At 59.5% G+C, this 57671-nt stretch carries 51 protein-coding genes and 1 tRNA gene (2 of these 52 only partly in view); 21 read left to right on the top strand and 31 right to left on the bottom strand.

Annotation, left to right across the window (positions count from 1 at the left end):
- The 6 genes from GM655_RS09720 to GM655_RS09695 all read right to left on the bottom strand — a co-directional run.
- A protein-coding gene (locus tag GM655_RS09720) for a transglycosylase domain-containing protein (protein ID WP_229632493.1) crosses the window boundary here: on the bottom strand, positions 1–3353 show its 5' portion. 172 nt of this gene lie to the left of the window's left edge; 3353 of the gene's 3525 nt are visible here — the first part of the coding sequence; the start codon lies at positions 3351–3353; its stop codon lies off the left edge, out of view.
- A 211-nt stretch (positions 3354–3564) separates the two neighbouring features.
- Positions 3565–4350: a competence/damage-inducible protein A gene (locus GM655_RS09715; protein WP_155434471.1), complete on the bottom strand. Its 786-nt coding sequence runs from the start codon at positions 4348–4350 to the stop codon at positions 3565–3567.
- Positions 4351–4378: 28 nt separating this feature from the next.
- A complete protein-coding gene (locus GM655_RS09710) occupies positions 4379–5194 on the bottom strand; it encodes an EI24 domain-containing protein (RefSeq protein WP_155434470.1) in 816 nt (271 codons plus the stop codon).
- Positions 5194–6189: a sterol desaturase family protein gene (locus tag GM655_RS09705; protein WP_155434469.1), complete on the bottom strand. Its 996-nt coding sequence runs from the start codon at positions 6187–6189 to the stop codon at positions 5194–5196. The genes GM655_RS09710 and GM655_RS09705 overlap by 1 nt, the downstream gene beginning before the upstream one ends.
- Positions 6186–7214, bottom strand: coding sequence for a polysaccharide deacetylase family protein (locus tag GM655_RS09700; protein WP_155434468.1), 1029 nt, complete (start codon positions 7212–7214; stop codon positions 6186–6188). The genes GM655_RS09705 and GM655_RS09700 overlap by 4 nt, the downstream gene beginning before the upstream one ends.
- A complete protein-coding gene (locus GM655_RS09695) occupies positions 7214–8185 on the bottom strand; it encodes a YVTN family beta-propeller repeat protein (RefSeq protein ID WP_155434467.1) in 972 nt (323 codons plus the stop codon). The genes GM655_RS09700 and GM655_RS09695 overlap by 1 nt, the downstream gene beginning before the upstream one ends.
- 139 nt (positions 8186–8324) lie before the next feature.
- On the opposite strand from GM655_RS09695, the gene GM655_RS09690 reads away from it, so the two are divergent.
- Complete coding sequence (locus GM655_RS09690; protein ID WP_155434466.1) at positions 8325–8681, top strand: FKBP-type peptidyl-prolyl cis-trans isomerase; 357 nt, start codon at positions 8325–8327, stop codon at positions 8679–8681.
- A 36-nt stretch (positions 8682–8717) separates the two neighbouring features.
- Here the strand turns inward: GM655_RS09690 and GM655_RS09685 are convergent, their stop codons facing one another.
- Positions 8718–9524, bottom strand: a complete 807-nt coding sequence (locus GM655_RS09685; RefSeq protein ID WP_155434465.1) for an anti-sigma factor — start codon at positions 9522–9524, stop codon at positions 8718–8720.
- A 171-nt stretch (positions 9525–9695) separates the two neighbouring features.
- On the opposite strand from GM655_RS09685, the gene GM655_RS09680 reads away from it, so the two are divergent.
- Entirely contained in the window at positions 9696–9983 is a 288-nt protein-coding gene (locus tag GM655_RS09680) for an HU family DNA-binding protein (RefSeq protein WP_155434464.1), read from the top strand.
- Between the two features lie 153 nt (positions 9984–10136).
- Positions 10137–10388 (top strand): acyl-CoA-binding protein, encoded by a 252-nt coding sequence (locus GM655_RS09675; RefSeq protein WP_155434463.1) that lies wholly within the window; start codon positions 10137–10139, stop codon positions 10386–10388.
- A gap of 94 nt (positions 10389–10482) precedes the next feature.
- On the opposite strand, the gene GM655_RS09670 is transcribed toward GM655_RS09675, so the two are convergent.
- On the bottom strand, positions 10483–10761 hold the full coding sequence (locus GM655_RS09670) for a polyhydroxyalkanoic acid system family protein (RefSeq protein ID WP_155434462.1): 279 nt from the start codon (positions 10759–10761) through the stop codon (positions 10483–10485).
- Positions 10762–11025: 264 nt separating this feature from the next.
- On the opposite strand from GM655_RS09670, the gene fdxA reads away from it, so the two are divergent.
- From fdxA to GM655_RS09640, 6 genes are all read left to right on the top strand, one after another.
- Complete coding sequence (gene fdxA, locus GM655_RS09665) at positions 11026–11349, top strand: ferredoxin FdxA (protein WP_155434461.1); 324 nt, start codon at positions 11026–11028, stop codon at positions 11347–11349.
- A 110-nt stretch (positions 11350–11459) separates the two neighbouring features.
- A complete protein-coding gene (locus GM655_RS09660) occupies positions 11460–12524 on the top strand; it encodes an NAD(P)/FAD-dependent oxidoreductase (protein ID WP_155434460.1) in 1065 nt (354 codons plus the stop codon).
- A 216-nt stretch (positions 12525–12740) separates the two neighbouring features.
- Positions 12741–13976 carry a polyhydroxyalkanoate depolymerase gene (locus GM655_RS09655; RefSeq protein ID WP_155434459.1) on the top strand — a complete coding sequence of 412 codons (1236 nt, stop codon included), beginning with the start codon at positions 12741–12743 and terminating at the stop codon, positions 13974–13976.
- Between the two features lie 150 nt (positions 13977–14126).
- Positions 14127–14804: an electron transport complex subunit RsxB gene (gene rsxB / locus GM655_RS09650; RefSeq protein ID WP_371866765.1), complete on the top strand. Its 678-nt coding sequence runs from the start codon at positions 14127–14129 to the stop codon at positions 14802–14804.
- Positions 14805–14876: 72 nt separating this feature from the next.
- On the top strand, positions 14877–15524 hold the full coding sequence (gene nth, locus GM655_RS09645; protein ID WP_155434458.1) for an endonuclease III: 648 nt from the start codon (positions 14877–14879) through the stop codon (positions 15522–15524).
- 158 nt (positions 15525–15682) lie between these two features.
- Positions 15683–16813, top strand: a complete 1131-nt coding sequence (locus GM655_RS09640; protein WP_155434457.1) for an HAF repeat-containing protein — start codon at positions 15683–15685, stop codon at positions 16811–16813.
- A gap of 27 nt (positions 16814–16840) precedes the next feature.
- Here GM655_RS09640 and GM655_RS09635 read toward each other — a convergent pair whose 3' ends face one another.
- Entirely contained in the window at positions 16841–17362 is a 522-nt protein-coding gene (locus tag GM655_RS09635; protein ID WP_155434456.1) for an RrF2 family transcriptional regulator, read from the bottom strand.
- Positions 17363–17472: 110 nt separating this feature from the next.
- On the opposite strand from GM655_RS09635, the gene GM655_RS09630 reads away from it, so the two are divergent.
- On the top strand, positions 17473–18684 hold the full coding sequence (locus tag GM655_RS09630; RefSeq protein ID WP_155434455.1) for an NAD(P)/FAD-dependent oxidoreductase: 1212 nt from the start codon (positions 17473–17475) through the stop codon (positions 18682–18684).
- Between the two features lie 37 nt (positions 18685–18721).
- Here the strand turns inward: GM655_RS09630 and proB are convergent, their stop codons facing one another.
- From proB to rplU, 4 genes are all read right to left on the bottom strand, one after another.
- Positions 18722–19840: a glutamate 5-kinase gene (proB, locus tag GM655_RS09625; RefSeq protein ID WP_155434454.1), complete on the bottom strand. Its 1119-nt coding sequence runs from the start codon at positions 19838–19840 to the stop codon at positions 18722–18724.
- A 228-nt stretch (positions 19841–20068) separates the two neighbouring features.
- Positions 20069–21178, bottom strand: coding sequence for a GTPase ObgE (gene obgE, locus GM655_RS09620; protein ID WP_155434453.1), 1110 nt, complete (start codon positions 21176–21178; stop codon positions 20069–20071).
- Positions 21179–21288: 110 nt separating this feature from the next.
- A complete protein-coding gene (gene rpmA, locus GM655_RS09615; protein ID WP_155434452.1) occupies positions 21289–21546 on the bottom strand; it encodes a 50S ribosomal protein L27 in 258 nt (85 codons plus the stop codon).
- Positions 21547–21585: 39 nt separating this feature from the next.
- Complete coding sequence (gene rplU / locus GM655_RS09610; protein ID WP_008445658.1) at positions 21586–21897, bottom strand: 50S ribosomal protein L21; 312 nt, start codon at positions 21895–21897, stop codon at positions 21586–21588.
- A 284-nt stretch (positions 21898–22181) separates the two neighbouring features.
- Between rplU and ispB the strand changes: the two genes are divergently transcribed.
- On the top strand, positions 22182–23171 hold the full coding sequence (gene ispB / locus GM655_RS09605; protein WP_155434451.1) for an octaprenyl diphosphate synthase: 990 nt from the start codon (positions 22182–22184) through the stop codon (positions 23169–23171).
- Between the two features lie 104 nt (positions 23172–23275).
- Here ispB and arsC read toward each other — a convergent pair whose 3' ends face one another.
- Positions 23276–23623 carry an arsenate reductase (glutaredoxin) gene (gene arsC / locus GM655_RS09600; RefSeq protein WP_155434450.1) on the bottom strand — a complete coding sequence of 116 codons (348 nt, stop codon included), beginning with the start codon at positions 23621–23623 and terminating at the stop codon, positions 23276–23278.
- 183 nt (positions 23624–23806) lie between these two features.
- Between arsC and GM655_RS09595 the strand changes: the two genes are divergently transcribed.
- Positions 23807–23883: transfer RNA gene (locus GM655_RS09595), tRNA-Pro, on the top strand.
- Between the two features lie 695 nt (positions 23884–24578).
- Here the strand turns inward: GM655_RS09595 and GM655_RS09590 are convergent.
- Complete coding sequence (locus tag GM655_RS09590) at positions 24579–26357, bottom strand: DUF4214 domain-containing protein (protein ID WP_155434449.1); 1779 nt, start codon at positions 26355–26357, stop codon at positions 24579–24581.
- Positions 26358–26875: 518 nt separating this feature from the next.
- On the opposite strand from GM655_RS09590, the gene GM655_RS09585 reads away from it, so the two are divergent.
- Positions 26876–27907 (top strand): hypothetical protein, encoded by a 1032-nt coding sequence (locus GM655_RS09585; protein ID WP_155434448.1) that lies wholly within the window; start codon positions 26876–26878, stop codon positions 27905–27907.
- Positions 27908–28425: 518 nt separating this feature from the next.
- On the opposite strand, the gene GM655_RS09580 is transcribed toward GM655_RS09585, so the two are convergent.
- From GM655_RS09580 to GM655_RS22740, 3 genes are all read right to left on the bottom strand, one after another.
- Positions 28426–28776, bottom strand: coding sequence for a winged helix-turn-helix domain-containing protein (locus GM655_RS09580; RefSeq protein ID WP_155434447.1), 351 nt, complete (start codon positions 28774–28776; stop codon positions 28426–28428).
- 85 nt (positions 28777–28861) lie between these two features.
- Entirely contained in the window at positions 28862–29422 is a 561-nt protein-coding gene (locus GM655_RS09575) for a hypothetical protein (protein ID WP_155434446.1), read from the bottom strand.
- Between the two features lie 239 nt (positions 29423–29661).
- Complete coding sequence (locus GM655_RS22740) at positions 29662–30222, bottom strand: FxDxF family PEP-CTERM protein (RefSeq protein WP_196308739.1); 561 nt, start codon at positions 30220–30222, stop codon at positions 29662–29664.
- Between the two features lie 143 nt (positions 30223–30365).
- On the opposite strand from GM655_RS22740, the gene GM655_RS09565 reads away from it, so the two are divergent.
- The 3 genes from GM655_RS09565 (at position 30366) to GM655_RS09555 (ending at position 34542) form a co-directional block, all read left to right on the top strand.
- A complete protein-coding gene (locus tag GM655_RS09565; protein ID WP_155434445.1) occupies positions 30366–30977 on the top strand; it encodes a response regulator transcription factor in 612 nt (203 codons plus the stop codon).
- 1 nt (position 30978) lies between these two features.
- The gene (locus GM655_RS09560) at positions 30979–32736 is read left to right on the top strand and encodes an ATP-binding response regulator (RefSeq protein WP_155434444.1); all 1758 of its coding nucleotides are present in this window, start codon (positions 30979–30981) and stop codon (positions 32734–32736) included.
- Between the two features lie 210 nt (positions 32737–32946).
- Positions 32947–34542, top strand: coding sequence for a methyl-accepting chemotaxis protein (locus GM655_RS09555; RefSeq protein ID WP_155434443.1), 1596 nt, complete (start codon positions 32947–32949; stop codon positions 34540–34542).
- 25 nt (positions 34543–34567) lie between these two features.
- On the opposite strand, the gene GM655_RS09550 is transcribed toward GM655_RS09555, so the two are convergent.
- Complete coding sequence (locus tag GM655_RS09550) at positions 34568–36949, bottom strand: DNA polymerase II (protein ID WP_229632491.1); 2382 nt, start codon at positions 36947–36949, stop codon at positions 34568–34570.
- Between the two features lie 167 nt (positions 36950–37116).
- The gene (locus tag GM655_RS09545) at positions 37117–37821 is read right to left on the bottom strand and encodes a histidine phosphatase family protein (RefSeq protein ID WP_155434441.1); all 705 of its coding nucleotides are present in this window, start codon (positions 37819–37821) and stop codon (positions 37117–37119) included.
- A gap of 120 nt (positions 37822–37941) precedes the next feature.
- On the opposite strand from GM655_RS09545, the gene GM655_RS09540 reads away from it, so the two are divergent.
- Complete coding sequence (locus GM655_RS09540; protein WP_155434440.1) at positions 37942–38661, top strand: transporter substrate-binding domain-containing protein; 720 nt, start codon at positions 37942–37944, stop codon at positions 38659–38661.
- Here GM655_RS09540 and GM655_RS09535 read toward each other — a convergent pair.
- A complete protein-coding gene (locus GM655_RS09535; protein ID WP_155434439.1) occupies positions 38653–39891 on the bottom strand; it encodes a M20/M25/M40 family metallo-hydrolase in 1239 nt (412 codons plus the stop codon). The genes GM655_RS09540 and GM655_RS09535 overlap by 9 nt on opposite strands.
- A gap of 22 nt (positions 39892–39913) precedes the next feature.
- On the bottom strand, positions 39914–41128 hold the full coding sequence (locus GM655_RS09530) for a urate hydroxylase PuuD (RefSeq protein ID WP_155434438.1): 1215 nt from the start codon (positions 41126–41128) through the stop codon (positions 39914–39916).
- A gap of 133 nt (positions 41129–41261) precedes the next feature.
- On the opposite strand from GM655_RS09530, the gene GM655_RS09525 reads away from it, so the two are divergent.
- Both GM655_RS09525 and GM655_RS09520 read left to right on the top strand, forming a co-directional pair.
- Entirely contained in the window at positions 41262–42197 is a 936-nt protein-coding gene (locus GM655_RS09525) for a LysR substrate-binding domain-containing protein (protein WP_155434437.1), read from the top strand.
- An 82-nt stretch (positions 42198–42279) separates the two neighbouring features.
- A complete protein-coding gene (locus GM655_RS09520) occupies positions 42280–44043 on the top strand; it encodes an allantoate amidohydrolase (RefSeq protein WP_155434436.1) in 1764 nt (587 codons plus the stop codon).
- 48 nt (positions 44044–44091) lie between these two features.
- Here the strand turns inward: GM655_RS09520 and GM655_RS09515 are convergent, their stop codons facing one another.
- The 8 genes from GM655_RS09515 to aptA form a co-directional block, all read right to left on the bottom strand.
- On the bottom strand, positions 44092–45327 hold the full coding sequence (locus GM655_RS09515) for a Zn-dependent hydrolase (protein WP_155434435.1): 1236 nt from the start codon (positions 45325–45327) through the stop codon (positions 44092–44094).
- Between the two features lie 18 nt (positions 45328–45345).
- Positions 45346–46740 (bottom strand): dihydropyrimidinase, encoded by a 1395-nt coding sequence (gene hydA / locus GM655_RS09510; protein ID WP_155434434.1) that lies wholly within the window; start codon positions 46738–46740, stop codon positions 45346–45348.
- 16 nt (positions 46741–46756) lie between these two features.
- A complete protein-coding gene (locus tag GM655_RS09505; RefSeq protein ID WP_371866763.1) occupies positions 46757–48238 on the bottom strand; it encodes an NCS1 family nucleobase:cation symporter-1 in 1482 nt (493 codons plus the stop codon).
- Between the two features lie 81 nt (positions 48239–48319).
- On the bottom strand, positions 48320–49612 hold the full coding sequence (preA, locus tag GM655_RS09500) for an NAD-dependent dihydropyrimidine dehydrogenase subunit PreA (protein ID WP_155434433.1): 1293 nt from the start codon (positions 49610–49612) through the stop codon (positions 48320–48322).
- Complete coding sequence (locus tag GM655_RS09495; protein ID WP_155434432.1) at positions 49612–50985, bottom strand: NAD(P)-dependent oxidoreductase; 1374 nt, start codon at positions 50983–50985, stop codon at positions 49612–49614. The genes preA and GM655_RS09495 overlap by 1 nt, the downstream gene beginning before the upstream one ends.
- A gap of 14 nt (positions 50986–50999) precedes the next feature.
- Complete coding sequence (locus GM655_RS09490; protein WP_155434431.1) at positions 51000–52502, bottom strand: CoA-acylating methylmalonate-semialdehyde dehydrogenase; 1503 nt, start codon at positions 52500–52502, stop codon at positions 51000–51002.
- A 31-nt stretch (positions 52503–52533) separates the two neighbouring features.
- A complete protein-coding gene (gene ald, locus GM655_RS09485; protein ID WP_155434430.1) occupies positions 52534–53649 on the bottom strand; it encodes an alanine dehydrogenase in 1116 nt (371 codons plus the stop codon).
- Between the two features lie 30 nt (positions 53650–53679).
- Positions 53680–54996 (bottom strand): omega-aminotransferase AptA, encoded by a 1317-nt coding sequence (gene aptA, locus GM655_RS09480; RefSeq protein WP_155434429.1) that lies wholly within the window; start codon positions 54994–54996, stop codon positions 53680–53682.
- A 209-nt stretch (positions 54997–55205) separates the two neighbouring features.
- Here aptA and GM655_RS09475 point away from each other — a divergent pair, with 209 nt between their 5' ends.
- Positions 55206–56675, top strand: coding sequence for an aminotransferase-like domain-containing protein (locus tag GM655_RS09475; protein ID WP_155434428.1), 1470 nt, complete (start codon positions 55206–55208; stop codon positions 56673–56675).
- Positions 56663–57343 carry a TetR/AcrR family transcriptional regulator gene (locus tag GM655_RS09470; protein WP_155434427.1) on the top strand — a complete coding sequence of 227 codons (681 nt, stop codon included), beginning with the start codon at positions 56663–56665 and terminating at the stop codon, positions 57341–57343. Before GM655_RS09475 ends, GM655_RS09470 begins: the two co-directional genes overlap by 13 nt.
- On the opposite strand, the gene GM655_RS09465 is transcribed toward GM655_RS09470, so the two are convergent.
- Positions 57306–57671 carry the 3' portion of a choice-of-anchor A family protein gene (locus tag GM655_RS09465; protein ID WP_155434426.1) on the bottom strand. Its footprint extends 573 nt past the window's final position, so 366 of the gene's 939 nt are visible here — the last part of the coding sequence; its start codon lies off the right edge, out of view; it ends in the stop codon at positions 57306–57308. The genes GM655_RS09470 and GM655_RS09465 overlap by 38 nt on opposite strands.

The following is a 57671-nucleotide window of genomic DNA, read 5'->3' as shown; positions in this document are numbered from 1 at the left end:
GCAGCAGGATCGATCAGCGGCATCAGCGTCGGTGCCAGCACCACCAGCAACTGCACCGGCAAAGCACTGGTGAAATCGTAGTTCTTCGATTCCGGCCCGTGCACATAGGCCGTCATACTACCGAAGAAACGCTCGCCGATGTTGAACACAAAGGTGGCGGAACGGTTCACATAGCGCGATTCGATCAGCCGGCCACCGGCGCCATAGACGTCGAAGCGCTGGTCGCCCGTGCCAGTCTTGCCGCCTACCGGCATATCCGTACCATCGGCCAGCACAAAGGCCTTGCGTGCCCGCTTGGCCGTACCATCCGACACCACGCCACGGATGGCCTGCGCCACCACGGCCGCCACTTCCGGAGACAGCACGCGCTCGTCTTCAGTCGGCTTGCCCTTGGTGACCACGGTTTCGTAAGGCGTGCCTTTGGCGAAGTGCAGCGAACTGATACGCTGTGTCGCCTTGCGCACACCACCATTCACGATGATGCCCATCATCTCGGCCAGCGCCGCAGGGCGGTCGGCCGATGCGCCCAGCGTGGTGGCATACGACGGCACCAGCGATTCGAACGGATAGCCCATTTTCTTCCACTGCTTGTGGATTTCCATGAAGCCTTCCATTTCGATCAGGCCAGCAATGCGCTTGTCCTGCGCATGCTTGTGATGCGTCTTGAACAGCCACTGGTAGACTTCCTGCCGCTGCTGTTCGCTGGCCGCCGTCATTTGCGCCAGCGTGGCGCCCGGATGCTGGCGCATATACGCCGCCATCCACAGTTCCAGCGGATGCACACTGGCCAGATAGCCCCGATCGGCCAGCGACCATTTATCGATGCCATACTGTTCGTACAGCTTCTCCACGCGGTCGTCCGGCACCTCGTTCTGCGACGGCAGATTGGCGCGCAGGAAGCTGGCAAACTGTTCCACCGTCGCCTGCGGATAGATGGTACGGAAGATCACCGCCAGCCGCACCGGCGTGCTGCGGATATTCGCCAGCAGGATCTTGTCCAGTTCTTCGGGCGGCTTGCCCTTGTACTTCATGTAGAAGCGACCGAGGAACTCCTTGCCTTCCTTGTCAGCGAAGCGGGCCAGATAGCCGGCACGGCGCGGATCATCCGCGTCGGCCAGCAGCGAGGCCGAGGAGCCCGGCGTCTGGAACATATAGTACTTGGCCACATCGCGCATCAGCCGCACGAAAACCAGATTGGTGGAACGGCGCAACGCTTCCGTCACCGTCATGATCTTGTTGTTGTCTTCCTTGGAGAAGTTGCCGAAGTGGTGCAGCCCGCCGCCAGTGAAGAAGCCCTCACCCGGATTACCCGAATACTGGCGCTCCATGGCGGCATTCAGCATCGGTGTCAGCGCGCGCGCGGCCGGGTCCTGCGGCAGCGCCTTGAAGTAGTCCAGCGCCCACAGCGACAAACGGTCCTGCGGATCGATCTTCACCTGAGCCAGGGCGGCGCCATCCATGCCCGCATACTTGCGGTGCAGCTGATCGACGATGTCGAGATAGCTCACCAGCGTGCGCAGCTTGGCAGTTGAACCCAGATCGAGCTTGGCGCCTTCGTTGATGTCCAGCGGCTGGTCGAAGTTATCCGTCTGCAGACGCAGCAGATTGTATTGCGGCCCCTTCTCCAGCAGCGTAAAGCTGTACACCACATTGGCCGGATCGCCATTACCGAGCATGCCCTTGCCGGTCAGCCCGGCTGCCTTGGCTTTTTCCGGATCGCGCAGATCACGCAGCACCTGCGTCACGGCCGTCTGAGCCTGCGCATCGAGCGTGCTGACCACGCTCAGATCGAGCCGGTCCAGGTTGTACATGCGATTGTCGCCCAGCAGATTGGCCAGATGGTTGCGGATCGCGTTCGAGGCCTTGCGCGAGACGAAAGTCATGGCCGGTGCCGACTGCAGGCCGTTACCGGTAGCCGGATGCAGCCGCTGGGCCAGTGCGCGGTCGCGCAGGGCCGGCGTAATCGCGCCTTCCTGTGCCAGCAGGCGCAGGTGGGAATTGGTCAGCGTTTCCAGATCCGCTGCACCGTCGGCCAGATAGTAGCTGGGGCGGCGCTGTGCAATCATCAGGCTCAGGGCTTCCTTGTAGACCAGTGCCGTTTCCGCATCAGGCTGGGACAGATTGCCGCTCAGGCGACGATTCAGGTCGGCGAAATCGCGGCCGTACCAGACCCACATGCCGTCGCCTATGCCATTCACTTCGCCATAGCCCGGCTTGGCCGACAGCGGCACCGTGTTCAGGTACTCGGTAACGATGCGGCGCCGTGCCTGCGTGGTATCGGGGCCGTCCTGATAGGCGCGCAGACTGGCCGAGACCATCTGCTGCAGCTTGTCCTTCATGGAACTGGTGCGGCCTTCCGGCGAGTGGCGGTATTTTTCGATCTGGGTGGCCAGCGTACTGCCGCCAGCCGCGCGGTGGCCGCCGGCCACAGTGCTCACACCTTTCTCGATCACTGCCTTGCCCAGCCGGTCCCATTCCACGGCCGGATTGCGGGTCGGGTAGCGGTTATCGAGCAGCTCGCGGTTTTCAATGAACAGCAGGCTGCTCACCAGCGCGGCCGGCGCCTGTTCGAACTTGCCGTAGACGCGCTCGGGATAGCTGGCCGCAAACAGCGTCTGCTCGCGGCAGTCGGCAATGGTCAGGCCGGTGCGGGTCTTCTCGTGATAGGTGGCGAACACGCCCATGTCGGCCAACTGGGCCATCTTGGGCGAGATGCGGGCCTGCGCACTGACGTGATAATCGCGGGTACTGAGCTTGCCCAGATAGTCGGGCAGGCCGGCATAGCCGAGCCGCTCGTCATACGGGCTATCGTGCGGGAAGCGGATCGACTGGCTAGGCCCCGCTTCGACCTTGTAATTGAGCTGGCCCACCACATCGCCAAACAGGCGTGACTGCAGCATCGAGCTACGCGTTTCATAAGCACCCAGCGCGCACACGGCGGCAACGGCCACGCCCAGCGCCAGCAACCATTTGCCGCGTGCGCTACGCCGCGGCGGTGGCGGCACATCGCCAGTCTGGGTTTCCCCTTCCGTGCCGTGCTCCGCAGCGTCTTCCTCGGCGGGTTCCAGCACTGGCTCCGGCAGTTCGGCGTCAGTCGCAGACGCTACCAGGGTGACGGGAGATTCATGGGGCGCGCCTGCCGCATTAGCAGTAGCAGCAGTAGCAGCAGTAGCAGCAGCGGCCGCACTGGCGCCGCCGAGCGCAGCCGCCTGTGCGGCATCTGCATCGCTCAGCGAAGGCACCACGCGCAGATAGCGGGCGCGCCGCTTGGCGAAAACAGCAGCGCTGGCGCGGGATTTGCGCGCTGCCCGGACAACTAAACGAGGCCGGCGGATACGACGATTGCTTAACATATGATTCAGACCGGTCAGCTAACTCAGTAAAACACTCATAGACGCGCAGCACCTAGGCGCTGTTGCGCACTTCCATTGCACCACATCGGGGTGGCGCGCACCGGCGCTACTTGGCAATATTTTGATATAAGCACGAAATTTTCGCAAAAAAACAACGGCGCTCTCTCCACCGAAAGAACGCCGTTTCTGACCACTACTTATCACCGCAACACTAGATGTTGCTGAACTCTACATGGAGTTTCGTCAGTTCCGCGCACAGTTGACGGAAGGCGGCCGCGGTCTGCACCGGTTCGCCTTTGACGCCAAGCTCGATATGGCGCCGCGTCTGCGCGTCGCCCACGCTGGGCAGGCTGAATATCTTCACGCCCGGATAATCGGCTTCCAGCATCTGCATCAGCGGCGTCAGTGCCGATTCCGCCGCTTCGTACACCAGCACCGACTGTTCGATGCGCGGTGCGCGGTTGTACAGATGGGAGTAGTGCTGGTCCAGCACCCATTCGATCATGGGCCAGGCCATGACGGGGAAGCCCGGCACGAAATAGTGCTGGCGCAGCGAGAATCCGGCGATATTGTTGTACGGGTTGGGAATCAGCTCGGCCCCTTCGGCGAATTCCGCCATCTTCAGCCGGTGCAGATTCTCTGCCGATTCGAGATCGGCCGGCTGCCCTGCCTCGTACCCCATCTGCAGGATGCGCTGCTGGATGTTGCGCTTGCCTTCTTCATGCAGCACCAGCGGCAGGCCCAGTGCATCGGCCGCGGCCTGGCGCGTATGGTCGTCCGGCGTCGCGCCTATGCCACCGCAGCAGAACACGATATCGCTGCTGGCAAAGCTGCGCTTGAGCGCAGCCGTAATACGTAGCGGATCGTCCGGCAGGATTTCGGCCCAGCCCAGTTGCAGGCCGCGCGCGGCCAGTATCTGCAGCACTTTGGGGAAGTGCTGGTCGTGCCGCCGGCCCGACAGAATTTCGTCGCCGATGATGATCAAACCTATCGCCATAACTATGCTTCTCCCTGTAAGCGCTGGCCTAGCCGGCGTGCTCGATGGTGGCAGTGGCACGCAGTTGCGCCAGCGCTTCCAGACAATAATACGCAAACCACAGGCCGGTGAAGATAAAAATCAGGACATACAGCCAGATCGAAGCGGCCGCCAGAAACGGGAACAGCACCACCGCCATCACCCCGCCCAGCCACAGCGCACCGGGCAAGGCACCGGCGGCGCCGGAAATCACGCCGATCAGCAGCAAGCGGCCACGGTGCTGCTGCAGTATCTGGTGGCGCTCTTCGGCACTGGCGTAATCGGCCAGCGCGTCATACACCATCACGCGCATGGTCAGCCAGCCCCACAGCAGTGCCTGAGTAATCACGGCCAGCGGCGGGAAGGCATACAGCGGCAGCGTCAGCAACCACAAGCCCATGAACACCAGCATGGCGCCCAGCGCCGTGCCTATGCTGCCCAGCAGGCTGCCGCCTTTGCGCTGTTCCAGTTCGGGATAACGGCGCCGTCCCACGTGGCGGCCGATCAGCGGCATGGCGACCACGCCAATGAACACCAGCGCCGTCAGTATCATCAGCGGCAGCAGCGCCAGCATGGCGATCAACGGCACCACCACGGTTTTCAGCGTGGCCAGCCCGAGCGCCGTGAGTAGGCTGCCGCTACGGGCAAACCCATCATACTCGGTGAACAGCGCATGCAGATAATCGATCAGCGGCTGCAGGCCGACATACAGCAGCACTGCCCAGACGGCCAGCGCCAGCAGGAAAGGCAGCACACTCATGGCCAGCAGACGCGGATGCCACTGCGTACTGAAGGCCAGTCCCCAGCTACGCAGTACGGCGCCCATCAGACTACATCCTTGCCGGCATATTCCACCATGCGCTTCAGGCCCAGCCACTGCTGGGCCCAGAAGCCGCGCCCGTAATCACGGCCGGGCAGGACTGCGCCGTGCGCATCGGTCTGCGGCAGTTGGTCGCGGATGCCGGTGGCGGCAAACTCCGTGGTGAAACGGGCCGTGCCGAATACCATGTCCCACACCGGCAGCAGCACGGCAAAATTGCAGCCGCCCAGCGTGCCCACGCCATGGCTTTCGTGGCCGTGGCCGATGGCATGGTGGTGGCGGTGGTAGCGCGGCGACACCAGCAGGCGCTCGCCCAGCCAGCCGAAATGGATGCGCACATTGGCATGCTGCAGGCTTTGCAGAATGCGCGACACGGACACCAGCACTACATACTGGGCCGGCTCGACACCGATAAACAGCGCGATCAGCGCCATGTAGACGTCGCGCAGCAGATCGTCCAGCAGATGGTTGCGGTTGTCGCTCCACAGGTTCATGTTCTGCTGGCTGTGGTGCAGGCCGTGCAGGCCCCACCACCAATTGAAATGGTGCTCGGCGCGGTGGTACCAGTAATCAAAGAAGTCCAGCACCACCAGATACACGAGGAAGCTGGCCAGCGGGCTGATACCGGGCAGCAGACTCTCGAGATTGAGCGGATGCAGGCTTTCGAAGCGCAACTGGGCGGCCAGCGTATCCATCAGCGGATCAAGCGTAAAGAAGATCAGCAGCGAAAACAGGCCGATACGGTGCAGCACCGTATAGAGGAAGTCGTTCCAGCGTGCGCGCGGATCGCTGATCCGGTGCACCGGCAGCAGCGCTTCGAGCGGGCGCAGCACGAGGAACAGCAGCAGCAGTTCGAGCGCGCCTATCAGCAGCCATTCCGTGCCTTCGAACGATTCCTCGACAAATTCGCCCAGGCCTAGCTGGAACACCAGCGGCTGTATAACTGTTTCAAACAACCAGCCCTGGGCTACGCCCAGCCAGTCGGAAAATACCTGCATCATGGATGTTTAAAGGAAGAAGAGTAGTCTGGATGGTCGCGCAGGGTGGCAAAGCAATAGCCCTTCTGCGCCAGTCCCTTGATCAGTGGTTCGAGGTTGGCCGGTGCCCACGCATCCTTGCGCGACCAGATGCCCATGTGGATCAGTACCACATCGCCGGCGCGCAGTTCGCGCAGCGATTTGGCCAGCAGCGAGGCATTGGAATACTTCTCGCTGGGCAGTTCGTCGCCGGAGAAGCCGGCCGGCGACCAGCCCACATGGGTATAGCCGCAGCTACGCGCTGCGGCCAGTGCGCGCGGCGAGGTGCGGCCGGCCGGTGCGCGCCAGACCGGATCGAGGTGACTGCCCGTCAGCTCGACGAAGCGCTGGTCGACACGGCGTATCTGCTCGCAGTACTGGTCGGAGCTCAGCGTACGCAGCTTGCCGGCGCTGCTGCCGAAACCGGGCTTGGTCTCGAGCTTGCCGTCGGCCCCGTCGCGCACCAGCACATCGTGATCGAAAGTATGCGAACCGATCACATGGCCTTCGGCCAACCGCGCCTTCCAGTACGGTGCCCAGGCCGGGTCGAGCGAATAATCGCCGTTGACGGTTTTCTCGTTGGCGAGGAAGAAGCTGGCCTTGATATGGTGCTTCTGCAGCGTCTCGGCGATCAGCGCCGCCTGCGCCTGACTGCCCGTATCGAAAGTCAGATAGATATTGCCCTTGCACTCGGGCGCAGCCTGGGCCGCTTTGGCAGCAGCACTGGCGGCCGGCACCGAGGCCGCTGCGGCTGCCGGTACCACGGCCAGCATGGCAGTGGCAGCGCTGGGCGCGGCCGGCTTGCTGGTGATGGCAGTTACGGCAGGGGCAATAGCGGCCTTGCTACCGGCCGCGCCGGCACTGCTGCCGACGGCAGGACGGTAGCCATAGGCGGCAGCGATGCCGGCGGCACGTGCTACGGCGGCGCGCTTCGCCACGCCCGATTCAGCCTGGGACAGTGCCGGCATCAGCGCCAGCATGCACAGTGTCAGGGCGGCGGCGCGTGCCATCAGATGCGGGGAGCGGAATTAAAGAAGAACACCCCGTGCGGCGAGCGCCCCACAGGGATCATTTTGATGACTTTGCGGCTGGGGATATCGATTACGGCCACTTTTTTAATCCAGCGCAGCGTTGCCCACATGGTTTTACCATCTGCCGTCACCTCCATACAGTCCGGACCACCGGGCACATTAATCTGGCCCACATTTTCCAGCGTCTTCTGGTCAATGATATTAATCGAATTCGACACGCGGTTGGAAACGAAAATGTGACGGCCATCGCCGGCCGCGCGGAAATTGTGGGTGCCCTGCCCCGTTTTGATGCGTTTCACGATCTTCTGGCTGCGCCAGTCGATCACTTCCACATAATCGCTGCTCATGATGCCGACCAGCAGATACTTGTCGTCCGGCGTCATCGAGATCCCGGCCGGCAGCTTACCGACCGGCATAGTCCATTTGATGGCCTGGGTCTTCAGGTCGATGGCACTGACTTCGTCGCTACCCTGCTGGGTAATGAACACCATGTCGCTAGCCGCATTGAAGGCCATGTGGCTAGGCAGCTTGGGCAGCGGCAAACGCTTGCTCAGGGTCAGGCTGCTGCCGTCGTAGCGGTACAGATCGACGCGGTCCAGCCGCAGCGAATTCGAGACCAGCCATTTCTGGTCCGGCGAAAAACCGATCTGGTAAGGATCGAGGATGTCCTTGATGGTACGCTGGATCTGGCCGCTTTTCGGATCGAGGAAGATCAGCTCGTTACCAACGGAGCTGGCCACGATGAGCGATTTATTATCGGGCGTGGACATCAGGTGGTGCGGCTCTTTGCCGACCGGGAAAGTAGCGAGGTCTTTATACGTGTCCTGATCGAGCAACTGCACAGTAGCGTCGCGCGAATTGAGCACAACAACGACATTGGCCTGCACACTGCCGGCGGCAGTCAGGGCGCAGACACAGGAAAGGGCGATACGGCGAAAACTGCGGAGCATGGATAAGTCGCTTGTAGGAGCAAAACGCTTATTTTACGTGCAAACGGGCAGGCAGCAAGGAGGAAGCCGCAATTAATCGCCCGGCCGCACGCCCTGCTACAATGCGGGCCTGTCTTTAACGTACTTCTGAAGGAATAACATGAGCACCATTACCACCGGCTCCGGCCTGCAATACATCGAACTGACCGTGGGCGAAGGCGCCGAAGCCAAAGCCGGCCAGAACGTCACCGTGCACTACACCGGCTGGCTGCAGAATGACGACGGCAGCAAGGGTCCGAAGTTCGACTCCAGCAAAGACCGCAACGACCCGTTCGAATTCGCCTTGGGCGCCGGCATGGTGATCCGTGGCTGGGACGAAGGCGTACAGGGCATGAAAGTGGGCGGCACGCGCCAGTTGATCATCCCGTCCGATCTGGGCTACGGCTCGCGCGGCGCGGGCGGCGTGATTCCTCCCAACGCCACCCTGATCTTCGACGTCGAACTGCTGGCTGTTTGATGGCTGCGGGCGCGGCAGACTAGCCGCCGCCCGTTCCTACTGGTGCTGCCAGCGACGCTGCAGCGCCAGCTCCTCGGCCTGCGCATCGAGTGCAGTGCCTGCCTTGCGCTGCCGTATGGCTTCCTGCAGCAGCGCCGGCATATCGCCTGTGGCATTACGATGGCTGCCCAGCGCGGGCACATTGCGCCGGTTCTGCACCAGCAGCGGCACCTGCCAAACACCTTCCTCGCGACAGGCCAGCCCTGTCAGATCCTGCTGCATACCCAGCAAGCTGAAACTGCGGCAGTAATTGCCTTCCTGTGTCATAAAACTCTGGCCCATACGGATTTCACCGTCCGGCGTCGTGCGTCCGCCCGGCTGCTGGTTCAGCGCCACCAGCAGGCTACCTTGCGCCAGCAGGCTGCCGTCATGGGCGGCGACGGCGGCAATGCCGGAACTGGCGGACGCCAGCGGCGCCGGTGCAGTACCCGAAGTGGCAGCAGAACTGGGCCACCAGCCTAGCCGGCTGCCGTATAAACCCAGCAGGATCAAGCCCAGCACCAGCGCGATCACCAGCGCCAGCACGCTCCATTCCAGCCCACCCCAGCGGCGCTGCCCAGCCTTGCGCGCTGCGGCAGCGCGCTCCGCCCGCACGCCGGCCAGTTGCACCACTTTGGCTCCCGCCTTGACTCCCGCCTCGGCGCTGGCCGCACCGATTGCCTTGCGCCGCAACTGCGCGACCCGCAGCGCCAGCGCGCTATCGTGCTGCATGGCCGACTCCAGCGCGCGACTGGTCGCTGCATCAAGTACGCCATCGGCATAGGCTTGCAGTATTTGATCGGAAAAGCGCGTGGTTCGGTCCATGGTGCTGTCATCATAAACCTTTTTGAACACCTGCTGCGGCCTGTAACGGCGGGCGTTTTTTTGCGTCGCAGCGTGGCGCGCTAACTACTGTATGGCTTACTTCGAAGAGAAACCATTACATTTGACAATATTTATGCTAATCTGCGCGCTCCAATAACCAAGGAGGTAGTAATGAAAAAAGGCGAATTGATTGCAGAATTTGCGAAACGCACTGACGTGTCCGCTGCTGCCGCCAACAACGCGGTCAACACCCTGATCGCCATCATCACCGAGCGTCTGAAAAAAGGCGACACGGTAGGCATCACCGGCTTCGGCACCTTCTCCGTCGCAAAACGCGCTGCCCGCAAAGGCCGCAACCCAGCCACCGGCGAAGCGATCAAGATCGCTGCGTCGAAAACGCCTAAGTTCTCGGCTGGCGCGACCCTGAAGTCGGCTGTTAATCCGACCAAGAAAAAATAAGACGTCCGTAACATAGTGCCCGCCAGGGCACCGGCAGCGGCGGTCCCTGTTCCAGACAGCGACCGCCGCTCTGTTTTTGAGGAGTCCCTCTAGCAGAAATCGGCGTGGCTGGGGTTATGATGGCGCCATCATTCAGCCCCTTGAGGAGACACCATGAGTTTAGATGCACAATTTGCCCAGGCCCAGCTCGATTCGAAAAACCTGCCTGAGCGTCCGGACAATATGACGCTGCTGAAAATCTACGCGCTGTTCAAACAGGCGTCGAGCGGCGATGCCAGCGGCGACCGTCCCGGCTTCACCGACATGGTCGGCCGTGCCAAGTTCGATGCCTGGGCTGCCCTGACCGGCACCTCGCAGGACGAAGCCAAGCAGCAGTACATCGACCTGATCGAAGATCTGAAGTAAATCAAAAAATCATTCGGGGTCAGGTCGGGCAAATGTGCAGCCTCAACAGTTTGAGTTGTTGAGGCTGCACATTTGCCCGACCTGACCCCGCTGTTTAGGCGGCGAACACGCGCGCCATTTTGTCTTTCAGCTTGGCTTCCACCACGCTGGCAAACGCGCCATAAAACAGTCCCAGCGTCATCTGCACGCGCGCTTCGTTCGGTGCCAGCGTCAGTTTGCCGTTCACACCCGAGCGATCGAAATGCAGTTCATCGCCCTCCCAGCGGCAGCTCAGCTCGAACTGTTCAGCCAGTTTATCGACTACCTGCTGTGCCGCGGCACGCGCCTGCTCGGGTGCCAGCTGATGCGCCTGCACGATGTTAATGTCGGCCATCGCCCTCTCCTTCTGCTTGAAAAAGCCGCCATCATGCCAGTTGCGCCGCTGCGCCGCCAGTGCCTGAACGCATGCCAGAATGGCCCTGCCAGAGGCCGGATCCGGCCCCTGTCGCGCGCCAGAAACGAATTTGCTTATTTGTATTGTATATAAGCGCAATTTGTGAGAAATAGCGAATTACCTTAAAATACAGTGCTTTGCCGAGGTTAGCCGGGCCATGCCACGCCGCCGACGCCGCTGCACCACTACATTGATAGGACTGTTATGACTCACGTTGTTACCGAATCTTGCATCGCTTGCCGCTACACCGATTGCGTCGATGTTTGCCCGGTAGATTGCTTCCGCCAGGGCCCGAATTTCCTCGCCATCGATCCGGATGAGTGCATCGATTGCGCCGTCTGCGTGGCCGAATGCCCGGTCAATGCGATCTTCGCAGAAGAAGATGTGCCGTCCGACCAGCAGAAATTCATCAAGCTGAACGTTGAACTGGCACGCGGCTGGCCTTCGATCACCAAAACCATTCCGGCACTGGACGAGGCCGAGCAGTTCAAAGACGTTAAAGAAAAACTGCACCTGCTGGTCCGCTAAGACTTTCGTCTGGATAGGTAGCACCAGGCAGCGCCCCACGCGACAGCTATAGCCAGCCGCCGCGCAGCTCGGTGTTGCCCAACCATTATTGAAATAACAGGAAACCAAGTATGAATAGCACTGTCACTACCCCTGACGCCATCGAAGCCGATGCCGTCATCATCGGCGCCGGCCCCGTCGGCCTGTTCCAGGTCTTCGAACTGGGCCTGCTGGAAATCAAAGCCCACGTGATCGATTCGCTGGGTGCGGTGGGCGGTCAGTGCGTGGAACTGTATCCGGACAAGCCGATCTACGACATCCCTGCCGTGCCATCGTGCACCGGCCAGGAGCTGACCGACAATCTGCTGAAGCAGATCGAACCGTTCGATCCGACCTTCCACCTGGGTCAGGAAGTGACCAAGGTCGAGCGCCGCGCCGATGGCCGTTTCGATGTCGAGACCAGCATCGGCACCCGCTTCATCACCAAAACCATCTTCATCGCGGCCGGCGTGGGTTCCTTCCAGGCCCGTACCATCAAGGTCGACGGCATCGAAGAATTCGAAGGCAGCCAGCTGCACTACAAGGTCAAAGATCCTGCCATCTTCGAAGGCAAGAATCTGGTGATCTGCGGCGGTGGCGATTCGGCGCTGGACTGGGCCCTGAACTTCGTCGGCAAAGCCGAATCCGTCGTGCTGCTGCACCGTCGCGAAGAATTCCGCGCTGCGCCAGCTTCCGTGGCCAAGATGAAAGCCCTGTGCGACGAATACGAAATGCAGCTGATCATCGGTCAGGCTACCGGCTTCGAAGCCAAAGACGGCAAACTGAGCGAACTGAAAGTCACGGGCGCTGACGGCGTCACCCGCCGCGTACCGCTGGACATGTTGCTGGTATTCTTCGGCCTGTCGCCGAAACTCGGTCCTATCGCCGAATGGGGTCTGGACATCGAGCGCCGCCAGCTCAAAGTGATGAACACCGAGAAGTTCGAGACCAATGTGCCGGGCATCTTCGCAGTGGGCGACATCAACACCTATCCGGGCAAGAAGAAGCTGATCCTGTCGGGCTTCCACGAAGCGGCTCTGGCTGCCTTCGGCGCCGCACCATATATCTTCCCGGACAAGAAGATCCACATGCAGTACACCACCACCTCGCCAAAACTGCACAAGGTGCTGGGCGTGGAAACCCCGGTCTTCGACTAAGCGCAGCGCGCTGGTCCTACAAAAAAGCAGCGTTCGCGCTGCTTTTTTTTCATCCTTATCAGACCGATACTGGAGCCACAAAAACCATTGTGGAAAACACGTAGACTTGCTCAGCAGCATCTGGGAATGCAATCGATTACGGCAAACTGTCCTATAATTGGTTTATGATGTACGGAATTGGTGCACCGCACCAAACGCTAGCCCCGGGGATAACCTATGCTCTACCATCTTCACGAAATGCAACGCTCGTTCCTGACCCCGCTGATGCAGTGGGCCGACGCGTCCTCCAAAATGTTCACCAATCCGGTGTCGCCACTGGCGCACACGCCGTTTTCGCAGCGTATCGCGGCTGGTTACGAACTCATGTACCGGCTCGGCAAAGACTACGAAAAGCCGGCTTTCGACATCAACTACGTCGAACTGCAGGATGGTACGGTAGGCATCGTTGAAGAAGTTACCGTTAACAAGCCGTTCTGCCGCCTGCTGCACTTCAAGAAAGCGCTCAGCGACAAGCAGATCAAGGCGCTCAAGCAGCCCACCGTGCTGCTGGTCGCGCCGTTGTCGGGACACCACTCCACGCTGCTGCGCGATACCGTGCGCGGCCTGCTGGTCGATCACGACGTCTACATCACCGACTGGACCGATGCACGCATGGTGCCTATGTCGGCCGGCACCTTCCATCTGGACGATTACATCTACTACGTGCAGGACTTCATCCGCCTACTGGGCCCGGATCTGCACGTGATCTCCGTCTGCCAGCCTACCGTGCCGGTGCTGGCCGCCATTTCGCTGATGGCTAGCGACAAGGATCCGAAACTGCCGAAGACCATGACCATGATGGGCGGCCCTATCGATCCGCGCCGTTCGCCGACGGCCGTGAACAATCTGGCCGTCGAGAAGAAATTCTCGTGGTTCGAAAACACCGTGATCTACTCGGTGCCGCCTAATTATCCGGGCTTTGGTCGCAAGGTCTATCCGGGCTTCCTGCAGCATGCTGGCTTCATCGCCATGAATCCGGGCCGCCACGCCCAGAGCCACCGCGAGTTCTACATGCATCTGGTCGAAGGCGATCAGGAAACGGCAGAAAGCCACCGCAAGTTCTACGACGAGTACAACGCCGTACTGGACATGCCGGCCGAATACTACCTCGACACCATCCGCACCGTGTTCCAGGAACACGCACTGCCCAAGGGCACGTGGAAAGTGGGCGGCAAGCTGGTACGTCCGCAGGACATCACCACCGTGGCCTTGTTCACCGTAGAAGGCGAGCTCGATGACATTTCCGGCGCTGGCCAGACCCAGGCTGCGCACGACCTGTGCTGCAACATCCCGGCTGACATGCAGCAGGACTTCGTGGCGCCGCAGGCCGGCCACTACGGCATCTTCTCGGGCCGCCGCTGGCGCGAGCAGGTGTGCCCGAAAATCACCGAGTTCATCAAGAAGCACGGTTAAGCCTGCGCCTGCAACGCAGGCCTGAGCGGCGGCTAGGCCGCCACACGGGGCCGGATCACGCTGCGCAGGCAGCGGATCCGGCCCCGTTTTTCTCTCGCTGGCCGATTTGGCGGATAATGACGCTTTTACGATTTAAGACGTCACTCTGCCGTGTCTACCAAGCCCACTCTCGCTGACCGTATCGAAGACCTGCTGCCGCAGACCCAGTGCACCAAATGCGGCTACCAGGGCTGCCGCCCGTATGCGCAAGCCATCGCCGACGGCAGCGCCGCGATCAACCAGTGCCCGCCCGGTGGTGCGGAGGGCATACAGCGGCTGTCGGCCCTGACCGGCTATCCGGTCATTCCGCTCAATCCCGTCAACGGTCTGGAACGTCCGCGCGCCGTGGCTTATATCGATCCGGCCCTGTGCATAGGCTGCACGCTGTGCATACAGGCTTGCCCGGTGGATGCCATCGTCGGCGCGGCCAAACTGATGCACACCGTAGTACCCGATCTGTGCACCGGTTGCGATCTGTGCGTGAACCCCTGCCCGGTCGACTGCATCGTCATGTACCCCGTCACCGAACAGACCGGATGGCAGGCATGGAACGCCGAACAGGCAGCAGCAGCAAGGGCGCGCCACGATTTCCGCGCCCTGCGCCTGCAGCGCGATAAAGATGAAAACGATGCGCGTCTGGCCGCCAAGGCCGTGGCCAAAATGAAGGCGGTGGAAGCGCTCGATCCGGCCACCGATGCCGACGCCGCCGAGAAGGAACGCAAGCGCGCCATTATTGCCGCCGCCATGGAAAGAGCGCGCCTGCGCAAGGAAGCCGAAGGCAAAGCCTAACTCCGCCAATATTCGCCACTATCTGCCACGATCCGCCACCATCCGTCAGCCACGCAGAATTCCCCATCACGCATGAACAAGCAAACCCGCCAGACCATGTTCGAGCGCTTCCGCGCCGCCAACCCGAAACCCGTGACGGAACTGGAATACACCACGCCGTTCGAACTGCTGATCGCCGTGCTGCTGTCAGCCCAGGCCACCGACGTCGGCGTCAACAAAGCCACGCGCAAGCTGTATCCGGTGGCGAATACGCCGGCCGCCATTCTGGCGCTGGGCGAAGAAGAATTAAAGAGCTATATCCAGACCATAGGCCTGTACAAAACCAAGGCCAAGAATGTGATCGCCACCTGCCGCATGCTGCTGGAACTGCATGGCGGTGAGGTTCCGCGCCAGCGCGAAGCACTGGAAGCCCTGCCCGGCGTGGGCCGCAAGACGGCCAACGTGGTGCTCAACACGGCGTTCGGCGAACCCACCATGGCGGTGGATACCCACATCTTCCGCGTGGCCAACCGCACCGGGCTAGCTCCCGGCAAGAATGTCGACATCGTCGAACAGAAGCTGCTCAAATTCGTCCCGCGTGAATTCCTGCACGATGCCCACCACTGGCTGATCCTGCACGGCCGCTATACCTGCAAGGCACGCAAGCCCGAATGCTGGAACTGCATGCAGCTCGACCTGTGCGATTACCGCAGCAAAACGCCAGCCCCGTCGCATGCCTGAAGCGCCGCAGGCAGCGCGATTGCGCACGCAGCAGCAATAGATTCCGGCTATTTAAAACACTGGATCAAGTAGCTAAAAATTCGCTGTATTTCCATTTTAGATGTTATATATTCAACGCACTTCTGTTGCATATCTAACACCTATCAAGGAGATGCGTGATGTTGCGAACCACCAGTTCAGTGCTATTGGCTGCTGTCTTGTTTGGCTATACCGGCATCGCGGCGGCAGAGAAACTCAACCCGGTCGGCATTGCCGTCAAAAACGAAGAAGCCAGCATCGCGGTCGACATCAACGCGCGCGGACAGGTGGCGGGCATCATCCAGAATGTCGAAGAAGGCACCCAGCGCGCCATACTCTACGACCGACAGCAGGTGATCGAACTGGGCACGCTGGGCGGCGGCGAGAGCTACACCAAGGGCATCAATGCCAACGGCGAAGTAGTGGGCACGGCACAGAACAGCCGCCGCCAGTGGCGCGCCTTCATCTACAGCAAAGAACGCGGCATGCGCGACCTCGGCACGCTGGGCGGCAACAGCAGCTATGGCGCCGCCATCAACACGGCCGGTCAGGTGGTCGGCTTTGCCGACACCAGCGACAACTACTTCCACGCATACGTCGCCGACAGCGATGGCGTGCTGACCGATCTGGGCACGCTGGGCGGCAATATCAGCTACGCCAGCGGCATCAATAACCACGGCGAAATCGTCGGCACGGCGGCACTCAGCGACGGCAACCGCCGCGCCTTCCTGTACCGCCCCGGCAGCGGCATGATCAATCTGGGCACGCTGCCGGGCGGCCGCGCCAGCTCGGCCAGCGCCATCAACGATGATGGCGTGGTGGTCGGTGCGGCCAGTACGGCCAGTGGCCGCTGGCATGCCTTCATGTACGACGGCGAAAACATGGTCGATCTGGGCGACATGATAGGCTATGGCGACAGCTTCGCCACGGCCGTCAACGGCGCCGGCCATGTGGTGGGCACCATACTGATCGGCGACGAGCGCCGCTCGTTTGTCTACCGCGATGGAAAAATGACCGTGCATCCGGGCGGCCACGGGCTGTATCTGGTCAACAGCATCAACAATCAGGAACTGGTAGTTGGCGCCCAGTTCCAGGGCAAGAAATTCGAAGCATCAACCATGCGCTCAAACGCCACCGCCACCGTGGTACGCTCGCCGCAGGAATTCATGACACTGATCGCCATTGTGCTGCTGGCTGCAGCCGCCATGATCATCTACCACCGGCGCTACCGCGGCATCCAGCTACGCGGACCCGCCATGCTGTCATTCTAGGCCGGGCGGCGCGCTTCAACGCTGCCGCTAAGCTTTGACGGTGCGCTTGCTGGCACGCTCGCCCAACCAGCCTATGACTTTACTGTCATAACTGGCGGGGCTCTTGCGGCCCACGCGCTCGACCAGATCCTGTAAGCTCTGCTGCGCCAGCGCTTCCTCCATGCGCTGCTGCGCATCCAGCATCACCGCATGCACGGCGCAAGTGCCGGCCGTAGCCCATGCTGGCGGCGCACCATCAAACACTGCACAGCGTGCACGGATTTCACGGCATTCAAACAGCTCGCGCGCACCGTCGATGGCGTGCACCACATCGAGCACACTGATCTTGCTGGCCGGGCGCGCCAGCATAAAGCCACCCTTCACGCCTTCGGTCGCTGCCACCAGCCCTGCCTTCGCCAGCTTGGTAAAAATCTTGGCCAGAAAATCGACCGGTACGCCTTGCAGCTCGGCCAGATCGCGCACGCTCGCATCGCGCGCTGTGCCAGCTTCACTGACCAGAAATAGCAGGCAATGCAGGCCGTACTCCACTCCCGAGCTGATGTGCGCCATATTATAACTCCGACAAAATTAGTCGCATATTTTAGCATGCACCCACTAAAACGCTTGCGTTTACGAACTACGACTAATATAGTCGCAGTTTTAAACGAAAGGATAGCACCATGAGCAAACAGATACTGATCATAGGCACAGGCTTTGCCGGCATGTGGAGCGCACTGGCGGCAGCGCGACTGCGCCATCTGGAAGGCCAGCAGGCCGCAGTGGAAATCACCGTCATCTCGCCCCAGCCCGAGCTGCATGTGCGTCCGCGCCTGTATGAAGCCAACCTGTCCGGCATGAATCCTTCGCTGGTGGCGCTGTTCGATGCAGCCGGTGTGCACTACATCGCCGGCACGGTGCAGCAGATACACGCGCAGGACCATGCAGTGCACTACCGCACAGCCGACGGCAAGGAACAATTGTTCAGCTACGACAAACTGATACTGGCCAGCGGCAGCACGCTGTTCCGCCCTGCACTACCGGGCCTGAAAGAGTATGCCTACAGCGTGGACCAGCTCAGCGACGCTCAGCGCCTGGAAGCACACCTGCAGGCACTGGCGCAGCGTCCGGTCAGCCAGGCACGCAATACGGTGGTGGTATGTGGCGGCGGCTTTACCGGCATCGAAACAGCGGCCGAAATGCCGGCCCGCCTGCGCGCCATACTGGGTCAGGATGCAGCGGTAGAAGTGGTCATCGTGGAACGGGCCACGGAAATCGGCCCCGATCTGGGTGCCGGCCCGCGTGAGGTGATCGAACAGTCGCTGCGCAACAAGGGCGTGAGCCTGCGGCTCGGGCAGGCCGTTGCCACGGTCGATGCGCAAGGCATCACCACTGCCGACGGCAGCCGCATCGAGGCCCACACCGTCATCTGGACTGCCGGCGCGCGCGCCAGCACGCTGGCCACGCAGATCAGCGGCGAGCGCGACAGCTTCGGCCGATTGCATGTGACGCCCGCGCTACGCGTGGGCACCAGCGATATTTACGCCACGGGTGATGTCGCCCATGCGGCTACCGATGATCAGGGTAATTACGCGCTCATGTCCTGCCAGCACGCGATGAATCTGGGTCGCTCGGCCGGCCACAACGCCATGGCCGATGTATTGGGACTGCCAGCCATACCGTATGACCAGCCGGTATATGTTACCTGCCTGTCGCTGGGAACGGACGATGCGGTCTACACGGAAGGCTGGCAGCGCACGGTGAAAATGTCCGGCCCCGCAGCGGCTGAGCTGAAGGCGAACATCAACACCGTCTGGATCTATCCGCCGCAAGCGGATATGGCGGAGATCATCACCCGCGCCGATCCTGCCAGCCGTCCGGTGCAGTACTTCTGACGCTAGCCCGGCACCGCGTGCACCTGGGCAGCATCGATCAGATCAGTACCAGGTTGTCGCGGTGGATCAGCTCCTGCCCTTCCACAAAGCCCAGCAGCGCTTCGATTTCGCTGGAAGGCTTGCGCATGATGCGGCGCGTTTCGGTGCTGCTGTAATTGCAGATGCCGCGCGCCAGTGCCACGCCCTGCTCGCTGACGCAGGTAATCACGGCACCGCGGCCGAATTCGCCCTTCACTTCGATCACGCCGATAGGTAGCAGCGACTTGCCTTCCTTGCTCAGCTTCTGCACGGCGCCCGCATCGAGCACCACCTGCCCTGCCGTATGCAGATGGTCAGCCATCCACTGCTTACGGGCCGTCAGGTGGCCCGTCTGCGCCACCAGCTGGGTGCCGATTGCTTCGCCCTGCGCGAGCCGCGCCAGCACATCGCTGTCACGCCCCCACGCAATAATCGTATGGGCGCCCGACTTGGCGGCGCGCTTGGCCGCCAGTATCTTGGTCAGCATGCCGCCGCGGCCTATGCTGCTGCCGGCGCCGCCCGCCATGGCTTCCAGCGCCGGATCACCAGCCTCACCCTGCTGGATCAGCACCGCATTCGGGTCCTTGCGCGGATCGGCGCTGTACAGGCCATGCTGGTCGGTCAGGATGATCAGCGCATCGGCTTCGATCAGGTTGGCCACCAGTGCGCCCAGCGTATCGTTATCGCCGAACTTGATCTCGTCCGTCACCACCGTATCGTTCTCGTTGATGATGGGGACCACGCCGAGCCGCAGCAAGGTAGTCAGGGTGGAACGGGCATTCAGATAGCGTTCGCGGTCGGCCAGGTCGGCATGGGTCAGCAGCACTTGCGCCGTACCTAGCTGGTGCGCGCGGAAACTGGTTTCGTAAATCTGCGCCAGCCCCATCTGGCCAACGGCAGCACAGGCCTGCAGTTCATGGATATCCGTCGGGCGCTGCTCGAAACCGAGCCGCAGCATGCCTTCGGCGATCGCGCCCGAGCTGACCAGCACCACCTGCTTGCCCAGTGCGCGCAGGCCGGCAATCTGGGCGGCCCAGCGGGCGATGGCGCCATGGTCCAGACCACGGCCATCGTTGGTGACCAGCGAAGAACCGACTTTGATGATGATGCGTTGGGCGTTCTGTATTACGGATTTCATGATGCGGCAACTCTCAAAACAAGCGAACGAAAAACTTCGGCACGGGGCCAGAAAGGCACGGGGCCAGAAACATACAGCGCTGTGATGGTGTGGGGCGGATTGCCCGGCTTTGCCGCTAGCAGTCACCCGTGCTGCGATGGCAGCGCGGGCGCAGAGTGGAAAGGCATAATCAGCTGATAACTGATTATGCCGGTGATGCAGAGGGTACGTCGAGACTTAGTGCAAAACTTAGTCGATAATTTTGAAGCGCGGATCGTCCGGATCGATCGACGAGATGCCACGCGCCTCTTCCGTCATGTGCACTTCTTCGGCACGCTGCTCGCCATGCTTCTTCTCTTCCAGATGCAGATAGATGGCATTGACCAGCTCCTGGGTACCTTCGTGGCCCAGTGCGGAAATCTCGAACACGGGGCCTTTCCAGCCGAACTTCTTGATGAAGTCCTTGACCTTCTTGGCACGCTCTTCCTCTGGCACGATGTCCAGTTTGTTCAGTACCAGCCAGCGTGGCTTGTCCACCAGCGTGGCATCGTATTTTTTCAGTTCGTTGACCAGTGCCTTGGCTTCCTTGACCGGATCGACGTTGGCTTCGAACGGTGCCAGATCGACGATGTGCAGCAGCAGGCCGGTACGCTGCAGGTGACGCAGGAACTGGTGACCCAGACCGGCACCTTCGGCCGCGCCTTCGATCAGACCAGGAATGTCGGCAATCACGAAGCTCTTCTCGTGCGACACACGTACCACACCGAGGTTAGGGTGCAGCGTGGTGAACGGATAGTCGGCAATCTTCGGACGGGCGTTGGACACCGAGGTGATGAAGGTCGATTTGCCGGCATTCGGCATACCGAGCAGGCCCACGTCGGCCAGGATCTTCAGTTCGAGGCGCAGTTCGCGGCGCTCGCCTTCCTTGCCTTCGGTCTTCTGACGCGGCGCGCGGTTGGTCGAGGTCTTGAAGTGGATATTGCCCCAGCCGCCATCGCCGCCTTTGGCCAGCAGTTCCTGCTGTCCGTGCGTGGTCAGGTCGGCCATGATTTCGCCACTGGCTTCGTCGATGATCAGGGTGCCCACCGGCATGCGCAGGAACACGTCGTCCGCGCCTTTGCCATAGCAGTCGGCACCACGGCCCGATTCGCCATCTTTGGCGCGGTGCACTTTGGAGAAGCGGAAATCGACCAGCGTATTGATGTTACGGTCTGCTACTGCCCAGATCGAGCCGCCTTTGCCGCCATCGCCGCCGTCAGGACCGCCGAACGGGCGGAATTTCTCACGGCAAAACGAGGCGCAACCATTGCCGCCGTCACCACCGATCACTTCAATTTTTGCTTCGTCGATAAACTTCATAATGTGCCGCCATAAAACTAAAAAGGCTCTACCTGGGGCAGAGCCTTTCGATTGAAGGCTTGCGCCTTACAAATCAGCCCGCGCGTTATCGCAGCGGGCCGCTAGCGTGATTACGCTGCTACTACGGTAACGTACTGCTTCGAGCCTACGCCCTTGGTCACGAACTTGACCTTGCCGTCCACCAGAGCGAACAGGGTGTGGTCTTTGCCGGTACCTACGCCTTCGCCAGCGCGCACTGGGGTGCCGCGTTGACGAATGATGATGCCGCCGGCGTTGATCGATTGACCGCCGTACACTTTAACGCCCAGACGTTTTGATTCTGAGTCACGACCATTTCGCGTAGTGCCGCCGCCTTTTTTGTGTGCCATTTAAGACTCCTTGGATACTAATTCTCGGGCAAGCGGCGATTAGCCGTTGATCGATACGATTTGGATTTCGGTGTAATTTTGGCGATGGCCTTGATGCTTCTGGTAGTGCTTACGACGACGCATCTTGAAAATCTTCACTTTATCGTGACGACCGTGTGCCACAACAGTAACCAGTACCTTCGCACCTTCAACCAGAGGAGCACCGAACTTGATGCTCTCGCCTTCGCCAACGGCGAGGACTTGGTCGATAGTGAGTTCGGAACCAATGTCTGCAGGTATCTGTTCTACTTTGAGTTTTTCGCCAGCGACAACTTTATACTGTTTGCCACCGGTTTTTATGACCGCGTACATGATTTGAAACCTCATCAAATGTTAAGAAAATTCCGTCCGGCCTCTGCAAAAACAACAGCATGAAAACCGGGGAACCGCTGATTATACATGGGATGGGTTTTCGCGTCAAAAACTATTCACAAAAGTTCTGGCGCGTGGTATGTCTGACATGCTTGTTGGCTTGCAGGGTCTGTTTATGCTGTTTTTTTAACAAACTATCCTGACTGTCATGTTGGGCTATACCCCTGTGCGCAGGGGCATGTCGTATAATCACGACCACCCATAGTCTACTGCACAGGTTCGTCTTGTCTGCCGCTACCCAAACCGCCCCACAAAATACCATCGCCCAAACGATTGCTGCCGATATGGACGCCGTCAATACGGTGATCCGCCAGAAACTGCATTCCGAGGTCAGCCTCGTCAACCAGATTGCAGAATACATCATCAGCGCCGGGGGCAAGCGTATCCGTCCCGTGCTGGTACTGCTGGTGGCCAACGCTTACGGCTACAAGGGCACGGCCCACCACGAACTGGCCGCCGTGGTCGAATTCATCCACACCGCCACCCTGCTGCACGACGACGTGGTGGACGAATCCTCGCTGCGCCGCGGCCGCGCCACGGCCAATGCGCTGTTCGGCAATGCCGCTTCCGTGCTGGTGGGCGACTTCCTGTACTCGCGCTCGTTCCAGATGATGGTTGGCCTGAACAATATGCGCGTGATGCAGATCCTGTCCGACGCCACCAACGTGATCGCCGAAGGCGAAGTGCTGCAACTGCTGAACATGCACGATCCCGATGTGAACCAGGAACGCTATCTGCAGGTGATACGCTCGAAAACGGCCAAGCTGTTCGAAGCCGCGGCAGAACTAGGCGCCCTGATTTCGGGCTGCAACGATGACCAGATCGCCGCTGCCGGCGAATATGGCCGCTCGCTCGGTACGGCCTTCCAGCTGATCGACGACGTGCTCGACTATGCTGGCGATGCGAGCGAAATCGGCAAGAACGTGGGCGACGACCTGCGCGAAGGCAAACCTACCCTGCCGCTGATCTACCTGATGGAAAACGGCACGCCGGAACAGCGTGCACTGGTACGTAGCTGCATCGAACAGGGTGACGAGCAGCATTTCGACACCATCCTCGCGGCCATCACCAGCAGCGGCGCGCTCGATTACACGCGCCAGCAGGCCGTGGCTGCCGCCGAACGGGCTGCCGCCGCTATCGCCGACCTGCCGGACAGCATCTACAAAGAGTCGCTGCAGCAGCTTGCGCATTTCTCGGTGCACCGCAACCACTGATAGCATAGCGCCTGGCGTCGCACCTCGCGGCAGCCAGACCACAGGGCCAGTCCCGGCAACGCCGGCACTGGCCCTGTTGCATTCTGCCGAACCGGCGTATCCGCTTACAGAATCTCCTGCACCAGTTCGCTAGGACGGCACAGCCGCACGCCTTTTGCGCTGACCACGAATGGCCGCTCGATCAGGATGGGATGGGCCATCATGGCATCCAGCAGGGCCGAGTCACTTAGGCTAGCATCGGCCAGACCCAGTTGCTCGTATAGTTCGCCCTTGTTGCGCATAGCCTGACGTACCGTGACGCCGGCCTTGGCAATCATCTGCTCCAGTTCGGCGCGCGTAGGCGGCTGTTTCACATAGTCGATAATCTGCGGTTCCACGCCACTGGCACGGATAGCCTCCAGCGTCTTGCGCGAAGTGCCGCAGGCACTATTGTGATAGATCATGATACTCATAGGTCGGCCCTGATACGATTTGCAAAAACCGCATTATCGCTGATTTGCGTCGTTCGCAGGCACCGCTGTATCACAGCGGAATTGTCATCCCCTTAGCTGCTGCCGCAGCGCAGAACGCAGCACTCTCCACTAATATGGGTATTGAGATCTGGCGAAAAATCCGGTGTAATAATCTCACACCGTCGGGGTGTAGCTTAGCCCGGTAGAGCGCTACGTTCGGGACGTAGAGGCCGGAGGTTCGAATCCTCTCACCCCGACCATTTAAGCCCATACATACGCCTGAAAAGAAATATTGCGGGCGGTTGAGTACTACACTATCCCTTGTAGTACAACGGTTAGTTTCGCGGCTCGGGAATTCTTACATTCTGGCGCACCAATATCTAGCACAAGACAATAAGAACAAGAATGTCGTCTGCACAGCAATCTCCTACCCCACATCCTTCACACACCATACCAATCCCCGATACCCTCGAATCAATAAAAGGATACTCGAACAAGCCGAAGATTTACACGATGGCTGCCAGTTCGTTCTGGCAGATCAGGCTTTTCGATGGCGAGTCCACCGTCAAATGCAGCACCAACAAAGAATAACGATCAAGTCACTCCTTGAACTAATCCCATTAGACTGTTGGCACAAAACGTCCAGGACCTTGATCTATAAGTCAGACCACCTTGCCATCCGATACCCCAACTATTATTGGAGAAACAGATGGACTTGTATGAAGGCACAATCGTCATCCGGATTAATGGAACAGAAAAACCAGTCGCTATTCAAGTGCACGCACGAAATTGCTGGGTGGGCAAAGAAATCATCGAAGCACAATATGGCAGTTGCTTTGTAAGTTGGTGGCGTAACCCGACAAAGACGCGTTAACGTAAGACCATAGGCAAGGTCGTCATAGACAACGAATCATCAATTTTTCCAGAATTAGCGCCGGCAGAAATTACACAAAAATTACTTTGAAACCGACACACCATATGCTGCAGACTGACTTACGATTTGTCCTTGATAGGGAATAATCCAGTTTAACCATCCATGTCCGTTGGGAAAATTCTCCGTATTTGCGTAAATTTGAGTCGAAACCAGCGATTGTAGATCAATCTTGACGATGTTGCTAAATCCGTAAGTTTCAGTTTTGGGATCATTGTTCTCATGTACGCTTGTAAGATATATGAACCCACCATCTATTACGATATCAAGGGTACTTTCATAATATTTACTATATGGAAGTTGAATTGAATTTGCTTGCGTGTAAACCCCACTACCGTCATTCTTAAAGATGGCCGGAGCCCAATCACCCCAAACATTATCGGGCGCTGTACCACCTAAGAAAGCGTCATAACGCCCGGATCCGTAAAAGTCGATTAATTCAGCTGTATAAATTGCCGGAGTGCCGTAACTCACCCCTGGAATACCGTTTGAACCATCATTGGGTTGAGAGTAAATCACTCCAAAACGGGAAGTGTCACGAGAGAGCACTCCATTTTTATTTGTAAAGAAAAATGGCTTCTTTCCAACCATGTTGTCTGTCACTAGAATATCTGCGAAACCATTACGATTCACATCAGCGGCTGACGCGCTATGGCAATAACACGTGTCAGGGAGAGTGACATTTCGATAGGTACCATCAGTCTGGCTGATAAGCATATGTGGCTGTTCGCCGGGATAATTACCCGCATCAAACCCATGACAAGCGAAAAACACATCTGGCTTACCATCTCCATTAAAGTCAGCAACAATAGCTTTACGCGGATGTAGGCATCCGAGATTGTCCTTCAGCAGCTTCGCTGTATTATCCACCCATAAGCCATCGACTTTTTTATAGAACTTGATATGTCCAAATTTAGTAGCGGTAGCGGCTGTGTAGTTATATTCCAGCGAATGTGTGACCATCGAATAGCTGCCGTCCTGAAAGAAATCAGCAAAAGCTACGGTGTTTGACTCTGCTACCTCTGGCGGCATATTCTGAGAACCTAACGCAGCCGCAGCAGCAATCTTATTTTCGTATGAACTAGCTTTAGGCAATATTGGGCCGCTTGGATTCAACGGCACATAGTCGAAGCCGTTCTGCATCTCCGCTTGCAGGTTATTTTTGTTCTCCGCAGAGTCGGAAAATCCATAAAGCGCAGCATTCTTGGGTACGCCAGAATTCAACTGACCAACCCACCATGTCACACCACCCGACTCCCCGGCGCGGTTCAAGATGTTCTGGTAGAGGGTACTGATGAAGCTGTTGTTCGACACGTTGGTGCCGTAAAGATTGCCGAACTCAGGCGATCCTATAAAGTGCGTCGCTATACCCAGCAAATCGATGCCCTTTTGATTGGCTGCAATCCAGAAGCCTAATCCGGGTAAGTCAGGCTTACGATTAAAGGCAGCTTGATACAAGCGGTAAACTTGCCCCGCAGCCCCGTTCACATCGAACGAGGTATATGTATCCACAAACTTAATCAGTTGCGGGTTGTTGTAGGTCTGGACGGCCTTGGTGATGTTATTGGTGACAGTTACTGCGCTGGATACTTGGTCTTTCACGATCGTGAAATTTGAACGGTAGCCAGCAATCGTTACTGTTCCCGTCGGTGCCGGATTAGTTTGCGTCGCATCGCCCAGAACAACTCGCCCACCAGACTTCCCCTGCTGGATAGATACCGAAGAATTCTGCACATCTGAGCTTGGAGCCCCACCACATCCAGCCAGCACACTACACACCGCCACAAAGTACCGTAGTTTCATCGTTACGCCTTGAATTGATCCCAAAAAACATATCGTTATTTTTTTTAGAACAGTCTAGGCATAACGCAGCCAGCGCGCAACTCTTAATAAGAACGATGTTGCTTAGCCATTGTATGACTCATGGACTTCCAGCGCGCCAGTAGGCATTTCTGAACAAGGAATGGAATTTCGATAGATCAATCTATGATGCCTCCCCCTCGCGAAAACAGATTGATCCCTGGCCACCACAACATATTTCGCATCGCCCCTTTTCTTGTCCAAATTTCTACAAATCACAACGCGTCTTAAAGAGCTTAGAACGGGTGCATAGATAAGTGCTGGCGGTGGCTCAATCGCGATGACCAATACTGCAATATGGCCAAATGCAATTTATTGCCATTTGGAAATCATGTGTGATATAAAGTAATTATGTCGACTGAAAATATGGCCGCATTAGATAACTTCCTGTTTTTTGATATGGCCAAATAGTTAAATGATTTTCTGGTGGATTGTTTTTTACTTAATTAGTTAGGTACCAAATGAAAAAAGCGAAATCCTTATTATTTATTGCTGTCACCACTGCACTGCTTCCCCTTGCGCAAGCCAAGGATATCCGCGATGAGCTAAATATCCAGACGGGCAAAGCTGTTCTGGTTATCCGCGACGCGTCTCCTCAGCAGACTGCAGAGATGGTAAAAAATGCCCTGAGCCAGTTTAGTATTCCTACCAGTCTCAATTTTCATCCTCTCCCTTCGCCAGTACCGGCAAGGCCAGATTCGCCGGTCGAGAAGTCTGTAATCATTCAAGGCAGCCCTGCTACAGACTATGTCTGTGACAATTCCTATGCCGAGATTACCAAGACGCCGCCCCCCGTGCAAAATGCGTTTTACTTCAATCGCGAAGCACTTCATGCCTGTCTATTTGCATTCCAAGGCGGGGTGAAGGTCGATATCATTTTCCATGTGATACGCAAGACCGAGTCCTTGACCGGAGGTCTATTCAACGGCATCACCAAATCCATCCGAGGCAGTGATGGCGAGCGTATCACCAGTCAACTCAAGGAAAATATTGCAGACATTCGCAAATTATTGCCGACCACACTGGTGGCACGCATCGAGGCGCCGGGTATGCCCGTCGAGGAACCTGATAAAGCCGCAGTAGCGCAATTAATTCCACCACTGACTCAGGCCGAAATTGCTGCCCGAGAACAGCAAAATGCCATCCCTGCACCGGCGAAGTCACCCGCTCCGGTTCAGACTGCACAACGTCACATTGATGGCGGCATCGACTTGTCGCTAATAGGGGCACGCAAAGAACTCACTTCTATGGGCTTCAAGTTCTTTGACCAAGATCAATTTGTTGACGCTGCGCGCAGGAATGATTTTTTGACGGTGAGGCTATTCCTTGCGGCATGCGCGATTCGTCCCGGTGGTGCAGATAGTAAAGGGGATACGGCGCTGGCGTTCGCGAAGGATAATACGGAAATGAAATGGATCTTGACCGTATATTCCGAAGCAGAAAAACAGGGGGAATATCCCGGCAAGATCGGCGAGGCAATATTTGCGCGCTAAGGCTGCTGCATTTTAAGCGCTTGATTCTTCTTGTGGAATTGCTAGTTTGAACTGGCCTGTGGGCGGGTTCAGCTAGCAAAACCGGGCAGAGAGTATGTACGGCCAGATTTCTAGCTCGCCCATATTTTTTCTGCCTAATCTATTAATACCCGCAGACTTATAGTGTGGCTCATCAGTTGACCGGAACTGCCGCGGTGCCTGACATTTGCAGAGGCAGGTCTGTGTAGTACAGCAATGTATTGCCCGAACACTAGCTATTGGGCTGGCTTATCCGGCATGGGTCCAGTTGGCAGCGCCGAAACCAGCAGGCAGTCGCGCCCGTCGCCGGAAAACGGCGCCAGCGGTCGGCGCGTGTGAGTCGCCAGTGCTGCCATGTATTTGGCATACGCGAGCTCAATAACCACATCCTGTGCTGACGGGCCGTCCTGCACACCAGTGTCCACGTCCAACTCCCCTCGATAATATTGCTACATATTTTAGAGCAATTTGAGTATATAGCAAGACGAATTAAGTACCGACTAGCCCTGTTTCGCAGCCTGCAACATGCATTTCGACAGCTTGTCAAAATACAGCAGGGCCGCTTGCGTCAGCTCAACCTGCTTGCGTCGCGTGTCCTCGGTATCTGCCAATATCAACCAGCCCTTCTCCCGCATCGAGGTCAGCCGGTTATGTACCGTTGCCGGGGCACCTAGTTCTTTCTTCCCCATCATGTCACGCACTGACAAGCGTTGCTCCTCCTGACTGGCCTTGGCAACAATCGCCAATATGCGCTCTTCCAGTGGGTCGAGCGGTGGCAGCGACGGCAGACCGCGCAAGGCGTCAGCCAGTTGCAGAAAGCGCATATAGATATCGGCGGGACGTTTAGGCATAGTTATGAGGCAATTGAGAACCACGCTGTAATAATCGACCGCACAGCGGCCGAACTGTTGTAAATATTAGCACATCCGCTAGACCTTACTGGAGCCGGCGCGGCTGCGGGAGTGATGCAAGTATCGCTTTTGCCGTGTACAGCACGATCAGCGCCCCCACCAGGTCGCCGACGAACATTACTAAAAACCCCGGCAACAGATGGTCATCGCCGTGCAGGGCAAACCAGATGTGGTGTAACAGCGGACTGGCAAGCGCACATCCGGCGGCACAGACTAGCAGGCGCCTCGGCGTCAGATTGGTCAGGGACGCCTGCAAGCCGTAGCGCTGCTGCGCGATCACGTAGACCAGATAAGGCCCGATAGCGCCTGCTATCGTTCCCGTGGTCGCACGCATAACATCGCCGGGAAAGTAATACCAGTAGCAGGCAAACCAGCCCGCAATCAGCAAACCGACGGCGCCTGCGCGGCCGAACAGCAGCGTACACAACAAGCGAGTTCCGGCCGGAATATAGATCCAGCCTATCCCCTGTAAAAATTCGGTACGCCGGAAGAATAATTCATTGGCGACCATCACCAGGCCATGCAGGCCTATGGTAGCCAATACCATGTAAAGATTGAGGCGGAAAGGCGTAACAGGCGTGTTCATGTCTGGGGCAAAGGCGCAGCTAGCCAACAGGGCCCGCCGCAAAATATGCCAGACAGTAACACGGCCCACTCAAAAAATTCAACTATGCCCGGGCAAAGTAGCCAGCCGCTTGTTCACCAACCGGGCCGGCTGCCTTTGATGCCCACAAAAAAAACACCGACTGCCCATGTGTACCATGCGCAGCCGGCGGAACGCTGGCACGGAGGCCAGCTCAATCCAGGCGAGTCTAATGCCGGGAATCAAACACTTTGCTTGCGGCGGCGGGCCATCAGGCCCACCAGACCCAGACCAGCCACCAGCATGGCGTAGGTTTCTGGTTCCGGTACAGCGGCAATGCCGCGCACATTCAGGGTACCAACATAGGATGCCGAGAAGGCCGGCGCTTCACCACCGGCAAAACCGTGCACCACCAGTTTCAGCGGACCGGTCATCCAGGTGTTACCCAGCGCAGCCGAATAGAACCCCTGACCCAGATCGGCATCGTAGCTATGCTTCAGCGTCAATTTGACGTCGTTCAGCGTCACCCAATCGAACGCGACCGACTGGGCCATGCTCGAATAGATGTTGAACACGCCACCATTGACTTTGAACTTGCCAGCCATCTCAGGGGTAAAAATATAAGTGTCCGTGAACCAGGCATCCGATCCCTTGTTAAGGGTGTTGCCGAAACCGGCACTCCACTGGTCCGTCGTACCGACCGACTTCACCAGCGCGATTTCCACGGCAGGATTGACCACATCTGCATGGGCGCTAAAGATTGCGGACATGCTCAACAGCAGTGCAAGAGCGATCTTCTTCATCTTGATTTCCTTTCAGGTGAATTACTTGTTTATCTGTCAGGTGTTCATGATATTTTGATATGATTAGGAAATAAATAGTCCATTCAGACCGTTTTGATGTCCCATCTGGGGCGCCGGCAGGGAGGACAACACAAATCAAACCCATGAATTGCACCATCCTGCTCATAGACGACCATGCCCTGTTCCGCGCCGGCCTGCGCCTGATGCTGGCCAATGCCCTCAGCGATACCGAGATCCGCGAAGCGGCCAGCCTCGACGAGGCGCTGGCCGGTGGCCGGCGCAGCGTGGCACCGCAACTGATATTGCTCGACATACAGATGCCAGGTTTGAACGGGCTGGACGGCATGACGCTGCTGGCGCGCCAGTGGCCAGACTGCCCCGTCATCGTGCTCTCGGCCGATAGCAGCGTGAGCACAGAACGCTCGGCCATGGAAAGGGGCGCCCACAGCTTCCTCTCCAAAGCGGCACCGGCGCCACAGTTTCTCGAGACAGTCAGAACGGCGCTGGCTGGCCAGCGCCTCGCGCCCCATCCCGACCCTGCCGAGCAAGGCGATAGCGCCGCGCGCCTGACGGCCCGCCAGTGCGAAGTACTGGCACTGCTCTGTCAGGGGCTATCCAACAAATTGATAGGCCAGCGCCTGCACCTGTCGGAAAACACGGTAAGAGGCCATGTACAGGCCATCCTGGCGGCGCTGGGGGTGAGCAGCCGCGCCGAGGCCGCGTTTGCAGCGCGGACCCGGGGTCTGGTCGGCTAGCATGAGCACCAACGCACCCCAGCTGCAGGCGGAACAGATCACTCTGCTGTTGCGCAATATGTATAGCTCGCTCTGGCCGGCCATCGTGGTCGCGCTCGCGCTGGCCTATACGCTGGAGCCGGCCCACGGCAAGTTCACCGTGCTGTGCTGGGCCATCGCCGTCATCAGTTCCAAGACCTTTGCTACCTGGGATGCGCAGCGCCTGCTGGCACAACCCATCTTGCCTGCGCAGGTGCCCGCACTGGTACGCCGCCTGCTGCTGCTGAATGCCATCGATGGCATCGCCTGGGGCGCACTGGCGTGGGTGGGGCTGGATCCGCAGGCCGCCCCCGCCAGCGTACTGGTGATTGCCGTCCTGTCCGGCATCGTAGGCAATTCCATGTCGCTGCTGTCGCCCGTGCTGCCAGTCTTCGTGGTGTTCTGCGTTGGCGAGCTGGGCATGCTGGCGCTGAAAGCGTGGACCATGGGCGAACTGGCTTATCAGGCCCTCAGCGTGGCGGCACTGGCCTATCTGGGCAGCTTGCTGTCGCAGGGCTATAACAGCGCGCGTGCCACCCGGGCAGCGATAGAACTGCGCTTTGAAAATATCGACTTGATCGAAATGCTGAAAGTGGAAAGCGCGCGCGCCAGCGACGCACGCGTGGCAGCAGAACAGGCCAACCATGCCAAATCACGCTTTCTGGCCGCCGCCAGCCATGACTTGCGCCAGCCCATCCACGCCCAGTCGCTGTTTCTTGAAGTGCTGGCACGCTCTGCCCTCACGCCTGAGCAACAGGAAATTCTCGGCAATGCCCGCGCAGCCGGCCTGGCCTCGGCGGAAATGCTGCACACCCTGCTGGACTTTTCACGGATCGAAGCAGGCGTGGTCGATCCCCAGCCGGAAGCATTCCAGTTGCAAACCCTGCTGACCAAAATAGAAAGCGAACTGGCGCCGCAGGCCAATGCCAAGGGGCTGCTGTACCGCACGCGCGATAGCACGGTGGCGCTGTATAGCGACCCCGCGCTGCTGGAACTGATACTGCGCAATCTGGTCTCGAATGCGGTGCGCTACACGGAGCGTGGCGGCATACTGGTGGCCTGCCGGCGCCGGCGTGACCACGCCTTGCTGGAAGTCTGGGACACCGGCATAGGCATCGCCGCCGAGCAGCAGGAAAACATCTTCCTCGAGTTTCATCAGTTGGGCAATCCTGAACGCGACCGCCAGAAAGGTCTAGGGCTGGGTCTGTCGATAGCACGCGGCCTGGCACAATTGCTGGGCCACCCGCTCAGCGTGGTTTCCCAGCCGGGCCGCGGCAGCGTGTTCCGCTTGCGTATTCCGCTGGCGCAGCAGGCACCGTTGCATCGCCATGTCCGCAAGCGCCCGCAGGAGCGCCCCACGCTGGGCTTGCGCGTGCTGGTGATCGACGACGATCAGGCCGTGCGCAGCGCCATGCAGCATCTACTGGCCCAATGGGGTTGCCTGTGCATGGTGGCCGAAGACCTGGACAGCGCGCTCGAACTCAGCGCGCAAGTGCCGCCCGACATCATCATCAGCGACTACCGCCTGCGTGCGCAACGCACGGGGGCCGAAGCCATCGCCACCTTGCGTGCCCAGCTCGGCCGCGAGTTGCCTGCCCTGCTCGTCACGGGCGATACGGCGCCGGTGCGGCTGCGCGAAGCCCGCGCCTCAGGCGTACCGCTGCTGCACAAGCCTGTGGCTCCCGATCAGCTCTATGCAGCATTGGCCGAGCTTGCCAACCACGATGCTGCGCAGCACTAGCCCATGCCGCATTCCCTAAGAGAAAGTCATAAATCAAATTAATTAAATTTGGCATTTAATTCGTTTTCATCAAAAATAATCTCGAAATTGATACTATTGATGTAAAATTCACCCCCTAGTGCATATCGCACCACGTCCCGCAACGCAAAAAATGTCCTGGACAATTTGACGATGCGGCATAGCCCAACGATAAGCTTCAGGGGAAAACCATTGCGTACCAATCTACCTGTCACACAGAATGAGCATCTGATCGCCGATGGCCGCACCATCGTTTCCACCACGGATATGCGCGGCAACATCACTTTTGCCAACCCCTATTTTGTCGAAGTCAGCGGCTATACGGAAAGCGAGCTGATAGGCGCCCCACAAAACATCCTGCGCCACCCCGATATGCCGACCGAAGCGTTCGCCGATATGTGGCGCTGCATCCAGTCAGGCATGCCCTGGACCGGCATGGTGAAAAACCGCTGCAAGAATGGCGATTACTACTGGGTGCTGGCCAACGTCACGCCCGTCATCGAACGGGGCCAGCCCACCGGCTATATGTCGGTGCGGACCAAGCCCAGTCGCGAACAGGTGCGCGCCGCAGACCAGTTGTATCAGCAATTCAAAGCGGGCAATCCGCGCCGCCTGGCCATCGTCAATGGCTGTGCCGTCGAGACTCACTGGTATGCGCGACTCAAGGAAGCCAGCAAACTGGGCATCCATACCACCACCCGGCTCAATGCGCTCATACTGGCGACGCTCATGCTGCTGTTCGCCGCCGTCTTCTTTGCCAACGATGCCAGCCCGTGGATGACGGGCGCCGCCCTGCTGGGCGCCGTCATTGCGCTGAATTTCTGGCGTGCCTTGTATGTGAGCGTGGTGCGTCCGCTGCGCTTTGCCACCGTTTCGGCCCGCAAGATGGCCGGCGGCGATCTGGCCAGCAAAATCGAAATCCGTCGCAATGATGAAATGGGTCAGTTGATGGCCGCGATACGCCAGACCAATGTGAACCTGCACAGCATCATCGGCGACGTCCGCCTGAGCTTCGAGAAAATCTCCGCCTCCACCAGCGAGATCGCCAGCGGCAATCTGGACCTGTCGGACCGCACGGAATCGCAGGCCTCCAGCCTGCAGCAGACGGCGGCCAGCATGGAGCAGCTCAACTCCACCCTGCAGCAAAGCGCAGGTAGCATCAGCAGCGCCAATGAACTGGCAGCCCGCGCCTCGGCCGTGGCGGAACAAGGCGGCAATATCGTGGCGCAGGTAGTCTCCACCATGAACGAGATCAGCACCTCGTCCAACAAGGTGCTGGATATTATTGGCATCATCGACGGCATCGCATTCCAGACCAATATCCTCGCCCTCAACGCTGCCGTGGAAGCGGCACGGGCCGGTGAGCAGGGCCGCGGCTTTGCCGTGGTGGCCAGCGAAGTACGGGCACTGGCACAGCGCTCGGCCGACGCGGCCAAGGAAATCAAGGCCCTGATCGACCAGTCGATCGAAAAGGTGAGCGCGGGTACCCAGCTGACCAATTCGGCCGGCTCCACCATGAGCGATGTGATCTACTCGGTGCAGAAGGTCACGCAGGTGATGGATGAAATCACCACTTCCACGCGCGAACAGGTACAGGGCATCAAGGAAGTCAATCAGGCCGTGGTCAACATCGACGATATCACCCAGCGCAATGCGGCGCTGGTCGAGGAAGCGGCAGCAGCCACCGGCACGCTGGCCGAGCAAAGCCGCAGCGTGGCGCAGGCCATGGCCGTGTTCAAACTCGATCACGCAGCCGCCAACGACCGCCCGCTGCTGCGCAAGGCCTGAGCGTAGCCGTACTGCCCGGCGCGGCCTAGAACAGGCTGGCCTGCGCCGTGGTCAGACGGGCGAAATTGTCGTGCAGCGGCAGCAGGATGGAATCAGCAATCGGCTGCAACTGCTTGCTCAGGTAGTGCTCGTAGTCGATCCGGCTGCGCAGCACTTCCAGCGGTTCCGGCCCGCTAGTCGTCATCACGTAGCTGATCCAGCCGCCGTGCTGGTAGCGCAAGGGCCGCTTCAGACTCTGGTTGTGCTGGTCGGCCAGCCGCGCGGCCCGCACCTGTGGCGGCACATTCACCTTGTATTCATCGAGCCGGTGGCGCAGGCGCTTGCGGTAGACCAGCAATTCATCGTACTCGCCCGCCAGCGTGCTGCGCACATAGTCGCGGATATACTGCTCATAGGGCTGGCCTTTGAAGACGCGCAGGAACAGCCCCTGCTGGAACTGCTGCGCCAGCCGCGTCCAGTCACTGCGCGCCACTTCCAGCCCGCGGTAGATCACTTCATCCTCGCCGCGGCTGTTCAGCGTCAGCCCCGCATAGCGCTTCTTGCTGCCCATATCCGTACCACGGATGGTGGGCATGAAGAACTTACGGTAGTGCGTGTCGAATTCGATTTCGAGATGGCTCTCCAGCCCCAGCTCACGCTGCAGCATCTCGCGCCACCACGCGTTAATCTGGCTGACCAGCGCCTCGCCTATCGCCAGCGCCTCATCATTGACGTACTCTTTTTTCAGCCAGATAAAGATCGAATCCGTATCGCCATAAATCACTTCATAGCCCTGTGCTTCCACCAGCTCGCGGGTCTGCTTCATCATCTGGTGGCCACGCAGCGTGACCGATGAAATCAGGCGCGGATTGAAGAAGCGGCATTCGGTAGCACCCAGCACGCCGCAGAAGGAATTCATCAATAACTTTAGTGCCTGCGACAGCGGTTCATTTTTGGCGCGCTTGGCCGCATCGCGCTGCTTCCAGATCTGGGTGGTAATCTCGGGCAGGCAGTGGCGCTGGCGCGAAAACACGGTGCCATTCACACCGGCCACCACGCTGGCCGGATCGCTCGCATGTTCGCCTTCGATCAGGCCGACGGGATCGACCAGAAAGGTGCGGATGATGGACGGGTACAGGCTCTTATAATCGAGCACCACCACCGAATCGTACAGCCCCGGTTTGGAATCCATCACGAAGCCGCCCGGCGAGGCACCGCCCGCCACATCGCCGACGTTCGGCGCCACATAGCCTTCGCGGTGCATGCGCGGCAGATAGTGGTGGGAGAATGCGGCGATAGAACCGCCCAGATGGTCGGCCTGCAGCCCGGTCACCGTGGCCCGCTCTATCATGAAGGCGAGCAGATTGGCCTTGGCGAAAATGCGCGTGACCAGTTCGCAGTCCTTCAGGTTGTAATAGGCCAGCGCCGGTTTGTCGTGCTGGAAGCGGCGCTCGATTTCCGCCATCTTGTCGTACACGTCGCCGATGTCCTTGCCCTCGCCCAGCAAGGCCTGCGATACATGTTCGAGGCTGAAGGAAGGGAAGCTCCACGAAGCAGCTTTCAGCGCATCTATCCCGTCCAGCACCACCCGCCCGGCCACGGGGGCAAACATATAGCCGGGCTTGGCCGGATGCTCGCGCCATTCGATAGTCTTGCGCTCGCGCCCCAGCGTGAGCGGCACCTTGTGCTTGTCGGCGTTCTTCTGCAGTACGCGCAAATCGAACTGCACCACGTTCCAGCCTATCAGCACATCGGGATCGTGCAGGGCAAACCAGGCATTGAGCTTTTCCAGTAACTGGCGCGGCGTGGCGCAGTATTCGAGTGCGAAGTCCGGCGCTGCAGCGTCGTCCGATGCTGCAGCCGGCGCAGCACCTAGCATATACACCTGGCGCTGGCCGCAGCCTTCCAGCGCTACCGAATACAGGTCTTCGAACGCACTGGTCTCGATATCCAGCGACACCAGTTTGAGCGCAGGCCGGTAGTCGGGCGCGGGCTTGAGTTTGCAGTTGTGTACCACGTGGCCCTGCCACTGGCCGCCTTCGATCTGCACCCCGGCCGTGATGAAGCGCTCCATCAGATAGCGTTCGGGCGGGCGGATATCCGCTTCGTACAAGGCAATGCCATGTTCGCCCAGCGTGCGCTCAAACGCAGTCAGCTGCTTGTAGCGGCTGGCGTACAGGCCGATCACGGGTTGATTGCGGAAGGATTTGAGCGCCAGTTCGCGCAGCTCTATGCCCTGCTGCTGCAACAGTAGCGCTTCAATGGCGGCGCGCTGCCCGGCCTCGGCAAAGGCCACGGAAGTCTGCGCCGTCAGACGGACTTTCTGCGGGCCGGCGTCAGTGGCCAGCCAGAATTCGATCTCCGTCCCCTGTGCCGTATCGCGCCAGTGGCGGGTCAGTATGAAACCTTGTGCAGATGCTTGCGTCATGCCGGCATTATACTGTATGCACATACAGCCAGCATGGGTGTTTTAGCTGTGCCTGTAGGGCTGTTAGCGCGCCTGGCTCGAATAGATATGGGCTGCCACGAACGCCGACAGGCACGACAGCAAAGCCCTTGCCCTAGTGCCGTAGGCGAGGTCCGGGCAGCTATCCCTTAGCGGTAGGTGACGGTGCCCGGTGGCCCCAGCCATTCGAGGTGGGCATAGTTATTCAGATAGCTGACGCTGAATTCGCCGGGCCGCTGCAGCAGCTTGGTCACGGAACCATTCACCAGCGTCCACATCATCTCCATCACCTGATAATCCTGCAGCCCTAGCAGATGCTGCATCAGCGTGGCGATCACACCACCCGAAGTGAAAACGATGGTGCTTTGCTTGCTATGCTCGCCATCGAGCCGCTCCAGCGCCGCAATGGTACGGCGACGGAAAGCCGGCCAGGCTTCGCTGTAATCGTCGTCATGCCAGCCGCTCATCCAGCGCTGCACAGCAGCACGGAACATATGTTCGAGCGCGCGCTGCGGCTGCTCGTGGCGGGCCAGCATCTGCTTGAACATGGCCAGATCGCCAAACTCGGGACAATGGCGCAGCATCACTTGATGGTGGTCGAATTCGGCGAAGCCGGGATCATGCTGCCATTCCCCTTCAGGCAACAGAGTCTTGGGCAGTTCGGCCAGACAGGCGTCGGCCGTCTGCTGGTGGCGCTCCATGCCGCCTACGATCACGCGATGAAACGTCTGCTTGCGGCTCGCATACCACTGCCCCAGCAGGCGCGATTGCTCGTAACCCAGCGTCGACAACTGGTCGTAATTAGCGCTGCCAAACGAGGCCTGCCCGTGGCGCACCAGATGAATTTGTCCCATTTCGCTTCCGGCTTCAGATCTAAACAGCCATCAGCTTACCGCCCAGCCTATAATTCATCAAATGAATAGTTTTACTTTTACGGTAAAACTGTCGTGCTGATTCCGACCGACGAGGTGCCCATGCTGCGTTTTTTCGCTGTGCTGCTTGCGACGACCCTGCTGGAAACGTCGGCACTGGCCCATGCGCAGACGGAACTGGTATTCGGCACCACCCACGATGCCCATTCAGCGTCCTTTCATTACGCCCGCGATTATCTGCAGCAGCTGTGCGCTGAAAACAAGCTAAATTGCGCGCTGCGCAGCCTGCCGGGGCGACGCTCCGAGGCATTGCTTGCGATCGGCAAGCTGGATGGCGAAATCGGCCGGGTCAAAGGCTATGGCCTCAAACATCCGGACTATGTGCGGGTGGAAGAACCGTTCAACGTGGTCCAGACCCGCATCTTCACGCGCACGCCGTTCACCATCAGCAGCTGGCAATCGTTGACCTACTTTGCCCGCACTGTCAGCTACAAGCGTGGCATCTTCCTCTACCAGCAGCGGCTAGAACAGCTGGTACCGTCGCTGCAGCTGCATGATGTGCAAAGCGAAGACGCCTGCCTGCAAGTGGTGCTGGCCCAGCGCAGCGAAGCCTGCGTGTTCGATGTGGGTGGTCTTACCGGCGATGCGCGCCGCCTGCTCAAGCAGGGCTACACCAGCGCCTCGATAGAAGATTTGCCACTCTACCTTTATCTGCACAAGGATCGTGGCGAGCTGGCGTTGCCGCTGGCCGAAACGGCCAGACGGATGCAGGCGCGCGGCGTACCGGCGCAGTTGCGCCGGACCTATTACGAATTAAAGTGAGGGTGCCAGCATATCCAGCAGCGTGAACGCTACTACTTTGGTGGCCTTGCGCAGGTCTTCCAGCAGCAGCCGCTCATCGGCCTTCTTGGCGTTCGATTCCGGCACCGTACGCGGGCCGGCGCCATACAGCACGGCAGGAATCCCGTGTTCACCATACAGGCGTGCATCCGCATACAGCGGCGTGCCCTGCGCCGGAATCTGCTCGCCCATCACTGCCAGTGCATTCTGCTGCAGGCTGCTCACCAGCGTGGCCGTGCCAGGCAGTTCGCGCAGCGCGTGCGACAGCAGCAGGCGCTTGATCTCGATATGGATGCCGGGCAGCCCCTGCACGGCCTGTTCGATCAGGGCACGCACCTGTGCCTCGACCTGCACCGGATCTTCTTCGGGAATCATGCGGCGGTCCATCTTCAGCACCACTTTGCCAGGCACCACATTGGTGTTGGTGCCGCCATCGATGCGGCCCACCAGCATGGTCGGGCTATCGATACCGGGCACTTTGGACTTAATCTTTTTCAGCTCGGGCAACTGGTCATAGATCGCATTCAAAATGCGCGTGGCCGCCTGCAGCGCGTCATGCCCCGTTTCCGGCATGGCGCCATGGCCGGACTTGCCGTGCACGGTGATTTCCAATTGCAGACAGGCGTTATGCGCCGTGACGATGTTGTAACTGAAGCCCGCAGCGATCACGTAATCAGGCTTGGTCAGCTGCTGTTCCAGCAGCCAGCCCGGCCCCAGCAGGCCACCGAATTCTTCATCGTAGGTGAAATGCAGTTCCAGCTTGCCTTTGAGTGGCAGGCCCAGTGCCTCCAGCGCACGCGTGGCAAAAATATAGGTAGCGAAATCGCATTTCGACACAGCGGCAGCGCGGCCATAGATATAGCCATTCTCCACCACGCCGCCATACGGCGGATAGGTCCAGTTATCACCGGGCGGCACCACATCGCCGTGGGCATTCAGCGCCAGCGTCGGACCTTCCTCGCTGTACGGACGGCGCACGATCAGGTTGGTGATGCTCTGCATGCCGTAGTCCTGCACCTGCTGGGCCGGCACAGCATGCTGCTCGGCGTTCCAGCCATAGGCGCTGACCAGTTGTGCCACCATCTCGGCATGCGGCGCATTGTTACCGGGCGGGGTATCGGTCGGCACGCGCAGCAATTGCTGCAGCACGCCCACTTCTTCATCGAAATGCGCGTCTATCCACTGCGCCAGTTGCTGTTTCGCGCTACTCATCGCGTTACTCATATTCAGGCTCTCACTTGGCACCGGACTCGAACCACAGCGCAATCTGCGCCCGTTCGGCCTCGGTCATATTGGTCAGGTTAGCCAGCGGCATGGCTTTCAGTTGCACCGCCTGCTTGTAAATTTTTTCCGCGTTCTGGCGTATCTGTTCCGGCTGGTCCAGCGCTACACCCGCAGGCGCCGTGGCAAAGCCGGGCTGGGTCGGCTGGGCCGAGTGGCAGGACACGCAGCGCAGCGCCACGATGGCCGCCACCTTGTTCATCTGCGCTGCCGGATCGGCTACCGCCACAGCTTTCGGACGGGCCGGTGCGATCGCCACCGCCACGGCCAGCAGCAGCGCGATGCCGAGCAGCGGATAGCGCCATTCGACACGGCCTTTGTGGCGCAGGTTGAAGAAGTGACGGATGCTCACGCCAGCAGCCATGATAAAGGCCAGCACCAGCCAGGCCTGCTCATGGCGGTAAGTCATGGCGTAGTGGTTGCTGATCATGATGAACAGCACGGGCAGCGTGAAGTAGTTATTGTGCACGCTGCGCTGCTTGGCCTTCTGGCCATGTATGGGATCGGGCAGGCGGCCAGCCGACATGGCTTCCACCATCTTGCGCTGACCCGGAATAATCAGCATCAGCACATTACCCACCATGATGGTGCCGATCAGTGCGCCCACGTGGATGTAGGCGGCGCGACCGCTCAGTACATGGGTCAGGCCATATGCAGCCGCCACGATCAGGCAGAAGATCACGATGCCGAACCACAGATCATGCTTGCCCAGCGGTGAACGGCACAGCAGGTCGTACACCGTCCACCCCACCACCAGCGTACCCACGCCTATGCCTATGGCCTGCAGGCTGCTCAGATCCGCCACGGATTTATCCACCAGCATGGCCTGCGCATTGAAGTAGTAGGCGATGGTCAGCAGCGCGATGCCGGACAGCCACGTGGTGTAAGCCTCCCATTTGAACCAGTGCAGTTCCTTGGGCAGTTCGGCCGGTGCCACCAGATATTTTTGCGGGTTGTAGAAGCCACCGCCATGCACGGCCCACAGTTCACCGGACACACCCTTCCTGGCCAGCTCGGAACCGGGCGCAGGCGGACGAATCGAGTTATCCAGCCAGACGAAATAGAACGAGGCGCCTATCCATGCAATGCCGGTGATGACGTGCAGCCAGCGCACGATCAGGTTCAGCCACTCGAGGCCATACGGGATCAGATAGTCGATGAGTTCCATGAATGCTTTCGGTTTTTTTTAAACGGCACTGTGGCTAATTTACAGAAGATAAACGGATTTGCTGACGACCACATGAACATTAGAGTATATTAAACATATCCATTTTCGTATAACAATCAGATTTTCAACGCCCATGGCCGCCCTGCCGCAACATCTGGATCTGCATCTGATCCGCATACTTTACCTGCTGCTGGTGGAGAAGAACGTTTCACGCGTCGCTCTCAAACTCAATCAGCCGCAGCCTTCCATCTCGGCTTCGCTGCGCAAGCTGCGCGAGCTGACGGGCGACCCTTTGCTGGTGCGCGGCGCGCGCGGCATGGTGCCCACCCAGCATGGCGAAAGCCTGCTGGCACCGGCCAAACGCATCCTCGACGAAACGGAAAACCTGTTCCTCAAAAAGCAGCCCTTCCAGCCGCAGGAAGAAGCGCGCACCTTCCACATCGCCGCCCCGGACTATCTGGATAGCCAGTTCCTGCCCAATCTGGTGGCCCTGCTGCGCCGAGGCTCGCCCAACAGCCGCGTGAAAATCCACAGTCTGGGTCCAGGCGTGGATTATGTGCGCCTGCTGTCCGATGGCGACATGGATCTGGTCATCGCCAACTGGGAAGAACCGCCGGCCCACCTGCACATGTCCAAGCTATTCGAGGACCCCATCATCTGCGTCATGCGCGCGGACTGCCCGTACGCGCTGCGCACGGCCAGCGACGCCATGACGCTCAACGAGTATCTGGCACTGCCCCATGTGGCGCCAACCCAGATGCTGCCCGGCTATCAGGGCGTAATCGACGCCTTCCTCGAAACCCAAGGCCTGCAGCGCAACGTCGCGGTGGAATCAGCCTACTTCGGCCTGATCCCCTACATGCTGACCCAGACCGATCTGGTGCTGACCACAGGCCGCCAGTTCGTACGCTTCTACGAACGCAGCATGCCACTGAAGAGCTTTACGGTACCCGTCAAATTCCCTGCCATGCGCTTCTACCAGCTATGGCATGAACGCGTGCATCAGGCGCCCGAACACAAATGGCTGCGCGAGCAGGTATCGGCAGCGGCCAAGGCATTGGTGAAATAGGCTCACGTGAAGTAAGCACCCGCTTATAAACGCTAGGCAGGTAGACATATACCAGCGCAGCATGGAAAGGCTACACTAGGCTATGACCACACTCTCCGAACTGAATAGCTGCGATACCGCCAGCTTTATCGACCGCCTGCGCGGCATCTACGAACACTCGCCATGGATACCGGAGCGGGCTGCCGCTGCGCGCCCGTTCGCTAGCGTCACGGCACTCAAACAGGCCTTGCAGGCCGTCGTCAGCAACGCCACGCTGGATGAACAGCTAGGCCTGATCCGTGCCCACCCCGAACTGGCGGGCAAGGCAGCCATCAGCGGCCAGCTCACGGCTGAATCGACGCATGAACAGGCCAAATCCGGCCTGCACCTGTGCAGCGCCGAAGAATTCGCCACCCTGCACCAGCTCAATGCCGACTACAACGCCCGCTTCGGTTTCCCCTTCATCCTCGCCGTCAAAGGGCCGGACGGACAGGGCCTGACGCGGCGCGCGATTATCGCGACCTTTAGCCGCCGCCTGAAAAACCAGCGCGCCGATGAAATCGCCGAGTGCCTGCGCCAGATTAAACGCATCGCCGAGTTACGCATCAACGACCTGCTAGGTGTAACGCTGGCCTTCGGCCCGCAGGTCATGCAGTGGAGCGAACAGATAGGCGCCATCAGCGACGCCGACAACAGCGGCGACCAGGACTTCGACCTCACCTGCGCCTACCTGACGCCGGCGCACCAGCAAACCGCTGCCCAGTTGCTGGCATGGATGCAGCAGGCCGGCATGGAAGCGTGCATCGATGCGATTGGCAACGTGGTAGGCGTGTACCGCGCCGCCGATGCCGACGCCCCGACGCTGATGACAGGCTCGCACTACGACACCGTGCGCAACGGCGGCAAATACGATGGCCGGCTAGGCATTCTGCTGCCTATCGCCGTGGTACAGCATCTGCACCAGCGCGGCGAACGCCTGCCCTACCACCTCGAAGTAGTGGGCTTCGCGGAAGAGGAAGGCGTGCGCTTCCGCAGTACCTTCCTCGGCAGTAATGCCATCACGGGCCGCTTCGATCCGGCCCTGCTGGACCAGACCGATGCCGATGGCGTAACCATGCGCGACGCGATCAACGCGGCCGGCCATGATGTGCATGCCATCGCCGCCATTGCTCGCGATCCGGCCAAGCTACTGGCGTTTGTGGAAGTCCATATTGAACAAGGGCCTGTGCTGCTGGAACACGACCTGCCGCTGGGCGTAGTCAGCGCGATTGCCGGTAGCTCGCGCTATCTGGTCGAGCTGACGGGACTGGCCAGCCATGCCGGCACTACGCCTATGAATATGCGCAAGGACGCTGCCGCTGCTGCCGCCGAAATCGTGCTGCTGGTGGAGCAGCGCTGCACGCAGGCGCTGGCACTGGTGGGAACAGTGGGACAGTTGCACGTACCAAACGGCTCGGTCAACGTGGTGCCCGGTGTCTGCCGTCTGTCGCTGGATATCCGCGCGGCCGATGACGCCGTGCGGCTGGCAGCGGTCAACGATATCAAGCAAGGGATAGCGCGCATCTGTGCAGAGCGCCAGATCGAATTCACGCTGGAATCTATCGTCGATGTGGCAGCCGTGCCGTGCGCACCGCGCCTGATGCAGCAACTGGGCGCTGCGGTGGAACGCGCGGGCTTGCCGCGCTTCGATCTGCTGTCCGGTGCGGGACATGATGCCATGGCCATGGCGGCCATCACCGATGTGGCCATGCTGTTCACGCGCTGCGGCAATGGCGGCATCAGCCACAACCCGCTGGAAACCATGACGGCGGACGATGCAGAACTGGCGTCGCAGGTACTGCTGGACTTCCTGCGCAATTATCAGTAATACCCCCAGCCGCTGAACCCGCATCACTGCGGGGCAGCGGCTCGCCATTTACGCCACGCGCGCCCGTTCCAGCATGGCGTGCAGCAGCACGTTGCAGCCCGCTTCCAGATGTTCGGCTTTGGCATCCTCGATCTCGTTATGGCTGATGCCGTCCTTGCACGGCACGAAGATCATGCCCGAGGGTGCCAGTCGCGCCGTATAGATCGCGTCATGTCCAGCGCCGGACACCACATCCATGGTGGAGTAGCCCAGCTTGGCCGTGGCCTTGCGCACCGCATCCACGCAGTCGGGATGGAAGGGGCAAGGCGGATAGTAGGACACCCGCTCAATGGAAATCTCCAGCCCCGTATCCTTGCGGGTCTGCTCGATATACGCCAGCATTTCCTCGTGCATGGTGTTGAGCAGCTCGTCGTTCACATTGCGCAGGTCGATGCTGAACTTCACCTCGCCCGGAATCACGTTGCGGCTGTTGGGGAACACTTGCACCATGCCCACCGTGCCACGGCCATACGGCGGATAGCGGTCGGCTATCGCCACCACCTGCTGCATGATGCGCGTTGCCACTTGCAGCGCATCCTTGCGCAAGCCCATGGGCGTAGGCCCCGCATGGGCTTCCATGCCCTTCACCACGCAGTCATACCACGACAGGCCCATCACGGCAGGCACTACACCTATCACCTTGTCGGCATCTTCCAGCACTGGCCCCTGCTCGATATGGGTTTCGAAATAGGCGCCGATAGGATGGTCGCCCGGCACCTGCTCGCCCTTGTAGCCTATGCGCGCCAATTCCTCGCCTACGCTCTTGCCTTCCGTATCGCGCGCGGCATACGCCGTCTCCAGCGTGAAGGCACCGCAGAACACGCCGGAACCCATCATCACCGGCACGAAGCGCGAACCTTCTTCGTTGGTCCAGAACGCGACTTCGATGGGCGCTTCCGTACGGATGTTCAAGTCATTCAGCGTACGCACCACTTCGAGTCCGGCCAGCACGCCATAGTTGCCATCGAATTTGCCACCGGTCGGCTGGGTGTCGATATGGCTGCCCGTCATCACAGGCGGCAGCGCATTGTTAGTGCCTTCGCGCCGCATGAACACATTGCCGATCTGGTCAACCGTAATCGACATGCCTGCCTCGCGGCCCCAGCGCACCACGAGGTCGCGCCCCTGCTTGTCCAGATCCGTCAGCGCCAGACGTTTCACACCGCCTTTGGCAGTCGCGCCTATCTGTGCCAGTTCCATCAGCGAGTCCCACAGACGCTGGCCATTGATCCGCATATCACTCATCGCTCTACTCCTTCAACATCAGCGTGCCGAAGCCGCTTTAAACGCAGGACGGTCGATATGACGGCCTGCGCCCTCCACCGCCATCAGCGTACCGTTCTGGAACACCACCTTGCCCGCGGCGATGGTGGTACTCGGAATGCCGCGCACCGTGCGGCCTTCGAACACATTGAAGCCGCCCTTGGCGTGCTGGGTCTGGGCAGAGATGGTACGGCTGCCTTCCGGATCCCACACCACCACATCGGCATCGGCACCGGCGGCAATCACGCCCTTGCGCGGATACATATTGAAAATCTGCGCGGCATTGGTCGAAGTCACCTTCACAAATTCGGAAGGCGTCAGCAGGCCGGAATTCACACCGGCATCCCACACCACCGACATGCGGTCTTCCACCCCGCCGCAGCCATTCGGTATCTTGGTAAAGTCATCCTTGCCTGCAGCCTTCTGCGCGGCGCAGAAGGTGCAGTGGTCAGTCGCCGTGGTGTGCAGATTACCGCCCTGCAGGCCTTGCCACAACGCCGTCTGATGCTGCTTGCTGCGGAACGGCGGACTCATGACGTGGCCGGCCGCAAACTCCAGATCAGGGCTCTGGTACACACTATCGTCGATCACCAGATGCCCCGCCAGCGCCTCGCCATACACGCGCTGGCCATGAGCACGGGCACGCGTGATGGCTTCCAGCGATTCGGCGCACGACACGTGCACGATGTAGACGGGCGTGTTGAGCACATTGGCAATCGCAATGGCACGGTTGGCCGCTTCCGCTTCCACTGCCGGTGGCCGCGACAGCGGGTGCGAACTCGGTCCCGTCAATCCCTGCTTGAGCAGATCCTGCTGCAACTGGTACACCAGCTCACCATTCTCCGCGTGCACGGTGGGTATCGCCCCCAGTTCCAGCGAACGGCGGAAACTCTTCACCAGCGTTTCATCGTCAGCCATGATGGCATTCTTGTATGCCATGAAGTGCTTGAAGCTGTTCACGCCATGCTCGCGCACCAGCGTGCCCATATCACGGTGCACACTGTCGTCCCACCACGTAATGGCAACGTGGAAGGTGTAGTCGGCAGCGGCCTTCTGCGCCCAGCCGCGCCACTGGTGATAAGCCTCGATGAGATTCTGCTGCGGTGCCGGAATCACGAAATCCATGATGGTAGTAGTACCGCCAGCCAGACCGGCTGCCGTACCCGTATAGAAATCGTCCTGCGTCACTGTGCCCATAAACGGCAGATTCATGTGAGTATGGGTGTCTATCCCGCCCGGCATCACGTACTGTCCGCCAGCATCGATGACGGTGGCACCGGCCGGCGCCGCCAGATTTTCAGCCACGGCGATAATCTTGTCGCCATCGCACAGTACATCGGCACGGAACACCCGGTCGGCATTCACTACCGTACCACCGCGTATCAGAATAGTCATCGAGGTCTCCGTTATTTTACGGGCGGGCCGCCTGTGCTGCAGGCAGCGCCTTACCCTTCATCATGAGGCCATACACCACGGCCGAAATGGCGATACCGACAAACCATGCGTAGGTGTAGAGCGTTTTAAAAATCGGTGCAACGTCGGGGAAGGCAGCAGGGAAAGCCGCATTCAGGAAGCCCGGAATATTCGGCAGCACGCCGATCACGAAAGCCACCAGTGCCGTCACGTTCCAGCCGCTGCCATACGAATACTGGCCATCTTCGCGGTACAGTTCCGGCACATCGAGTTCCGTCTTGCGCACCATGTAGTAATCGATAATCAGAATGCCCGCGATAGGCCCCAGCAAAGCCGAGTAGCCGATCAGCCACGTAAAGATATAGCCTTGCGTCGATTCCAGTATCTTCCATGGCATCATCAGGATCGCAATGCCGGCCGTGATATAGCCGCCGATCTTGTACGAAATCTGCTTAGGCGCCAGCGAAGAAAAATCGTAGGCCGGGCCGACCAGATTCGCCGCCAGATTCACCGATACCGTATCGATCAGCAGTATCAGCAGTGCGATCAGCACGGCCACGCCCGTCATGCGGCTGGACAGATCGACCGGATCCCAGATGGCTTTGCCGTACAGGACCACGGTAGCCGAGGTCACGATCACGGCCATCATGGCCAGCAAGCCCATAGGCACCGGCAGACCGACCGACTGGCCGATCACCTGATCGCGCTGCGTTTTGGCGAAGCGGGTAAAGTCGGGAATGTTGAGCGCCAGCGTAGCCCAGAAGCCCACCATGGCCGTCAGCGAAGGCCAGAACACAGACCAGAACTGGCCAGCCTTCTTGCCGCCTTCAACGAACTGCGAAGGTGCCGACAGCAGATCGCCGAAGCCGCCCGCCTTGTTATACACCCAGCCCAGCAACACAAAGCAGATCAGGATCTTCAGCGGCGCCGTGTAGGTTTCCAGTTTGCGGATCGCATCCATGCCGTGCACGATGTACCAGAACTGGATGGCCCAGAACACCAGGAAGCACAGCAACTGCCCGCCGTTGATGCCGAGACCAGCAATCGCCGCACCACCGAACTCGCCGCCCAGCATCACACCGAGCAGCGTGTAGATCATCTGGCCGCCGAACCAGGTCTGGATGCCATACCAGCCGCAGGCCACAATGGCGCGCATCAGCGCCGGCAGTTTGGCGCCGGCCGTGCCGAACGACGCACGCGCCAGCACCGCATACGGAATACCGTACTTGGTGCCGGCATGGCCGATCAGCAGCATCGGCAGCAGCACAATGGCGTTGGCCAGAAATACCGTGAGCACCGCCTGATAGCCGGACATGCCGCTTTCGATCAGACTGGCCGACAGCGTATAGGCGGGGATACACATGACCATCCCCACCCACAAGGCTGAAAAGTGATACCAGCGCCAGGTACGTTGCGCTGCTGACGTAGGCGCCAGATCTTCATTCCATAGTTGCGTACTACCAGTTTGTATTTCGCTCACGGGGCATTCTCCAGAAAATTGAACTATACGCCAACGCTGCAAGTTTCGTACCTAACTCACTGCCTCCTGAAGTCTTTGCCCCTATGCGGTTTCAGTCGCTTTCACCGCTTCCGCGCGCGGGTTGCGCGGGTCCTGCGTCCAGTTCATATAAGGCTTGCCTGTGTTCTGCGGCACCATGGTGATGCAGCCCTGCACCGGACAAGTGATCTCGCACAGATTACAGCCTACGCATTCTTCCTTATTGACTTCGTAGGTACGCACACCGGCAGCATCGATCAGCTGGTTGATGGACTGGTGCGAGGTATCCTCGCAAGCCACATAGCAGCGGCCGCACTTGATGCAGTCATCCTGATTGATCTGGGCAATGACCTGATAGTTCATGTTCAGGTATTTCCAGTCCGTGGTATTCGGTACCGCCTTGCCGACGAAATCATTGATGCTGCTGTAGCCCTTCTCGTCCATCCAGCGCGACAGGCCATCCTTCATCTGTTCGACGATGCGGAAGCCATGCAGCATGGCGGCCGTACAGACCTGCACACAGCCCGCACCTAGCGCCATGAATTCGGCCGCATCACGCCAGTTGCTGATGCCGCCGATGCCCGAGATAGGAATGCCACGGGTGGCCGGATCACGTGCGATTTCCGCCACCATGTTCAGCGCGATAGGCTTCACGGCCGAACCGCAGTAGCCACCGTGCGTGCTGGCACCACCGACGACAGGGAAAGCCACCATCTGATCGAGATCGAGATGGGTGATGGAGTTGATGGTGTTGATCAGCGAAACGGCATCGGCACCACCAGCCTTGGCAGCACGGGCCGGTGCACGGATGTCGGTGATATTCGGCGTAAGCTTGACGATGACGGGCAGCTTGCTGTGCGTCTTGCACCAGCGCGTGACCATCTCCACATACTCGGGCACCTGCCCTACTGCCGCGCCCATGCCGCGTTCCGGCATACCGTGCGGGCAGCCGAAATTGAGTTCGATGCCGTCAGCGCCCGTCGCTTCCACTTTCGGCAGAATATCGGCCCACAGTTTTTCTTCGCACGGCAGCATCAGCGAAACGATGATGACGCGATCCGGCCAGTCCTTCTTCACCTGGGTGATTTCCTGCAGATTCACTTCCAGCGGACGGTCGGTAATCAGCTCGATATTGTTAAAGCCTATTACCTCGCGGTTCTTGCCGTAATGCGCAGAATAACGCGAGGAGACGTTGACGGCCGCCGGGTCTTCACCCAGCGTCTTCCACACCACGCCGCCCCAGCCGGCCTCAAACGCGCGTACCACGTTGTAGGCTTTATCCGTCGGCGGCGCCGACGCCAGCCAGAACGGGTTGATGGATTTGATCCCGCAGAATTCTATACTCAGGTCAGCCATTATTGGGCCTCCGCTTTCAGTGCGTTGATATCTTGGTGGATGGCGATGGCCGCCAGTTTTCCGTGCTGTACCGCCTGCACGGTCAGATCCTGTCCGGGCGCCACACAGTCGCCGCCAGCGTAGATACGTGGCAGCACTGTGCGGAACTGATCGTCGACGTGGATTTTGTCACCGTCGCGTTTCAGCGTTTTCGCCAGTGGATCACTGATGCTCGTTTCGTCCATGCTCTGACCGATGGCTTTAAAGATGGCGTCCGCCGCTATCTCGAAAGTCTCACCGGTGCCAGCCAGACGGCCATTGTTCATGGCGGTTTTTTCAAAGCGCATGCCGCGTACACGACCAGCGTCGTCCAGCAGCACCTGCTGCGGCTGGGCCCACGTGCGCATGCGTACCTGATTTTCCTTGGCAATGTGCTGTTCATGTTCGGTCGCGCTCATCGCTTCGAAGCCACGCCGATACACCAGCGTGACTTCGTCCGCACCGAGGCGCTGGATCTGCACCGCCATATCGATGGCCGTGTTACCGGCACCAATCACGATGGCGCGAGCCGGTACGGGCAAGCTGCTCAGATCTTCCGTCTGGCGCAGCGCGGCGATGTACTCGACAGCAGCCAGCAAGCCCGGTGCATCTTCACCCGTCAGGCCCAGCTGCTTGCTGGCACCGAGGCCGAGGCCGAGGAACACCGCGTCATACTGCGCATGCAAGTCTTTCAATTGCAGATTGCCGCCCAGGGTCTGGCCGTGACGGATTTCGATGCCACCTATCTGCAGCAGGAATTCGACTTCCTTCTGTGCGAAGTTATCGGTCAGCTTGTACTTGGCGATGCCGTACTCGTTGAGACCACCGGATTTTTCCTTGGCTTCGAATACCACCACATCATTGCCCAGCATGGCCAGCCGGTGTGCACACGACAGCCCTGCCGGACCGGCACCCACCACGGCGATTTTCTTGCCCGTGCTGGCAGCACGTTTGAACGGATGTTCAGCAAACGACATGTGATCGATGGCGTAGCGCTGCAGCAGGCCAATCTTGACGGGCTGGCCTTCCGCATCATGGTTACGCACGCAGCTATCCTCGCACAGGATTTCGGTCGGACACACGCGCGCACAACTGCCGCCGAGTATGTTCTGCTGCAGGATGCCGGCCGCCGCACCATTCACGTTACCGTCGTGGATATTGCGGATGAAGGCTGCTACATCAATCTCCGAAGGACAGATGCGTGTGCAAGGCGCATCGTAGCAATACAGACAGCGAGCACTTTCTATCGCCGCCTGTCGCTCGTTGAGTGCGGGCGCCAGATCGGTGAAGTGTTTAGCCAATGATTCATTGGCTTCCTTGGGATGCGGTATGTATTTGAGAGATTCGATCATCATGGTTTCCGTGAGATTTATTTCATCTGTGGGAATGCAAATTCTGCGCCAGCACTAGCCGTGTTTGGCCAGCGCTGCATCACAGCTTTATGCCGTGTATAGAAGCGCACACCTTCAGGGCCGTAAGCGTGGTGATCGCCAAACAGGCTACGCTTCCAGCCACCAAAACTATTAAATGCCATCGGCACCGGCAGCGGCACATTCACGCCCACCATGCCTACCTGAATCTGGCGCACGAATTCGCGTGCCACACCACCATCGCGCGTGTAGATCGCTACACCATTGCCGTACTCGTTACGGTTGATCAGCGCTACTGCGGTACCCACATCCGGTGCGCGCAGCATGCACAGCACAGGGCCGAAAATCTCTTCCTTGTAGATCGTCATATCAGGCGTGACATGATCGAACAGCGTGCCGCCGACGAAGAAGCCGTTCTCACGTCCGGGCACCACATAGTTGCGGCCATCCACCACCAGCTTGGCGCCCTGCTCCACGCCTTCGCTGATCAGGCGTTCGATACGCTGTTTGGCGGCGCTCGATACCACCGGCCCCATTTCGGCATCGGCCGCCATACCATCGCGCACTTTCAGTGCAGCGGTGCGCTTTGCCAGTGCATCGACGATCTTGTCGCCGGCATCGCCGACGGCTACGACCACCGAGATGGCCATGCAGCGCTCGCCGGCCGATCCATAGGCCGCGCCCATCAGCGCATCGACCGTCATTTCCATATCCGCGTCGGGCATCACCACCATGTGATTCTTGGCGCCACCCAGTGCCTGCACGCGTTTGCCGCTGGCACTGCCGCGCGCATAGATGTATTCGGCAATTGGGGTCGAGCCGACAAAGCTCACCGCCTGCACCACCGGATGATCGAGCAGCGCATCAACCGTGACCTTATCGCCCTGCACGACATTGAATACGCCGTCAGGCAGACCGGCTTCCTTGAGCAGCCTGGCATGCAGCAGCGAAGGTGAAGGATCGCGCTCGGAAGGCTTGAGCACAAAGGTGTTACCGCAAGCGATGGCAACGGGGAACATCCACATCGGCACCATCACTGGGAAGTTGAACGGCGTGATACCGGCCACCACGCCGAGTGCCTGCCGCATCGACCATGCGTCGATGCCGCGCGAAATCTGGTCCGTAAATTCGCCTTTCAGCATCTGCGGTATGCCGACGGCGAATTCCACCATCTCGATACCGCGTGCCACTTCGCCCTGTGCATCGGCAAAAGTCTTACCGTGTTCGCGCGTCAGCATGGCGGCAAATTCGTCGGTGTGCTGCTGGCACAGTTGCAGGTATTTGAACAGCACGCGCGCACGCGTCAGCGGCGGCGTGGACGACCATGCAGGGAAGGCAGCTTCCGCTGCACGCACGGCAGCATCCACTTCATCCGTCGTACCCAGAGCCACTCTGGCTACCGGTTGCCCCAGCGCGGGGTTGAACACGTCCGCATAGCGGCCGCTTTGCGTATCGACTGCCACGCCGTTGATGTAATGGGTAATCGTATCCAGAGTGCTCATAGGTTTCTCTCGCTAATTTCTCTCTATGCGTTCAGCCCAGCAGGCTGTCCGCGTCCACGTAGGTATAGCCCAGACCATGCGCCACCGCTTCGTAGGTGACATGACCCAGACAGACATTCAAACCATGCTTCAGATGCGGGTTGGCTTTGAGTGCTTTCTGCCAGCCTTTATCCGCCAGTGCCACCGCGTGTGAAATGGTGGCGTTATTCAATGCAAAGGTAGAGGTGCGCGCCACGGCGCCCGGCATATTCGCCACGCAGTAATGCACCACACCATCCACCACAAAAGTCGGCTGCTCGTGGGTAGTAGCATGCGAGGTTTCAAAGCAGCCGCCCTGATCGATCGCAACGTCCACCACCACCGCACCGGACTTCATGCGGGCGATCATTTCCTTGGTCACCAGCTTGGGTGCTGCTGCACCAGGCACCAGCACGCCGCCTATCACCAGATCCGCATCGAGCACGGCCTGTTCGATGGTGTGGGCATTCGAGTACAGCGTGCTAATACGGTTGCCATACACCAGATCGAGCTGGCGCAGCCGGTCCACGTTTTTATCAAGGATGGTGACGCGAGCGCCTATGCCTACCGCCATCTGCAGCGCATTGGTGCCGACCACACCGGCGCCGATAATCACCACATGGCCTGCTGCCACGCCGGGTACACCGCCCAGCAGCAAGCCCATGCCGCCTTTGGATTTTTCCAGATGGGCAGCGCCAGCCTGTATCGACATACGTCCGGCCACTTCGCTCATCGGTGCCAGCAACGGCAGACCGCCGTTCGGCCCCGTGATAGTTTCGTAGGCGATGCAGACCGCGCCCGATGCCACCAGTGCCTTGGTCTGCTCAGGGTCCGGCGCGAGGTGCAGATAGGTGTACAGTATCTGCCCCTTGCGCAGCATGGCGCATTCTTCCGGCTGCGGCTCCTTCACTTTAACGATCATCTCGGCGCGGGCAAAAATCTCGCCTGCCGTCTCGACGATGCTGGCACCGGCGCCTTCATACATGGCGTCGCTAAGGCCGATGGCCGCGCCGGCATGCTTCTGCACCAGAACCTGATGACCACGCAATACGAGTTCCTTCACGCTGGCCGGGGTAAGGCCGACGCGGGACTCCTGGTTTTTGATCTCTTTTGGGACACCTACCAGCATGCTGTTCTCCTTGTGTGACTGGCTCAGTTGCTATGCCAGATTTTTGAGGACCGTCGTGAGTTTGCCAAACAGTTCATCGATGTGTTTTTTCTCCAGTATCAGAGGTGGCGACAGAGCGATGATGTCGCCGGTAGTACGAATCAGGATGCCGTCGGCAAAGGCCTGTTTGAACGCGGCGAAGGCGCGCGCACCGGGCTTGCCGGGAATAGGTGCCAGCTCGATGCCGGCGATCAGGCCTATGGTGCGGATGTCGATCACATGCGGCAGGCCTTTGAGCGAGTGCACAGCGTCGGCCCAGTATTCGGCCAGACCGGCAGCGTTTTCAAGGATCTTCTGTTCCTTGAACACTTCCAGCGTGGCCAGCGAAGCAGCGCAGGCTACTGGATGGCCCGAGTAGGTGTAGCCGTGGAATAGTTCGATGCCGGCCGGCGCTTCCATGAAGGCGTCGTAGATATGCTTTTTGGTGAACACAGCACCCATGGGAATCACGCCATTGGTCAGGCCTTTGGCCGTGGTCATCATGTCCGGTTCCACATCGAAGTAGTCGGAGGCGAATGGCGTGGTGAGACGGCCGAAGCCGGTAATCACTTCGTCGAAGATCAGCAGGATGCCATGCTTGGTGCACAGTTCGCGCAAGCGTTTCAGATAGCCTTTGGGTGGAATCAGCACGCCGGTGGAACCGGCTACCGGCTCGACGATTACGGCAGCAATGGTGGAAGCATCATGTAGCGCGACGATGCGTTCCAGTTCATCGGCCAGCTCGGTGCCGTATTCGGGTTCGCCGCGCGTGTAGGCATTCTTTTCCAGATTGTGCGTATGCGGCAGGTGATCGACGCCGGGCAGCATCACGCCATACGGCTTGCGGTTACCAGCGATGCCGCCTACCGAAATGCCGCCAAACCCCACGCCGTGATAGCCGCGCTCGCGCCCGATTAGACGGGTGCGGCTGGCTTCACCACGGGCCTTGTGATAGGCCAGCGCAATCTTCAGCGCCGTATCGACGGACTCGGAACCGGAGTTGGTGTAGAACACTTGGCCGAAGCGGTGGTTGGTGTATTCCATCAGCTGTTCGGCCAGATCGAAGGCGGCAGGGTGGCCCATCTGGAAGGTCGGCGCAAAGTCCAACTGCCCCACCATCTCGCGCACAGCAGCCACAATCTTCGGCTGGGCGTGGCCGCACGGTACGCACCACAGACCGGCCGTACCATCAAGGATGCTGTTGCCATCCACGTCCTTGTAATACATGCCTTGCGCCGACACCAGCAGCCGCGGGTGGGCCTTGAAGTCGCGGTTATTGGTAAATGGCATCCAGAAGGATGCCATCGATGCTGGTCTGGACTCGTTCATGCTCATCTCCTGTTGTACGGCTGGCGTTCGAAACGGGGCTTTTTGACAAACCGTAAAAAAATTTACCAGTTGGCAAAATGATGATGCAATAATAGACAGCGCAACAATGATGGCACAGATACACAAATATCAAAACTGCCCAACCGTACAGGTAGCAAAAACATTACAGTTACGTTTTACATCAGGGTGCACCGCACAGGGAGTCAGGCATGGAAGCTGGGAATGGGCAGCAGGAAAACGCATCGGGCGCCGCCCGTGCTTCCGCCTGGCCCGTCGTGCCCATAGAGCGCCAGCGCAAAGGGGGACTGGTCGATCAGATCGTGGCGGCGATCAGTGCGATGGTGGCGGCGCGCGAGTTGCGCGTCGGTACGAAAATGCCTTCAGTCCGGCAATTTGCCAAGTGTAATGGCATCAGTACCTTTACAGTTGTTGAATCCTATGACCGCCTTGTGACACTGGGGCTGTTGTCATCGCGCCGCGGTTCCGGCTATTTCGTGGCCAGACAGGACCTGCCTGCCACCCTGCTGCCGTCCACCATCCATGCCATTCCGAATGCCATCGATGCGCTCACGCCCGATCTGTATTCGGGCGTATCGGAAGCGCTACCCGTCGGTGCGGGCTGGCTGCCGCCCGACTGGTATGGCGAAGACACCATCCTCGACGCCGTGCGCCACGCCATGCGCATACCGGCCAACCGCCTGCGTGGCTATGGCCATCCGCTCGGCTTCCCTTCGCTGCGCCAGCATCTGGCCGCCACGCTCGGTGATGAACTATTCCCCATCGAAGCCGACCAGATATTGCTGACCCATGGTGCTACCCACGCTTTCGATCTGATCCTGCGTACGCTGACCAAGCCGGGCGACACTGTGCTGGTGGAAGATCCCGGCTACAGCAATCTGCTATCGCTGATCCGCCACCACGGCTGCATCGCCGTCGGTATTCCGCGTGGCGAACAGGGGCTGGACATGGAAGCGCTGGCGAAACAGGCGGCGCAAACCCAGCCCAAGCTGATGTTCGTGAACACCGTGCTGCAGAATCCGCTCGGCACTTCGCTCAGCGTGGCGCAGGCGCACCGCCTGCTGGGGCTGGCCGAACAGTTCGACTTCTGGCTGGTGGAAGACGACATCTACCGCGAACTGGCACCGCGCGGCGAAGCTTCGCTGGCGGCCATGGATGGCTTGCGCCGCGTGATCCGCGTCGGCAGTTTTTCCAAGACCCTGTCGCCGGTGCTGCGGGTAGGCTCTATCTGCGCTTCCGCGTCGCTGCTGCCGGAACTGCTGCGCGTGAAAATGCTGGCCGGCCTGACCACTTCCGAAATCAACGAGCGCGCCGTGTACCACGCCATCACGGCGCGGCCCTACAAGCGCATGGTGGATAAGCTGATCGGCCAGCTCGATGCGGGGCGCGAGCGCACCATCGACGGTCTGGCCAGCGTGGGCATGACGCCGATCGCGCGGCCGCGCGGCGGCATGTTCGTCAGCGCCGGCTGGCCTACCGCACCGGACGCGGAATGGAACGGCAAACTGATCGCCGATCTGGCGCTCAAATCCGGCATCCTGCTATCGCCGTGCGATTTCTTCCTGCTGCGCGCACCGGAAACCATCTGGTTCCGCTACAACGTCGCGTATGCCGACCACCCCCAATTGCTGACCTTCCTGAGACAACTATGTCGACCATAAAGCCCACTACGGAAGCAGCGCCGAAAATCAAACGGCGCGTACTCAATCGCGACAAGCTGGAAGCAGACATTGCCGCTGTCGCCGTACGGGTATTTGCCGAATGCGGCTACGAAGGTACTTCGATCGCTGCCGTGGCTGAGAAAGCCGGGCTGTCGAAGCAGAACCTGATGTACTACTTCCCCACCAAGCAGGCGCTCTATCAGCGCGTGCTCGACGAAGTGCTGGACGAGTGGCTGGAACGAATGGAACATCTGGCCGCGGAAGATCAGGAACCGGCCAAAGTGCTGCGCACCTACATCCAGGCCAAGCTGAAGTTTTCGCGCGAACAGCCGTGGGCTTCGCGCGTGTATGCAATGGAAGTGATCAGCGGCGCGCAGCTATATGGCACCCAGATCCAGCGCCGCGTGATTCCGCTGCTGCGCAAGGATATCGAAGTGTTCGAGAAATGGATCGCGGCGGGCAAGGTGGCGCCGATTAACGCCACCCATCTGCTGTTTGCCATCTGGGCCATGACCCAGTCCTATGCCGATTTCTCGGCGCAGATGGCACTGGTGCTGAACCGAAAACAACTGACTAAAAAAGATTTTGACGATGGCGAACAAGCCATCGTCAACATGGTGCTGGCAGCGATCAGCGTGCCGCAGTGCGCTGACGCCGGCGCGCCATAACGCCCACCACGCCCAGACCAGCCAGCAGCATGGCATAGGTTTCCGGTTCCGGCACCGGCGTCATAAAGCCCGACACTGGCGTAGGCTTGAAGAAGTGATTGGCATTGATCTGTACCGAGGACAGCCAGTTATCCACCACCACATTGCCGTTGATGACACCGCTGCCGCCGTTGACGGTGGCCAGTGGCGCCAGCACATTGGCCGTCAGGCCCGTGTGGATGCCGAGGTCTTTAGCCTGATAGAAGTTGAACAGCACGTTGTACTTCTCGAAACCCTGATAGCCACCGTAGAACGCACCCGAAGTGCCGCTGATGTTAAAGATCAGGGT

This window comes from Pseudoduganella danionis (assembly GCF_009720775.1).
In the GTDB taxonomy this organism is placed as follows: Bacteria; Pseudomonadota; Gammaproteobacteria; order Burkholderiales; family Burkholderiaceae_D; genus Rugamonas; species Rugamonas danionis.
The sequence above is the reverse complement of the archived record's forward strand: the minus strand, read 5'-3'. Positions and strand labels throughout refer to the sequence as shown.

Bases quoted from the DNA above. Each gene is read 5' to 3' on its own strand.
- proB (WP_155434454.1), bottom strand. From the start codon at position 19,840: ATGAAATCCGTAATACAGAACGCCCAACGCATCATCATCAAAGTCGGT.
- GM655_RS09585 (WP_155434448.1), top strand. From the start codon at position 26,876: ATGAAAAAAGCGAAATCCTTATTATTTATTGCTGTCACCACTGCACTG.
- GM655_RS09515 (WP_155434435.1), bottom strand. From the start codon at position 45,327: ATGAGTGATATGCGGATCAATGGCCAGCGTCTGTGGGACTCGCTGATG.
- GM655_RS09535 (WP_155434439.1), bottom strand. From the start codon at position 39,891: ATGAGTAGCGCGAAACAGCAACTGGCGCAGTGGATAGACGCGCATTTC.
- GM655_RS09545 (WP_155434441.1), bottom strand. From the start codon at position 37,821: ATGGGACAAATTCATCTGGTGCGCCACGGGCAGGCCTCGTTTGGCAGC.
- aptA (WP_155434429.1), bottom strand. From the start codon at position 54,996: ATGAACGAGTCCAGACCAGCATCGATGGCATCCTTCTGGATGCCATTT.
- GM655_RS09680 (WP_155434464.1), top strand. From the start codon at position 9,696: ATGAAAAAAGGCGAATTGATTGCAGAATTTGCGAAACGCACTGACGTG.
- GM655_RS09670 (WP_155434462.1), bottom strand. From the start codon at position 10,761: ATGGCCGACATTAACATCGTGCAGGCGCATCAGCTGGCACCCGAGCAG.
- GM655_RS09575 (WP_155434446.1), bottom strand. From the start codon at position 29,422: ATGAACACGCCTGTTACGCCTTTCCGCCTCAATCTTTACATGGTATTG.
- obgE (WP_155434453.1), bottom strand. From the start codon at position 21,178: ATGAAGTTTATCGACGAAGCAAAAATTGAAGTGATCGGTGGTGACGGC.
- rplU (WP_008445658.1), bottom strand. From the start codon at position 21,897: ATGTACGCGGTCATAAAAACCGGTGGCAAACAGTATAAAGTTGTCGCT.
- GM655_RS09675 (WP_155434463.1), top strand. From the start codon at position 10,137: ATGAGTTTAGATGCACAATTTGCCCAGGCCCAGCTCGATTCGAAAAAC.
- GM655_RS09715 (WP_155434471.1), bottom strand. From the start codon at position 4,350: ATGGCGATAGGTTTGATCATCATCGGCGACGAAATTCTGTCGGGCCGG.
- fdxA (WP_155434461.1), top strand. From the start codon at position 11,026: ATGACTCACGTTGTTACCGAATCTTGCATCGCTTGCCGCTACACCGAT.
- hydA (WP_155434434.1), bottom strand. From the start codon at position 46,740: ATGACTATTCTGATACGCGGTGGTACGGTAGTGAATGCCGACCGGGTG.
- GM655_RS09660 (WP_155434460.1), top strand. From the start codon at position 11,460: ATGAATAGCACTGTCACTACCCCTGACGCCATCGAAGCCGATGCCGTC.
- GM655_RS09540 (WP_155434440.1), top strand. From the start codon at position 37,942: ATGCTGCGTTTTTTCGCTGTGCTGCTTGCGACGACCCTGCTGGAAACG.
- GM655_RS09580 (WP_155434447.1), bottom strand. From the start codon at position 28,776: ATGCCTAAACGTCCCGCCGATATCTATATGCGCTTTCTGCAACTGGCT.
- GM655_RS09550 (WP_229632491.1), bottom strand. From the start codon at position 36,949: ATGACGCAAGCATCTGCACAAGGTTTCATACTGACCCGCCACTGGCGC.
- GM655_RS09520 (WP_155434436.1), top strand. From the start codon at position 42,280: ATGACCACACTCTCCGAACTGAATAGCTGCGATACCGCCAGCTTTATC.
- GM655_RS09630 (WP_155434455.1), top strand. From the start codon at position 17,473: ATGAGCAAACAGATACTGATCATAGGCACAGGCTTTGCCGGCATGTGG.
- GM655_RS09685 (WP_155434465.1), bottom strand. From the start codon at position 9,524: ATGGACCGAACCACGCGCTTTTCCGATCAAATACTGCAAGCCTATGCC.
- GM655_RS09475 (WP_155434428.1), top strand. From the start codon at position 55,206: ATGGAAGCTGGGAATGGGCAGCAGGAAAACGCATCGGGCGCCGCCCGT.
- GM655_RS09565 (WP_155434445.1), top strand. From the start codon at position 30,366: ATGAATTGCACCATCCTGCTCATAGACGACCATGCCCTGTTCCGCGCC.
- GM655_RS09700 (WP_155434468.1), bottom strand. From the start codon at position 7,214: ATGGCACGCGCCGCCGCCCTGACACTGTGCATGCTGGCGCTGATGCCG.
- GM655_RS09470 (WP_155434427.1), top strand. From the start codon at position 56,663: ATGTCGACCATAAAGCCCACTACGGAAGCAGCGCCGAAAATCAAACGG.
- GM655_RS09655 (WP_155434459.1), top strand. From the start codon at position 12,741: ATGCTCTACCATCTTCACGAAATGCAACGCTCGTTCCTGACCCCGCTG.
- GM655_RS09690 (WP_155434466.1), top strand. From the start codon at position 8,325: ATGAGCACCATTACCACCGGCTCCGGCCTGCAATACATCGAACTGACC.
- GM655_RS09640 (WP_155434457.1), top strand. From the start codon at position 15,683: ATGTTGCGAACCACCAGTTCAGTGCTATTGGCTGCTGTCTTGTTTGGC.
- GM655_RS09705 (WP_155434469.1), bottom strand. From the start codon at position 6,189: ATGATGCAGGTATTTTCCGACTGGCTGGGCGTAGCCCAGGGCTGGTTG.
- GM655_RS09695 (WP_155434467.1), bottom strand. From the start codon at position 8,185: ATGCTCCGCAGTTTTCGCCGTATCGCCCTTTCCTGTGTCTGCGCCCTG.
- GM655_RS09635 (WP_155434456.1), bottom strand. From the start codon at position 17,362: ATGGCGCACATCAGCTCGGGAGTGGAGTACGGCCTGCATTGCCTGCTA.
- GM655_RS09530 (WP_155434438.1), bottom strand. From the start codon at position 41,128: ATGGAACTCATCGACTATCTGATCCCGTATGGCCTCGAGTGGCTGAAC.
- GM655_RS09560 (WP_155434444.1), top strand. From the start codon at position 30,979: ATGAGCACCAACGCACCCCAGCTGCAGGCGGAACAGATCACTCTGCTG.
- preA (WP_155434433.1), bottom strand. From the start codon at position 49,612: ATGGCTGACCTGAGTATAGAATTCTGCGGGATCAAATCCATCAACCCG.
- nth (WP_155434458.1), top strand. From the start codon at position 14,877: ATGAACAAGCAAACCCGCCAGACCATGTTCGAGCGCTTCCGCGCCGCC.
- GM655_RS09495 (WP_155434432.1), bottom strand. From the start codon at position 50,985: ATGATGATCGAATCTCTCAAATACATACCGCATCCCAAGGAAGCCAAT.
- GM655_RS09525 (WP_155434437.1), top strand. From the start codon at position 41,262: ATGGCCGCCCTGCCGCAACATCTGGATCTGCATCTGATCCGCATACTT.
- arsC (WP_155434450.1), bottom strand. From the start codon at position 23,623: ATGAGTATCATGATCTATCACAATAGTGCCTGCGGCACTTCGCGCAAG.
- GM655_RS22740 (WP_196308739.1), bottom strand. From the start codon at position 30,222: ATGAAGAAGATCGCTCTTGCACTGCTGTTGAGCATGTCCGCAATCTTT.
- rpmA (WP_155434452.1), bottom strand. From the start codon at position 21,546: ATGGCACACAAAAAAGGCGGCGGCACTACGCGAAATGGTCGTGACTCA.
- GM655_RS09490 (WP_155434431.1), bottom strand. From the start codon at position 52,502: ATGAGCACTCTGGATACGATTACCCATTACATCAACGGCGTGGCAGTC.
- ald (WP_155434430.1), bottom strand. From the start codon at position 53,649: ATGCTGGTAGGTGTCCCAAAAGAGATCAAAAACCAGGAGTCCCGCGTC.
- GM655_RS09710 (WP_155434470.1), bottom strand. From the start codon at position 5,194: ATGGGCGCCGTACTGCGTAGCTGGGGACTGGCCTTCAGTACGCAGTGG.
- GM655_RS09590 (WP_155434449.1), bottom strand. From the start codon at position 26,357: ATGAAACTACGGTACTTTGTGGCGGTGTGTAGTGTGCTGGCTGGATGT.